The organism is Gorillibacterium terrae (genome assembly GCF_051594785.1).
GTDB lineage: Bacteria > Bacillota > Bacilli > Paenibacillales > NBRC-103111 > Gorillibacterium.
Genome location: NZ_JBPPGI010000005.1, coordinates 1 through 57,671 on the forward strand (window position 1 = coordinate 1; position 57,671 = coordinate 57,671).

Annotated in this window: 51 protein-coding genes (1 of these 51 running past the window's edge); 44 read left to right on the forward strand and 7 right to left on the reverse strand. The window is 61.1% G+C overall.

The genetic code is table 11. The features are described from left to right. Window positions 1–180: 180 nt before the first annotated feature. Window positions 181–891, reverse strand: coding sequence for an SDR family NAD(P)-dependent oxidoreductase (locus tag ACSEXS_RS16950; protein WP_438434430.1), 711 nt, complete (start codon window positions 889–891; stop codon window positions 181–183). A gap of 701 nt (window positions 892–1,592) precedes the next feature. Between ACSEXS_RS16950 and hydE the strand changes: the two genes are divergently transcribed. The 19 genes from hydE to ACSEXS_RS17045 all read left to right on the forward strand — a co-directional run bounded on the left by hydE (window position 1,593) and on the right by ACSEXS_RS17045 (window position 24,598). Then, window positions 1,593–2,663: a [FeFe] hydrogenase H-cluster radical SAM maturase HydE gene (hydE, locus tag ACSEXS_RS16955; protein WP_438434431.1), complete on the forward strand. Its 1,071-nt coding sequence runs from the start codon at window positions 1,593–1,595 to the stop codon at window positions 2,661–2,663. Window positions 2,664–2,744: 81 nt separating this feature from the next. Next, the gene (locus ACSEXS_RS16960; protein WP_438434432.1) at window positions 2,745–3,737 is read left to right on the forward strand and encodes a 2-oxoacid:acceptor oxidoreductase family protein; all 993 of its coding nucleotides are present in this window, start codon (window positions 2,745–2,747) and stop codon (window positions 3,735–3,737) included. Between the two features lie 22 nt (window positions 3,738–3,759). Then, a complete protein-coding gene (locus ACSEXS_RS16965; protein ID WP_438434433.1) occupies window positions 3,760–6,063 on the forward strand; it encodes a thiamine pyrophosphate-dependent enzyme in 2,304 nt (767 codons plus the stop codon). Between the two features lie 211 nt (window positions 6,064–6,274). Then, window positions 6,275–6,778: an NADH-quinone oxidoreductase subunit NuoE gene (gene nuoE / locus ACSEXS_RS16970; RefSeq protein ID WP_438434434.1), complete on the forward strand. Its 504-nt coding sequence runs from the start codon at window positions 6,275–6,277 to the stop codon at window positions 6,776–6,778. 42 nt (window positions 6,779–6,820) lie between these two features. Beyond that, window positions 6,821–8,698, forward strand: a complete 1,878-nt coding sequence (gene nuoF, locus ACSEXS_RS16975; protein ID WP_438434435.1) for an NADH-quinone oxidoreductase subunit NuoF — start codon at window positions 6,821–6,823, stop codon at window positions 8,696–8,698. Between the two features lie 17 nt (window positions 8,699–8,715). Next, complete coding sequence (locus tag ACSEXS_RS16980) at window positions 8,716–10,452, forward strand: NADH-dependent [FeFe] hydrogenase, group A6 (protein WP_438434436.1); 1,737 nt, start codon at window positions 8,716–8,718, stop codon at window positions 10,450–10,452. Window positions 10,453–10,786: 334 nt separating this feature from the next. Beyond that, window positions 10,787–11,992, forward strand: a complete 1,206-nt coding sequence (hydF, locus tag ACSEXS_RS16985) for a [FeFe] hydrogenase H-cluster maturation GTPase HydF (RefSeq protein WP_438434437.1) — start codon at window positions 10,787–10,789, stop codon at window positions 11,990–11,992. A 336-nt stretch (window positions 11,993–12,328) separates the two neighbouring features. Next, window positions 12,329–13,750, forward strand: a complete 1,422-nt coding sequence (locus ACSEXS_RS16990; RefSeq protein ID WP_438434438.1) for an aspartate ammonia-lyase — start codon at window positions 12,329–12,331, stop codon at window positions 13,748–13,750. A gap of 112 nt (window positions 13,751–13,862) precedes the next feature. Next, a complete protein-coding gene (hydF, locus tag ACSEXS_RS16995; protein WP_438434439.1) occupies window positions 13,863–15,107 on the forward strand; it encodes a [FeFe] hydrogenase H-cluster maturation GTPase HydF in 1,245 nt (414 codons plus the stop codon). 226 nt (window positions 15,108–15,333) lie between these two features. Continuing rightward, a complete protein-coding gene (locus ACSEXS_RS17000) occupies window positions 15,334–15,750 on the forward strand; it encodes a DUF6157 family protein (protein WP_438434440.1) in 417 nt (138 codons plus the stop codon). A gap of 215 nt (window positions 15,751–15,965) precedes the next feature. Further along, window positions 15,966–16,625, forward strand: coding sequence for an RNA polymerase sigma factor (locus ACSEXS_RS17005; protein ID WP_438434441.1), 660 nt, complete (start codon window positions 15,966–15,968; stop codon window positions 16,623–16,625). Next, window positions 16,579–16,950 (forward strand): hypothetical protein, encoded by a 372-nt coding sequence (locus ACSEXS_RS17010; protein ID WP_438434442.1) that lies wholly within the window; start codon window positions 16,579–16,581, stop codon window positions 16,948–16,950. The genes ACSEXS_RS17005 and ACSEXS_RS17010 overlap by 47 nt, the downstream gene beginning before the upstream one ends. A 33-nt stretch (window positions 16,951–16,983) precedes the next feature. Next, complete coding sequence (locus ACSEXS_RS17015; RefSeq protein ID WP_438434443.1) at window positions 16,984–17,859, forward strand: ABC transporter ATP-binding protein; 876 nt, start codon at window positions 16,984–16,986, stop codon at window positions 17,857–17,859. Next, window positions 17,856–19,340, forward strand: coding sequence for an ABC transporter permease (locus ACSEXS_RS17020; RefSeq protein WP_438434444.1), 1,485 nt, complete (start codon window positions 17,856–17,858; stop codon window positions 19,338–19,340). Before ACSEXS_RS17015 ends, ACSEXS_RS17020 begins: the two co-directional genes overlap by 4 nt. After that, window positions 19,337–20,026, forward strand: a complete 690-nt coding sequence (locus tag ACSEXS_RS17025; RefSeq protein ID WP_438434445.1) for a hypothetical protein — start codon at window positions 19,337–19,339, stop codon at window positions 20,024–20,026. The genes ACSEXS_RS17020 and ACSEXS_RS17025 overlap by 4 nt, the downstream gene beginning before the upstream one ends. Window positions 20,027–20,282: 256 nt before the next feature. Further along, window positions 20,283–21,260, forward strand: coding sequence for an ABC transporter permease (locus tag ACSEXS_RS17030; protein WP_438434446.1), 978 nt, complete (start codon window positions 20,283–20,285; stop codon window positions 21,258–21,260). Between the two features lie 24 nt (window positions 21,261–21,284). Then, entirely contained in the window at window positions 21,285–22,253 is a 969-nt protein-coding gene (locus tag ACSEXS_RS17035) for a carbohydrate ABC transporter permease (protein WP_438434743.1), read from the forward strand. Between the two features lie 196 nt (window positions 22,254–22,449). Beyond that, window positions 22,450–24,048: an ABC transporter substrate-binding protein gene (locus ACSEXS_RS17040; RefSeq protein ID WP_438434447.1), complete on the forward strand. Its 1,599-nt coding sequence runs from the start codon at window positions 22,450–22,452 to the stop codon at window positions 24,046–24,048. A gap of 154 nt (window positions 24,049–24,202) precedes the next feature. Continuing rightward, window positions 24,203–24,598, forward strand: a complete 396-nt coding sequence (locus ACSEXS_RS17045) for a VOC family protein (RefSeq protein WP_438434448.1) — start codon at window positions 24,203–24,205, stop codon at window positions 24,596–24,598. A 23-nt stretch (window positions 24,599–24,621) separates the two neighbouring features. Here the strand turns inward: ACSEXS_RS17045 and ACSEXS_RS17050 are convergent, their stop codons facing one another. From ACSEXS_RS17050 to ACSEXS_RS17065, 4 genes are all read right to left on the reverse strand, one after another. Further along, window positions 24,622–25,908 (reverse strand): ABC transporter substrate-binding protein, encoded by a 1,287-nt coding sequence (locus ACSEXS_RS17050; RefSeq protein ID WP_438434449.1) that lies wholly within the window; start codon window positions 25,906–25,908, stop codon window positions 24,622–24,624. A 62-nt stretch (window positions 25,909–25,970) separates the two neighbouring features. Continuing rightward, entirely contained in the window at window positions 25,971–27,296 is a 1,326-nt protein-coding gene (locus ACSEXS_RS17055) for a response regulator transcription factor (protein WP_438434450.1), read from the reverse strand. A gap of 38 nt (window positions 27,297–27,334) precedes the next feature. Next, window positions 27,335–29,206 carry a cache domain-containing sensor histidine kinase gene (locus ACSEXS_RS17060; protein ID WP_438434451.1) on the reverse strand — a complete coding sequence of 624 codons (1,872 nt, stop codon included), beginning with the start codon at window positions 29,204–29,206 and terminating at the stop codon, window positions 27,335–27,337. 242 nt (window positions 29,207–29,448) lie between these two features. Beyond that, window positions 29,449–29,826 (reverse strand): helix-turn-helix domain-containing protein, encoded by a 378-nt coding sequence (locus ACSEXS_RS17065; protein ID WP_438434452.1) that lies wholly within the window; start codon window positions 29,824–29,826, stop codon window positions 29,449–29,451. 511 nt (window positions 29,827–30,337) lie between these two features. Here ACSEXS_RS17065 and ACSEXS_RS17070 point away from each other — a divergent pair. The 21 genes from ACSEXS_RS17070 to ACSEXS_RS17170 all read left to right on the forward strand — a co-directional run bounded on the left by ACSEXS_RS17070 (window position 30,338) and on the right by ACSEXS_RS17170 (window position 52,589). Next, a complete protein-coding gene (locus ACSEXS_RS17070) occupies window positions 30,338–30,586 on the forward strand; it encodes a hypothetical protein (RefSeq protein WP_438434453.1) in 249 nt (82 codons plus the stop codon). A 597-nt stretch (window positions 30,587–31,183) separates the two neighbouring features. Continuing rightward, window positions 31,184–31,981, forward strand: a complete 798-nt coding sequence (locus tag ACSEXS_RS17075; RefSeq protein ID WP_438434454.1) for a tyrosine-protein phosphatase — start codon at window positions 31,184–31,186, stop codon at window positions 31,979–31,981. Further along, window positions 31,978–33,765: a hypothetical protein gene (locus ACSEXS_RS17080; protein ID WP_438434455.1), complete on the forward strand. Its 1,788-nt coding sequence runs from the start codon at window positions 31,978–31,980 to the stop codon at window positions 33,763–33,765. The genes ACSEXS_RS17075 and ACSEXS_RS17080 overlap by 4 nt, the downstream gene beginning before the upstream one ends. An 82-nt stretch (window positions 33,766–33,847) precedes the next feature. Beyond that, the gene (locus ACSEXS_RS17085; protein WP_438434456.1) at window positions 33,848–34,597 is read left to right on the forward strand and encodes a YveK family protein; all 750 of its coding nucleotides are present in this window, start codon (window positions 33,848–33,850) and stop codon (window positions 34,595–34,597) included. Next, window positions 34,578–35,270, forward strand: a complete 693-nt coding sequence (locus ACSEXS_RS17090; protein WP_438434457.1) for a CpsD/CapB family tyrosine-protein kinase — start codon at window positions 34,578–34,580, stop codon at window positions 35,268–35,270. Before ACSEXS_RS17085 ends, ACSEXS_RS17090 begins: the two co-directional genes overlap by 20 nt. Before the next feature lie 290 nt (window positions 35,271–35,560). Continuing rightward, complete coding sequence (gene galU, locus ACSEXS_RS17095; protein ID WP_438434458.1) at window positions 35,561–36,505, forward strand: UTP--glucose-1-phosphate uridylyltransferase GalU; 945 nt, start codon at window positions 35,561–35,563, stop codon at window positions 36,503–36,505. Window positions 36,506–36,580: 75 nt separating this feature from the next. After that, on the forward strand, window positions 36,581–37,261 hold the full coding sequence (locus ACSEXS_RS17100) for a sugar transferase (protein ID WP_438434459.1): 681 nt from the start codon (window positions 36,581–36,583) through the stop codon (window positions 37,259–37,261). A 126-nt stretch (window positions 37,262–37,387) separates the two neighbouring features. Further along, on the forward strand, window positions 37,388–38,563 hold the full coding sequence (locus ACSEXS_RS17105) for a glycosyltransferase family 4 protein (RefSeq protein WP_438434460.1): 1,176 nt from the start codon (window positions 37,388–37,390) through the stop codon (window positions 38,561–38,563). A 24-nt stretch (window positions 38,564–38,587) separates the two neighbouring features. After that, window positions 38,588–39,883 carry a polysaccharide pyruvyl transferase family protein gene (locus ACSEXS_RS17110; RefSeq protein WP_438434461.1) on the forward strand — a complete coding sequence of 432 codons (1,296 nt, stop codon included), beginning with the start codon at window positions 38,588–38,590 and terminating at the stop codon, window positions 39,881–39,883. Continuing rightward, entirely contained in the window at window positions 39,876–41,345 is a 1,470-nt protein-coding gene (locus ACSEXS_RS17115) for a glycosyltransferase family 4 protein (RefSeq protein WP_438434462.1), read from the forward strand. The genes ACSEXS_RS17110 and ACSEXS_RS17115 overlap by 8 nt, the downstream gene beginning before the upstream one ends. After that, a complete protein-coding gene (locus tag ACSEXS_RS17120) occupies window positions 41,342–42,946 on the forward strand; it encodes a lipid II flippase MurJ (protein ID WP_438434463.1) in 1,605 nt (534 codons plus the stop codon). Before ACSEXS_RS17115 ends, ACSEXS_RS17120 begins: the two co-directional genes overlap by 4 nt. Further along, entirely contained in the window at window positions 42,943–44,151 is a 1,209-nt protein-coding gene (cps2T, locus tag ACSEXS_RS17125; protein ID WP_438434464.1) for a beta 1-4 rhamnosyltransferase Cps2T, read from the forward strand. Before ACSEXS_RS17120 ends, cps2T begins: the two co-directional genes overlap by 4 nt. A gap of 166 nt (window positions 44,152–44,317) precedes the next feature. After that, entirely contained in the window at window positions 44,318–45,076 is a 759-nt protein-coding gene (locus tag ACSEXS_RS17130; protein ID WP_438434465.1) for a sugar phosphate nucleotidyltransferase, read from the forward strand. Between the two features lie 15 nt (window positions 45,077–45,091). After that, window positions 45,092–45,661 carry a dTDP-4-dehydrorhamnose 3,5-epimerase gene (gene rfbC, locus ACSEXS_RS17135; RefSeq protein WP_438434466.1) on the forward strand — a complete coding sequence of 190 codons (570 nt, stop codon included), beginning with the start codon at window positions 45,092–45,094 and terminating at the stop codon, window positions 45,659–45,661. Continuing rightward, the gene (gene rfbB / locus ACSEXS_RS17140; protein WP_438434467.1) at window positions 45,658–46,665 is read left to right on the forward strand and encodes a dTDP-glucose 4,6-dehydratase; all 1,008 of its coding nucleotides are present in this window, start codon (window positions 45,658–45,660) and stop codon (window positions 46,663–46,665) included. Before rfbC ends, rfbB begins: the two co-directional genes overlap by 4 nt. Continuing rightward, complete coding sequence (gene rfbD, locus ACSEXS_RS17145; RefSeq protein WP_438434468.1) at window positions 46,658–47,560, forward strand: dTDP-4-dehydrorhamnose reductase; 903 nt, start codon at window positions 46,658–46,660, stop codon at window positions 47,558–47,560. Before rfbB ends, rfbD begins: the two co-directional genes overlap by 8 nt. A gap of 67 nt (window positions 47,561–47,627) precedes the next feature. Further along, window positions 47,628–49,037 (forward strand): sugar phosphate nucleotidyltransferase, encoded by a 1,410-nt coding sequence (locus tag ACSEXS_RS17150; RefSeq protein WP_438434469.1) that lies wholly within the window; start codon window positions 47,628–47,630, stop codon window positions 49,035–49,037. Window positions 49,038–49,065: 28 nt separating this feature from the next. Continuing rightward, window positions 49,066–50,256, forward strand: coding sequence for a hypothetical protein (locus ACSEXS_RS17155; protein ID WP_438434470.1), 1,191 nt, complete (start codon window positions 49,066–49,068; stop codon window positions 50,254–50,256). A 413-nt stretch (window positions 50,257–50,669) separates the two neighbouring features. Then, window positions 50,670–51,818, forward strand: a complete 1,149-nt coding sequence (locus ACSEXS_RS17160) for a stalk domain-containing protein (RefSeq protein ID WP_438434471.1) — start codon at window positions 50,670–50,672, stop codon at window positions 51,816–51,818. Window positions 51,819–51,984: 166 nt separating this feature from the next. Then, window positions 51,985–52,257 (forward strand): AbrB/MazE/SpoVT family DNA-binding domain-containing protein, encoded by a 273-nt coding sequence (locus ACSEXS_RS17165; protein WP_438434472.1) that lies wholly within the window; start codon window positions 51,985–51,987, stop codon window positions 52,255–52,257. Further along, the gene (locus tag ACSEXS_RS17170; RefSeq protein ID WP_438434473.1) at window positions 52,254–52,589 is read left to right on the forward strand and encodes a type II toxin-antitoxin system PemK/MazF family toxin; all 336 of its coding nucleotides are present in this window, start codon (window positions 52,254–52,256) and stop codon (window positions 52,587–52,589) included. Before ACSEXS_RS17165 ends, ACSEXS_RS17170 begins: the two co-directional genes overlap by 4 nt. Window positions 52,590–52,646: 57 nt before the next feature. Here the strand turns inward: ACSEXS_RS17170 and ACSEXS_RS22660 are convergent, their stop codons facing one another. Further along, window positions 52,647–52,826, reverse strand: coding sequence for a hypothetical protein (locus ACSEXS_RS22660; RefSeq protein WP_500796484.1), 180 nt, complete (start codon window positions 52,824–52,826; stop codon window positions 52,647–52,649). On the opposite strand from ACSEXS_RS22660, the gene ACSEXS_RS17175 reads away from it, so the two are divergent. Beyond that, window positions 52,752–52,901, forward strand: a complete 150-nt coding sequence (locus tag ACSEXS_RS17175; protein ID WP_500796483.1) for a hypothetical protein — start codon at window positions 52,752–52,754, stop codon at window positions 52,899–52,901. The two genes, ACSEXS_RS22660 and ACSEXS_RS17175, sit on opposite strands and share 75 nt — an antisense overlap. 210 nt (window positions 52,902–53,111) lie before the next feature. Here ACSEXS_RS17175 and ACSEXS_RS17180 read toward each other — a convergent pair whose 3' ends face one another. After that, complete coding sequence (locus ACSEXS_RS17180; RefSeq protein WP_438434475.1) at window positions 53,112–53,633, reverse strand: acyltransferase; 522 nt, start codon at window positions 53,631–53,633, stop codon at window positions 53,112–53,114. A 385-nt stretch (window positions 53,634–54,018) separates the two neighbouring features. Here ACSEXS_RS17180 and ACSEXS_RS17185 point away from each other — a divergent pair, with 385 nt between their 5' ends. The 3 genes in view from ACSEXS_RS17185 to ACSEXS_RS17195 are tightly spaced (at most 55 nt apart) and all read left to right on the forward strand, a layout consistent with a single transcriptional unit that may run on beyond the window. After that, window positions 54,019–55,689: a GspE/PulE family protein gene (locus ACSEXS_RS17185; RefSeq protein WP_438434476.1), complete on the forward strand. Its 1,671-nt coding sequence runs from the start codon at window positions 54,019–54,021 to the stop codon at window positions 55,687–55,689. A 55-nt stretch (window positions 55,690–55,744) separates the two neighbouring features. Further along, window positions 55,745–56,809: a type IV pilus twitching motility protein PilT gene (locus tag ACSEXS_RS17190; RefSeq protein WP_438434477.1), complete on the forward strand. Its 1,065-nt coding sequence runs from the start codon at window positions 55,745–55,747 to the stop codon at window positions 56,807–56,809. 15 nt (window positions 56,810–56,824) lie between these two features. After that, on the forward strand, window positions 56,825–57,671 hold the 5' portion of the coding sequence (locus ACSEXS_RS17195) for a type II secretion system F family protein (protein WP_438434478.1). The gene runs 374 nt beyond the window's last position; the window shows 847 of its 1,221 coding nt (coding positions 1–847); the start codon lies at window positions 56,825–56,827; its stop codon lies beyond the right edge, outside the window.

Genomic DNA, 57,671 nt, shown 5'->3' on the forward strand with positions numbered 1-57,671 from the left:
CTCCACCGGGTAACTCACTCTTGTTCCCAACGTAAAACACCTCCAAGTTTGTCCTCCACAGCTTACGACATGGATGAGGTTTCTTGAAGGTGTTTTGATTTGTCTCACGCTAGGGGGTCAGTTCCCTCCCGCAGGGGGAACGCACGGATGCTTTTTTGTCGCTTCGAACCGCGACCGGGCTTACCAGCTCATCGGCGCTCCGGTGTAATCCATATACAACGGCCCCTCGGGATCGTGTTCGGTTTCGATCAGCCGCAGGATGCCTTCCGCCGGAACCTCCGGCTCCAGCGCGGCGTCGAGGTTCTTCTCGCCGGACATGTACGAGCGCACCCAGCCGGGATGCAGGCACAGCACCTTCACGCCGAATTCCTTCAGGTGGAGCTGAAGAATCGCCGACTGCATGTTCAGCGCCGATTTGCTCATCGTGTAGCCGTACGTGTGCGTCCGCCAATTGCCGGAGACGCTTCCCGCCTCGGAGCCGATGTTGACGAGCTTCCGGCCTTCGCCCGCGAGCAGGAGCCGGATGACGGAATGCGTGACGCGCAGTGGACCGAGGGCGTTGACGCTGTATTCCTTCAGCATATACGGAAAGTTCAGGTCGTCGAGGATCGTGCTCTCCGGCTCGTTGTGGATGCCGGCGTTGTTGATCAAGACATCGAGCCGGTCCGTCCGCGAAGCGATGAACGCGGCGGCGGCGTTGACCGAGGCCTCGTCGGAGATATCGAGCGGCAGGACGGTCAGCCGCTCCGGCTCGCTTGCGGCAAGTTGGCCGAGCTCCGGCCAATCGGGCAAATAGCTGCCGGCGAACACGCGGTACCCCCGGTCGAGCAGCCCGCGGGTCAAGGCCAGTCCGAGGCCGCGGTCGGCTCCGGTCACATAGGCGATGGGCATGGTCATTCCTCCTGATAAAGCGGTTTCGTTCCTCTATTTCAGTGTAGCCGATTCCCGAGAATCGCACAAAGCCGAATTCAAATCTCCCGAACGCTTCTTCGACTGAAATGAGGCAAATGAGAATGATGTTCATCACTTCTATGGAAGGAAATCCCTGAGGAAGGGGCGGTTCCTTGATTGAAAGCGATTGCAAATTATGGCGAACCCTGCATGACGGAATCGGCTGTTCTCCGATCTGTTGAGGAATTTGGCAACCTCTGTTATATAGCAGTTTTGGGCGTTCGGAACGCTCTCCGAAGCCGCAAATAGAGGGTGGGCAAAAGGGAAAGGCCGCGCCGATTCCCGATAAGATGCCGCAGGCGGGGATAGGAAACAGCAGGCTCTTGACGAACGTCTTTTCGCCTTCGCCGGCTGAGCTTTCGGCGGCTGTTTCAAAAACGCCGCATCGTTGCTTCGCCGCAGACGGACCGTCGAAAAATAATTTTTTAATAGGGCTTGATTCTTTTCTAATTTTACCCGATCTTGTGAATTAGTTCACTTTAGCCGTGGATGATTTGAAGTACAATGGGGTACGAAAGACGGACTGTCACCGAATCTTCAAGGCTGCTGCGAGCTGGATGTCAGGGTTTCGGGGATGGATTCGTTTTTCGCCGCGCTGTCCTTTCACGCCGCGCGGCGCATCCGGAAAGGAGGAGCCACGCGTGGACGAACTGCTCGCCAAGCTGCACCGCACGAATTGCCTCACGAAAGACGAGATTGTCGAGCTTCTCGGCGGCCTGACTCCCGAAGGACGCAAGACCTTGTACCGGTTCGCCGACGAGACGCGGCAGGCGCACTACGGCAAGGACGTGTTCATGCGCGGCCTGATCGAATTCTCCAACATCTGCAAGCAGGATTGCCTGTACTGCGGGCTTCGCCGGTCGAACGGCGGCGTCGACCGCTACCGGCTGACGGAAGACGAGATTCTCGCCTGCACGGACGAAGGCTATGCGCTCGGCTACCGGTCGTTCGTTCTGCAGAGCGGCGAGGATTTCCGCTTTACGGAAGAAGTCCTGTCCGGCATCGTCCGCCGGATCAAGGAGCGCTATCCGGATGTCGCGATCACGCTGTCCGTCGGAGAGCGCAGCGAGGATTTCTACCGCGCCCTGCACGAAGCCGGCGCAGACCGCTACCTGCTGCGGCACGAGACGGCGTCGCGCAGCCTGTACGACTCGCTTCACCCCGGGATGTCCTACGACAACCGCATCGAATGCCTGCACACCCTGAAGCGGATCGGCTACCAGGTGGGCGCGGGCTTCATGGTCGGCTTGCCGGGACAGACGCCGGAGCACCTCGCGGAGGACCTTCTGTTCCTTCACGAGCTGCAGCCCGAGATGATCGGAATCGGCCCGTTCATCCCGCACAGCTCCACGCCGCTTGCCGGGGCAGCCGGAGGAACGGTCGAAGATACGCTTGTTATGGTAGCGCTTGCTCGCTTGTTCGTACCGGCCGCGATGCTGCCCGCCACCACGGCGATGGGCACGCTCGATCCGGTCGGCCGCGAGAAAGCTCTGAAGGCCGGAGCCAACGTGGTCATGCCGATTCTGTCGCCTCTCGCCGTGCGGGAGAAATACGCGCTTTACGAGAACAAGATTTGCACCGGAGACGAGTCGGCCCATTGCCGCCACTGCATCGAGATGCGCATCGTCGCTTCCGGCTACCGGATCAATCTCGGACGGGGCGATCACGTCGCCTTCCGCGAAGAGACCGATCCGGCCGTGAATTTCGCATGATTGCTTAAGTCCCCCTCCCCCTGCCGCCTATCCGGTACGACCGAGGATTTGAGCTTCATTGAATACAAAGGAGGAAACCAGATGTCTATTTTACCGAAGAAGAACTCGCTGGGCTTTTTCGAAATTCGCCTCGAATCCATCGGCGGACTCGGCGCCAACCTCGCGGGCAAGATGCTCGCCGAAACCGGCGCCATCGGCCTCGGGCTCAACGCGTCGAACTTCTCATCTTACGGTTCCGAGAAAAAAGGCACTCCCGTAAAGGCGTTCGTCCGCTTCTGCGATCCGGATGTCGAAATCCGCGACCACAGCCCGATCGAAGAACCGCATGTCGTCGGCGTGTTCCACGAAGCGCTGTACAAGAACGTCAACGTCATCAGCGGCCTGCCGGCGGACGGCGTCGTCCTCGTCAACACGACCCGCGATTTCGAAGAAGTCAAGAAGGACCTTGGCCTGCAATACGGCAAGCTCGCCATCGTCGACGCCATGGGCATCGCCGTCGAAGAGAAGACGAAGGTCAACACCTCCATGCTGGGCGCCCTGTTCCGGATCTGCGACTTCCTCGACCCGGAAGCGATGCGCAAGGTCATCCGCTCCACCTTCGAGAAGAAATATCCGCATCTCGTCGAGCCGAACATCCGGACTTTCGACCGCGGCTACAACGAAGTGAAGTTCATGACCTACGAAGTGCCGGCCGGAGCGGAAGCGAAGCCGTTCAAGCGCGCCCAGTCCACCTTGGGCTATGAAACCCAAGTGCCGGGCGGCGTCATTCTGGCCCAAGCCAACAGCACCATGAAGGACCTGAGCGGCTCCCGCCAAGGCTTCCTTCCCGAATTCAACGAAGAGAAATGCATCAGCTGCGCCAACTGCGACGCCGTCTGCCCCGACTACTGCTTCGTCTGGGAAACCGGAGAAGACAAGAAGGGCCGTCCGCAGCAGTTCCTCCGCGGCATCGACTATCAATACTGCAAAGGCTGCCTGAAGTGCGTGGAAGTTTGCCCGACCGATGCGCTCGCATCCCGTCGCGAAGAAGTGGGCTATGCCGAGCAGAACCGCGTCGCCCAGGTTTTTAATTAAGGTAAAGGGGAGGACATGAACCATGGCCGTTATTGAAGATAAATTGTCGGAAGTTAAGCCCGCGGAGCAGATTACCCACTTCGAATCCGGTAACGAAATGGCCGCTACGGCTGCCGCCCAGATCAACTATCACATCATGGGCTATTTCCCGATCACCCCGTCCACGGAAGTGGCTCAATACCTGGACCAGATGAAGACCCGCGGTCTTCACGACATCCAGCTGATCGCCGCCGACGGCGAGCATGGCTCCGCCGGGATTTGCTACGGCGCCGCCATGACGGGCGCCCGCGTCATCAACGCAACGAGCTCGCAGGGCTTCCTGTACATGCTCGAACAGCTGCCGACCCAATCCGGTACCCGCTTCCCGATGGTACTGAACCTGGTAACCCGCGCAATCAGCGGTCCGCTCGATATCCGCGGCGACCACTCCGACCTGTACTACGGCCTGAACATGGGCTGGGTCATCCTGACCGCCAGCACGCCGCAGGCCGTCTATGACATGAACATCATGGCGCTCAAGGTCGCCGAACACTCCGATGTCCGCCTGCCGGTCATCGTGGCCTACGACGGCTTCTTCACCTCGCACCAGAAGCGCAAGGTGCAGTATTTCAAGAGCAACAAGGTGGTTCAGGACTTCGTCGGTCCGAACCCGAACCACAACTACCCGAACATCGCAGACCCGTCGCATCCGATTACCGTCGGCGCGCACATGGGCGGCGACGATCTGGTCAACAACCACTATCAGCTCAGCCAGGCACTGGAAAAAGCAGGCGAAGTGTATGAGCAGGTCGCCCGCGAATACGCCCTGCTGTCCGGCCGCGAATACCCGACCCTCGACCTGTACCGCATGGAAGACGCCGAAGTGGCCGTATTCCTGCTGAACTCCGCCGGCGAATCGGCGAAGGACACGGTCGACGCCCTCCGCGCCAAAGGCGTGAAGGCCGGCCTCATCCGTCCGAACATCATCCGTCCGTTCCCGACCGACGCGATCCGCAAGGCCCTGAAGAACGTCAAGGCCGTCCTCGTCGGCGAACGCGCCGATTCTTACGGCGCCCAAGGCAGCAACCTGACGCATGAAATCCGCTCCGCGCTGAAGGTCGATCCGGAGAACAAGACGATCGTCCTGTCCCGCATCTTCGGTCTCGGCGGCAAGGACTTCTATGCCGACGACGCCGAAGCCTTCTTCGCAGCCGCCATCGACGCCGCCGAGAAGGGCTACGCCGAGAAGCCGTTCGATTACCACGGCCACTATCCGGGCGACAAGGCCAACACGCTCGTGTCGCAGCCGGTCATGGAGCCGCTGAAGACCGAACAGTACAAGACCGGCCTGATCAACGTTACCCAGGACGAAACGACCGGCCGCCTGAACGTCAAGCTGCCGCCGCTGCGCCAGCTGACCGTGAAGCCGCACCGTCTCGCTCCCGGCCATGGCGCCTGCCCGGGCTGCGGCGCTCTGTCCGCCATCGAGCTGTTCATGAAGGGCATCGAGGGCGACGTGGTCCTGCTGTTCCAGACGGGCTGCGCCTACGTCGTAACGGCCAGTTATCCGTACTCCTCGCACAAGCAGACCTTCGTGCACAACCTGTTCCAGAACGGCGCCGCTACGGTCGCCGGAGCCGTCGACGCCTTCTATGAACTGAAGCGCCGCGGTGAAATCCAGGTGTCCGACGACGTGACCTTCATCATGGTCTCCGGCGACGGCGGCATGGACATCGGCATGGGGGCGGCCGTCGGTACCGCTCTGCGCAACCACAAGATGATCATCCTCGAGTACGACAACGAAGGCTACATGAACACCGGCTCGCAGCTGTCCTATTCGACGCCGATCGGCCACATGACGAGCACTTCCGGCGTCGGCAAGGCCCAGAACGGCAAGAAGGGCCAGCACAAGGATACGGCCCAGATTCTCGCGGCCTGCAACATTCCGTACGTCTTCACCGCCACCGAATCCAACGCCCAGGACCTGCTGAAGAAAGCGGCCAAGGCGCAATGGTATGCCAACAATGTCGGCACGGCTTACGGCAAGCTTCTGTGCGCCTGCCCGCTGAACTGGAAATCGGAAGACCAGAAGGGCAACGATCTGGTCGGCGCCGCCGTCAACTCCTGCTTCTTCCCGCTGTATGAAATCGAGCAGGGCGTCACGACGATCACCTACAACCCGGAAGAGAAGGGCAAGCGGATTCCGGTTACCGAGTGGCTGAAGGGCATGGGCAAGACGAAGCACCTCCTGAAGGAAGAAAACGCCGAACTGCTGCATTCCTTCGAAACCGAAGTGGAACGCCGCTGGAGCCGTCTGAAAGCCAAGCACGAGAATCCGGAGCTGTAAGAAGCTTCCGTGAAGGTGCCGGGCCCGCCTCCTTGCCGCAGTATAGACAACGAGCGGGCCCTTTTTTCAAAAAACGATAGGTTCGACCGGAAGCGGGATTCGCGTCCCATCCGTTAAACGCATGTGGGTCCATGGAGGCCGGCAGTCTCGGCTGCCGGCCTTTCCCTTGCCCATTGATTATCATTCTCAGCGCTTGAGAGGAGAGTCCAAGATGGAATTGCAACAAACCGCCTGCTGCTGCGGCGGAACGGATGTACCCGACGAAAAGCTGGAAAAGGTCAAGGCCGCCATCGAGAGCTTCAAGGCCATGAAGGGCGCCCTTATCCCGGTTCTGCATGAAGTTCAGGACATCTACGGCTATCTGCCCGAGGATGTGCTTAAGGTGGTATCCACCGAGCTGAACATCCCGATGAGCGAAATCTTCGGAGTCGCTTCGTTCTATCATTTCTTTTCCCTGACGCCCAAGGGCGAAAACATCATCCGCGTCTGCATGGGAACGGCTTGCTACATCAAGGGAGCCCAAGGCCTGCTGGATCGGCTGAGCACGGAATTGAACGTAGCGGTTCAAGGGACGACCGCCGACAACAAGTTTACCCTGGAAGCCACCCGCTGCCTGGGCGCTTGCGGCCTTGCCCCGGTTCTGACGATCGGCGAGAAGGTTTACGGCCGTCTGACTCCGAACGACATTCCCAAGATTCTCAAAGAGTACAACTGATAAGCATGCACGAACGGTGCATTTTATACGGGAGGTATAGGCATGAAGCTGTTAACGGATCTTGAAGCCATTAAGACGCTCACCGAAGCGAAGCTGGCGAATCGGCAGATCACCGGCGTAGAAGCCGGCGCCGTCGATTATCGCTCGGTGATGGTCTGCGGAGGAACGGGCTGCACCTCGTCCGATTCCAACAAAATCATCGCGGCACTGAACAAGGAAATCGCGGGTCACGGCATCGAAGACAAGGTCGAAGTCGTCCGCACCGGCTGCTTCGGGCTTTGCGAGCTCGGCCCGGTCGTCATCGTCTATCCGGAAGGCGTCTTCTACAGCCGCGTCGAGGTCAAGGACATTCCGGATCTGGTCGAAGGCCACCTGCTGAACAACAAGCCGCTGGACCGCCTCGTCTATGAGAAGACCAAGGCCGACGGCAAAATCCACAATTTTGAGGAAACCGACTTCTTCCGTAAGCAGAAGCGCATTGCCCTGCGCAACTGCGGTGTCATCGACCCGGAAGTCATCGACGAGTACATCTCCCAGGACGGCTACAAGGCGCTCGGCAAGGTGCTCATGACGATGTCCCGTCAGCAGGTCATCGACACCGTGAAGCAATCCGGCCTGCGCGGACGCGGCGGCGGCGGCTTCACCACCGGCGTCAAATGGCAGTTCGCGGCCGACCAGGATAAAGCCCAGAAATACATGATTTGCAACGCCGACGAAGGCGACCCCGGCGCCTTCATGGACCGCTCGATCCTCGAGGGCGACCCGCACTCCGTCATCGAAGCGATGGCCATCGCCGGCTACGCCATCGGGGCCGACCAGGGCTTCGTCTACGTCCGCGCGGAATATCCGATCGCCGTTCAGCGGTTGATGAAAGCGATTAAACAAGCCCGCGAATACGGTCTGCTCGGCGACAACATCCTCGGCACCGGCTTCAAGTTCGACATCGACGTGCGCCTCGGCGCCGGCGCGTTCGTCTGCGGCGAAGAAACCGCCCTGATGAACTCGATCGAAGGCCGCCGCGGCATGCCGAATCCGAAGCCGCCCTTCCCGGCCGTCGAAGGCCTGTGGGGCCAGCCCTCCGTCATCAACAACGTGGAGACGCTCGCGAACATCGCTCCGATCGTGCTCCGCGGAGCCGATTGGTACTCCGGCATCGGCACCGAGAAATCCAAGGGCACGAAGGTCTTCGCTCTCGGCGGCAAGGTCGTCAACACCGGTCTCGTCGAAGTGCCGATGGGCATCACCCTGCGCGAGGTTATCTTCGAAATCGGCGGCGGCATTCCGAACGGCAAGAAATTCAAAGCCGTGCAGACGGGCGGTCCCTCCGGCGGCTGTCTGACCGAGGAGCATCTTGACTGCACGATCGACTTCGATACGCTGACCAGCCTCGGCTCGATGATGGGCTCCGGCGGGATGATCGTCATGGACGAAGATACCTGCATGGTCGACGTCGCCCGGTTCTACCTGGACTTCACCCGCGACGAATCCTGCGGCAAATGTACGCCCTGCCGCGTCGGCACGAAGCGCCTCCTGGAGATGCTCGACAAGATCACCGAAGGCAAGGGAACGATTCAGGACCTCGACGACATGGAGCGCCTCTCCAATACGATCAAGAACGCTTCGCTCTGCGCGCTCGGCCAGACGGCGCCGAACCCGGTTCTGTCCACGCTGAAGTTCTTCCGCGAAGAATACATGGCGCATATCGTCGATCAGAAGTGCCCGTCCGGCGTCTGCAAGTCGCTGATCTCCTATACGATCGACCCTGAACTGTGCCGCGGCTGCAGCCTCTGCGCCCGCAAGTGCCCGAACAACGCCATCAGCGGGAAGGTCAAGGAGCCGTACGTGATCGATACCGTAGCCTGCATCAAGTGCGGCGTCTGCTTCGACGTCTGCAAATTCAAAGCCGTAGCGATAGTCTGAGGATAGGAGTGAGCGAAGTGGATACGATTAAACTTACCATCGACGGAATCGAGACGGAAGTTCCCAAGGGCACGACCGTCCTTGAAGCAGCCCGCGCGCTGGATATCAACATCCCGTCTCTGTGTTACATGAAAGGCATCAACCATTCCTCCAGCTGCCGCGTGTGCGTAGTGGAGGTCGGCCCCCGCCTGATCGCTTCTTGTACGCTGAAAGCGGAGCCGGGCATGAAAATCCAGACGAATACCAAGAAGGTGCGCGACGCCCGCCGTACGACCGTCGAGCTGCTTCTGTCCGATCACGACCGCGAATGCCTGAGCTGCTCCCGCAGCGGCGGCTGCGAGCTGCAGACCGTCTCGAACAGCCTGAACGTGCGTGCCGTGTCCTTCGCCGGCGAGAAATCGCATCACGAGAAGGACCTGTCCTCGCCTTCGATCATGCGCGATTCGGCCAAGTGCATCAAGTGCGGCCGCTGCATCGGCGCTTGCAGCACGATGCAGACCGTGCACGCCATCGGCTTCAACCACCGCGGCTTCGACACGACGGTCGGACCGGCCTTCGGCCGCGCTCTCGGCGATTCCGTCTGCGTCAACTGCGGCCAGTGCATCATGGCTTGCCCGGTCGGCGCGCTGACCGAGATCGAGAACATGTCGGACGTTTGGAACGCTCTGGCCGACCCGAGCAAGTACGTGGTCGTTCAGCCCGCTCCGGCGATCCGTGTGGCGCTCGGCGAAGAATTTGGCATGCCGGTCGGCACCCGCGTAACCGGCAAAATGGTAGCGGCTCTGCGCAAGCTGGGCTTCGATCGGGTGTTCGACACCAACTTCGGCGCCGACCTGACGATCATGGAAGAAGGCACGGAGTTGTTGTCCCGCTTGAACAGCGGAGAAAACCTGCCGCTCATGACCTCCTGCTGCCCGGGCTGGGTCAAGTTCGTCGAGCACAACTTCCCGGATCAACTGAATAACCTGTCCACCTGCAAATCTCCGCATGAAATGGAAGGCGCGATGATCAAGTCCTATTTCGCCAAGAAGATGGGCCTCGATCCGAAGAACATCGTCGTCGTTTCCATCATGCCCTGCACCGCCAAGAAATTCGAAGGCGGCCGCGAAGAGCTGGCGAGCGAAGGCATGCAGGACGTCGACCTCGTGCTCACCACCCGCGAGCTGGCGGCGATGATCAAGGAAGCCGGGATCGACTTCGTCAACCTGAAGGGCGAAGCGTTCGATAACCCGCTCGGAGAAGGCAGCGGCGCAGGCGCCATCTTCGGAGCGACCGGCGGCGTGGCGGAAGCGGCCCTCCGGACCGTCTTCGAGCTCACGGCCGGCAAAGAACTGGATACGATCGAGTACACCGCCGTCCGCGGCCTCGAAGGCATCAAGGAAAATGTCATCGAGCTGCCGAACGGCAAGAAGATCCGCACGGCCGTCGTTCATGGCCTCGGCAACGCCCGCAAGCTGATGGACGCCATCGAGAAAGGCGAGAAGAGCTACGAGTTCATCGAAGTGATGGCTTGCCCGGGCGGCTGCGTCACCGGCGGCGGACAGCCGATCATCGACGCTCAGACCTCCGAGAAGATCAATATCAAGGCGGAACGCGCCAAGGCGATCTACTCGGAAGACGAATCCCTGGAAAACCGCAAGTCGCATAAGAACAAATCGATCCAACAGCTGTATGCCGAATTCCTCGGGGAGCCGAACGGCCATCTTGCTCACGAGCTGCTGCATACGCACTACGTCAAGCGTTCCAAATTTTAAGCAAAAACCGTTGCAGCAAGGATAATGATCGGACCGGAAACGGTTGGGGCAGGAAGCGGCGCAGCCGCAGCCGTCCCCTTCCGTTTCTTGTCTTTTTCGGCAGGGAAAATGTGAAGTGCAGCACACTTGAATTAGTGAAAAAAATCACGGATGCGACGTCTTTTCCGGTGTAGAATCAGGATAAAGCAGGTAATGGAGCCGGTTGTTCCGCAGCATTTGAAAGCGCAACCGCCACTCGCGTGTTAAAGACCGCACAAGTCGCGGGCCTCTTCGATAAGCCTTTCGGGCTCGGGTTTGTTCGTTTGCTTGCCAATCAAGAAGGAGGGAATGCGCGATGCAATCCTCGCCGCAATCGGGCCGGCTTCACATTGCGATTTTTGGCTGCCGCAATTCCGGCAAATCGAGTCTTATCAATGCCCTGACGGGGCAGGCGACCGCTCTCGTGGACGCGGAGCCGGGAACCACGACGGAGCCCGTCTATCAGCCCTTCGCGATGGATCGGGTGGGGGAAGTGGTCCTGGTGGATACCTCCGGCATCGACGACGACGGCGATTTGGGACGCTTCCGCGTGCACAAGACCCGACAGGTCCTCGATGAAACTGACCTTGGAATCGTGATTTTCTCCCAGGAGGAAGCCTGCTTCCGGTTAGAGAAGGAATGGTACCGCGAGCTCGCCGCCCGGAATATTCCGGTAATCGGCGTCATCAACAAGGTGGATGAGCGCTATGTCGATATCGACCCCCTGGAGATGGAGCTGAACATTCCGATCGTTAAGCTGAGCGCGAAGAAAAAGTTCAACCTCGGCAGCCTGAAGGATGCGATCCGCGTATTCGCCCCGGCCGAGTTTGAGCGGGCGAGCATTGTCGGCGATCTCGTGCAGGCCGGAGATACGGTGCTGCTCGTCACGCCGGAAACCCTCCCCGCACCGAAATACAGGCTGGTGGCTTCGCAGCAGCAGATTCTGCGCGATCTGCTCGATCATCACGCCATGGTCATCTCGGTGACGGACGCCGAGCTTCCGGCCATGCTCGCCAAGCTGAACGGACGGCCCGACCTTGTCATTATCGATTCCCAGGTCTATGACCAGGTGGATGCCGTGCTGCCGAAGGAAGTGCCGTTGACGACGTTCGCCATCCTCATGGCGCGGTTCAAGGGCGACCTCGACCGGTTCCTGGATGGCGCGAAGGCGATCGAAAGCCTGAAGCCGGGCGACAAAGTCCTGCTGTCCGAGGCCTGCATTCAGCATCCCCACAACGGCGAGATCGACCGAGAATTCGTCAAGCGGCGGCTGCACGAGACGGCGGGCGGCGAGCTCGCGATCACCGCTGCGGTCGGACCGGAATTTCCCGAGAACGTCGGCGAATACCGGCTGGTCGTCCACTGCGGCGGCTGCATCTTCAACCGCAAGCAGCTGATGATGCGGCTCTTGCGTTCGGGCGAGCAGGGGGTCCCGATCACCAACTACGGGATCGCCTACGCTTATTTCAACGGCATGCTGCCGCGGGTAACCGATGTGCTGTATGCCGGCGAACGGCCGTAAGGAACAGGTGGATGAGTCGGGTTAGGCGGGTCGGATGAGGCGGATTTGACAGAAGAGAGCTGCTGACCCGCGAGTGAAAGGGTGCGGATTCGTTCTGGAAAAGCAACGGCAACGGGCTGAGTGAGCTCAAATTGGAACGGCGACTTTTTCAGTCTTTACTATTTCAGAGGTCAACGTTCAGTCTTTACTATTTAGAGGCCAATGTTCAGTGCTGACCATTCAGAGGCCCACCCTTTCAGCGGCCTCGGCGGGGATTCCCGCCTTTTTTGTTGGCGGCCGGGAGTCGGCCGCGAGAAGGAACGGATAGCGGCAATCGGGAGAGGAAGTGCAGGCGGGATGGATTTGAGGGAAGAGCGGGACTCGCTCGGAGCAGGAAGCCTACCGGCGGATGTCTATTACGGGATTCACACCCGGCGGGCGGCGGAGAATTTTCCGGTGAGCGGGCGGCCGGCCAACCGGCATTTGCTCCGCTCTCTGATCCGGGTGAAGCAGGCGGCGGCGCTCGCCCATCTTCGCCTGGGCTCCTATCCGGCGGAGATTGCCCAGGCCATTATCGAAGCCTGCGGCGAGCTGCTGGAAGAGGGGGACGCGGATGCCTGGTGGCGGCGCTGGGGAAAAGAGTTTCCCGTCGACAGCCTGCAGGGCGGAGCGGGAACCTCGACCAACATGAACGTCAACGAGGTCGTCGCCAACCTGGCGATCGAACGGCTCGGCGGAACGCGGGGCGACTACGGGCTCGTTCATCCGCTCGACCACGTCAACGCCGGCCAATCCACGAACGATGCCTACCCGACCGCACTGCGGATCGCGGCCATCGGGCTGCTGCGGCGGGTCAGCTCGGCATTCGCCTCGCTGCAGGAATCGCTGCAGGAGAAGGAGCAGGAGTTCGCCGACGTGCTGAAGCTCGGCCGAACGGAGCTGATGGATGCCCTGCCGATGATGGCCGGTCAGGGCTTCGGGGCCTATGCCAAAGCGATCGCCCGTGACCGCTGGCGGCTGTACAAGATCGAGGAGCGGCTGCGCGAGGTGAACATCGGCGGAACCGCGATCGGCACGGGCCTCAACGCTCCGGTCAAATTTACGTTCTACGTGACCGAGCTGCTCCAGGACCTGACGGGGTATGGGATCGCCCGCAGCGAGTTCCCGATGGACCCGACGCAGAACATGGATGTGTTCGTCGAGGTCTCGGGGCTGCTCAAGGCGGCGGCCGTCAACCTGCTCAAGCTGTCCGGCGACCTGCGGCTCCTCGCGAGCGGTCCGGCCGGCGGCTTCGGCGAGCTGGAGCTTCCGGCTGTCCAGGCCGGTTCGTCGATCATGCCGGGCAAGGTCAACCCGGTCATGGCCGAGATGATCGGCTCGGCGGCGATGAAGGTGATCGCCAACGACACGGCCGTGACGCTGGCCGCTTCTTCCGGCCAGCTTGAGCTGAACGCGTTCGTTCCGCTGATCGCCGATGCGCTGCTCGACTCGCTGGAGACGCTGGCGAACGCGGTCCGGCTGTTCGAGACCCGCTGCGTCATCGGCATCCGCATCCGCGCCGACCGCTGCCGGGAGAGCCTGGAGCGCTCGGCGGTGCTGGCGACGGCGCTCATCGGTCACATCGGCTACGAGGGGGGCGCTCATGTAGCCAAGCGGGCGCGGGAGGAAGGGCGAACCGTCCGCGAGATCGCGCTGGAAGAGGGGCTGCTTATCGCCGAGGAGGCGGATCGCATCCTCAATCCGTATCAGGTCACGAAGCCGGGAATCCCGGGTAGGTAAGCCGGGGAAACCCGGGCAGGTAAGCCGGGAAACCCGGCCGATGGAAGGAAACGATCAACGGTGCTACGCTTCGTTGGAGGACTCGGCGAGGCAGGGGAAGGGGAGAATCACCATGGGACTCAACGATACGCCGCGCTCCAGCCGGCTGCACATCGCCATCTTTGGCCGCCGCAACGCCGGCAAATCGAGCATCATCAATGCCGTTACCAAGCAGGAGATCGCCGTGGTATCGGCCGTGAAGGGAACGACGACCGATCCCGTCTACAAATCCATGGAGCTGCTGCCCATCGGCCCCGTCGTCCTGATCGACACGGCAGGGCTTGACGATGAGGGCGAGCTGGGCGAGCTCCGCAAGAAAAAGACGCTCGAGGTGCTGAACAAGACGGACGTGGCCCTGCTTGTCGTCGATGCGGCGGAGGGCGTGACCGGCTTCGACCGGGAGATCGCCGACCTCGTGCGCGGCAAATCGATTCCGGCCATCGGCGTGCTGAACAAGACCGATCTGCTCGGAGCGGAGCCGGAGGCGGCGCAGGAGCGGGCCGCGAGCGAGCTAGGCATGAAGACCGTCGCCGTCTCCGCCCAGGAGGGTGTCGGCATCGCCGAGCTCAAGCAGGCGCTGATCGCCGCCGTTCCCGACGAGGAGGATAAATTCCGCATCGTCGGCGACCTGCTGTCGCCGGGCGACCTGGTCGTGCTGGTCGTCCCCATCGACAAAGCGGCTCCGAAGGGACGGCTGATCCTGCCGCAGCAGCAGACCATCCGCGATATCCTGGAGAGCGACGCCATCGCCGTGGTGACCAAGGAATACGAGCTGAAGGAAACGCTGGAGAGCCTCGGGCGCAAGCCCCGGCTGGTGATTACCGACTCGCAGGTGTTTCTCAAGGTCGCGGCCGATACGCCGAAGGACATTCCGCTCACCTCCTTCTCCATCCTCTTCGCCCGTCATAAGGGCGATTTGGAAGAGATGGTGCGTGGCGCCCGGGCCATCGACCGGCTCCGGGACGGAGACAAGGTCCTGATCGCCGAATCCTGCACCCATCACCAGCAGCCCGACGACATCGGCAAGGTGAAGATTCCCCGCTGGATCCGCCAAGCCACCGGGAAGCAGGTGGAGTTCGAGTTTGCCAACGGGATGAGGTTTCCGGACAATGTAGGCGAATACGCCCTCATCATCCATTGCGGCGGCTGCATGCTGAACCGGCGGCAAATGCGGTGGCGCGTCGAGCAGGCGGTTCAGGCGGGCGTGCCGATCGTCAACTACGGCGTCGCCATCGCCTATGTCCAAGGCATTCTGGAGCGGGCGATCTCGCCGTTTCCGCTAGCCCGCTTCGCCTGGGAAGAAGGAGCGCAGGTCTAGCGGAATCGGACGATACGGTTCGCCGGACTGCAGCTTGCCCCCGGGGGACGGGGCAGCTTCGACGATGAGGCGGGTTTCCTTAGCGTAAGGAGACGATCCCACCCCGAGCCCGATCGGAGCGACATCCGGAACGCGGGCGGCGAGCCTGAATCGGAGGGGTGCCGGATGGACAAGGACAGGCAAATCGGGTAGTCTGTGGGAAAAGGGCATAAGGGAGGCAATGGGCATGGGGTTGGACTATACCGATACCTTTATCACCGTATCCGAGGACTGCGAGCCGCGGATGGGGCTGATTCCGTCGCCGCGGGGCGGCCGAAAAACGGCGGCTTTGATTCAGTATGAGCTGCTGGCCGACCGCCCCTATGAATATACGATGGAGGACATCCTGTTCGAGACCCATATCCGGCTGAACGGACTGGACGGGTTGCCGGAGGAAGAGCTGGCCAAGGTGCGGGAGGAATTCTTCTCGACTCCGAAGGCCTGTCTGCGGGCCTCGGCCCTGCCGAAGAAATACGGCTGGGGCTTCCACTTCGACGGAGAAGGCCGAGTCGCTTTATACGGCGCGGAATCGCCGGAATACAGCGAGTTCTCCGGCTCGAAGACGCTGAAGGTGCTGAAGGGCATGCGCAGCAAACGGGCCTAGAGGGCTTTCCGGAAATCGGGGTCAACAGCGATCGAATGACATTCCAACGGCGCAGGCGTAAAGGTTAAGTTCAGTCTAAATAGCAGAGAGTGCATAGGCAAACGAGAGAACGGATGCGCAAGCATCCGTCCTTTTTCTATTCGAAGGCTGTAACGATTCGGTCGGCTCGGACGAATAAGAGAGGACAGGCCGGAGGAGAGGAGCGCGGAACGAAGATGAGACAGGCAGTGGAAGAAGAAGAGGTTCGGCGATTCGTCCAGGGCAGCCGGTCCGCTTTCGAAGCGCTCGTGCTCCGCCATCGCAAGGCCGCAGTCGGCTTTGCCCGGCAATATGTCGGCGATGATCCGGTCGCCGAGGATTTGGTCCAGGACTGCTTCGCCCATCTGTATGTGTACCCGGACCGCTTTGATTTTCGCAGCTCGTTCAAGACGTATCTCTACACGCTGATCCGCCACAAATGCGTCGACTATCTGCGCAAGCGGGAGCGGAGGAGAGAGAGAGCTCTGCCCGATGGCCGGCTTGCCGGCAAGGCGGAACTTGGTATGGGGAGCCGCCAGAGGGAATGGACGGACGGCATGCGGGAGCCGAGCGATCCCGCGCCCGGGCCGGAGGAGCGGGCACTTGCCCGCGAGAGCTGGCAGGTCTGGCAGACGCGGCTCGGGGAGCTGCGGGAAGGAGACCGCCGAGCGGTGTATCTGGTGGATGTGGAGGGGCTCGCCCCGCAGGAGGCGGCGGCGGTGCTGGGGAAGTCAGGACCCGGCTTTCGCGTCGCTCTGCACCGGGCGAGACGCAGGCTGAGGGAGATTGCGGAGAAGGGAGAACAGGACGATGAGCGAAGAGAACAAGGAACGCCCCTATTCGGGCGCCAGCTTTGAACGAGGGGAAAATGGACAGCCGGAGCCGGCTATGAACAGCTTGGCCGTTTCGCATCCCGAGGAAGAAGCGTACCTGCGCCGCATTTATGTTAAGGCGTCCCTGCTGGAATACGACCGGCTGGAAGACGAGCGGGTGCGCCGCAACGCGGCCATGCTGCGTAAGCGAATGCTGCTTCGGCTGGCCGTCGGCGCGGGTACGCTCTTGATCGGCGTGTTCCTGCTCAAGGGCGGCGGCGATCGCCTCGCAGGCCTGCTCGCCTTCTCGCTTGCCGCGATCGGCCTCGGCTTGATTGTGGAGCAGGCGGAGCTGGAAGGGGACCAATAACGGACTGGCCTGAATGAAGGAGGAACGCGGATAGTGGAGGTAAAGCTGAACGGACTCACCAAGCAATACGGCGGCAAGCTGGCGCTGGATCACGTCACGCTGACCTGGGAGGAAGGCGTTCAAGGCTTGCTCGGTCCCAACGGAGCGGGGAAGACGACCTTGATGCGGCTCTTGGCCACGCTGCTCACCCCAAGCGAGGGCGGCGCGGAGATCGACGGCGTGCCGCTGACCGACAAGGGGCGGATTCGCGAGAAAATCGGCTACCTGCCGCAGGAATTTTCATTTTATCCGGGAATGAGCGTGGGCGAAGCGATGGATTACCTCGCCCTCCTCTCCGGCGTGAAGGGACGGACGGATCGCAAGCGGCGGATCGATGCCCTCTTGGAGGATGTCAATCTGGCTGCACATCGGCGGACGAAGGTACGCGCGCTATCCGGTGGGATGAAGCGCAGGCTCGGCATCGCCCAAGCGATGATCCACGAGCCCAAGCTGCTGATCGTCGACGAGCCGACGGCGGGGCTCGACCCCGAGGAGCGCATCCGCTTCCGCCAATTGCTGGCCCGGTTTGCTGTCGGGAGGGTAGTGCTGCTGTCGACGCATGTGATGGAGGATGTCGAGTCGACGTGCAGGCAGGTGACGGTGCTGAAGAAAGGACAGGTGCCGTACAGCGGCGAGCTGGCCGGGTTGGCCGAAGCCGCGCGCGGCCAGGTCTGGCTGGCGGAGCTGAGCCGCGAGGAATGGGCCCAGGCGGACGGCCGATACCCGCTGGTGTCGGCGGTTGCCGCCGGTAACGGCATGCGGGTGCGGCTCATCGCCAAGGAGCAGCCCTTCGCGGGCGCGGAGGCGGCGGAGCCGACGGCGGAGGACGGCTATCTGTGCCTCATGACCAAGGGGGGCGAGGCCGTATGACGTTCCTTACGCTCGTAGGTAAAGAGATGCGGATGCTGTCCCGCAACCTCGTGCTGTACCTGCTCATCGCCGTGGTTGTGCTGTTCTTCTACGGCAACTACGCGACGAGCGAAAGCTGGAATGCCGCGAAGGCACCGGTGCCTCCCGATCCGAAGCTGGAGCAGATGGCGAACGGAAAAACCGGCCAAACCAGCGTGCAGCCGACGGCACCGGCCGGTGTGGAAGGGAGCGGCGGAAGCGCGGCTGGCGCACCGGCCGGTGTGGAAGGGAATGGCGGAAGCGCGGCTGGCGCACCGGCCGCTTCCCCCGGATCGGCCGCGTCCGCCGCACCTGGTGCGGGCGCAGCCCAACCGGGAACGGCCGGGACTGCCGCACCCGAAACGGGAACAATCCAACCGGGGACGGACGCGCCGCCGCCCATGCCGGTGTACGGCTTCAGCGAAGTGACCGATCCCGGGCGGATTGCCCAGCGGTACCAATGGAGCATCGAAGCCGACCTCGAGAACGGCTGGATGGACCAGCGGATCTTCTTCGGCGCCTTCAGCCATAAAGCCAAGCTGAGCGAGGCGGACCGGAAGGCGATGAAGGCCGCCGTCGAGCAGTTCGAGCAGATCGCGGTAAGTCCCGCTGGCCATACCGCCACAGAAGTCAAGCAGGTGGCGGCGGATCTGGACGAGAAGCTGGGCGGCTGGACCAATTACATGCGGGACGGCATGACGTTTGCCGATCAGATTACGACTTACGAAGCTGCGATGGAGCACTACCGGGCGGATGAAGCGGAATACCGCCAACGGGTGGAAGAGCATCAGCTCATCCCGGGTATGGCTCGGTTGTTCGCCGATTATATGGGGATCACGGCGGGGATCTTCCCGGTGTTTCTGGCGGCCTTCGCGCTCGGACGTGACCGGGCGAGCCGGATGGACGAGCTGATCGGCAGCCGGCGGATCAAGGCGCTCACTTACGTAGGCGCACGATTCTTCGCCTACGCGCTGACGGTGTCGCTCGTCTATGTTCTGGTGTCCGTCCTGGCCGCTTGGGAAACCACCGCGAATCTGGGCGATGCGGTCGGTTTCCCCGACGCGCTGCCGACTTTCCTGGCGTACGGAACAGGCTGGCTGCTGCCGACCGTCTGGGCGACGACGGCTTTCGGGATGCTGGTCTACACTCTATTCGGCAGCGGACTTGCCGCCATCCCTCTGCAGGTCGCATGGTGGCTGATTTCGGCGCTGCCGCTGATCGGCAGCTACGGCCCGACCAAGCTGTTCCTGCGGTTCAATACGCCGGCGGAGGCGGCGACGTACCGGCATTATGCCGATACGATCCTGCTGAACCGGGTATCCTATACGGTTCTGGCCTTCCTCCTGGCCGCGGCGGCCGCCTGGCTGTGGGAACGGCGGCGCAGCCTGGGCCGTTCCGCTCGGGGCCGCAAACGGCGGCGCGCGGCGGCCGAAGCGTTCGCTGCCGGGGGAGCGTCCCGATGAGCGCCCGCGAGGCGTTTGAGCCGCTGCCCGCTCCCCCGGCCGGAGGCCGCAGCCTGCTGCTGCCGCTTGTGCGGCACAACCTGCGGCTGATCGCATCGCGCAGCTGGTTGGCCGCGCCGGTGCTGCTCGCGCTCGTCGCGGCGGCGTCCAGCCCCGCCTTCATGGGCCCGCCGCAGGCGGCCTTCGCCGGCGAGCGGCTGGCGTCGCTCCTCGGGCCGCTCCTGCTGGCGCCGCTCGCGCTGCTCGACGCGGGCGGCATCGGCGAGACGCTGCTCGCCAAGCGCCGGCCGCACCGGTTCGTGTTCGCGTTGCGAGCCTTGCTCGCCGCGGCCTATCTTGCGGCGGTGCTCGCCGCCTTCCTCGGCGCCTTGCGGCTCAGCGGGGCCGACTTCGCGGCGATCCCGCTCTTCGCCGGCGTCTGGGCGGACGCGCTGGCCCTCGGTTCGGTTGCGCTCCTGGCCGCCGTCTTGTTCCGCGGGCTGCCGGCCGGCTTCATCCTCTCTTTCGCCTGGTACCTCATCGACTGGACCACGAAGGGCAAATTTACGGGTCCCTTCTATCTGTTCAGCATGGGAAACGGGGAATGGAACCCCGACAAGCTCTGGCTGTTCGGGCTGGCGCTCTTCGCCGCCGCCTGCTCCGTTTGGCTCCTGCCCCGAAACCTGGGCGGGGAAGCAATGGCATAGAACGATGCATGGCGGCAGCAAACGAAACTTAGAAGCAAGCTAGACTCAAGCGGCCTCGGCGATCCTTATTCGCCGAGGCCGCTCTTTTTTGGTTCCCCCTTTTAACAATACGACTTCCGTTTGATTTCTTATAGAAATCTAATTTCCTCCTTATACACCCAAATTTTGTCGCGTGTTTTAATAGGAATAGAAAGAAGGGTGTCGCTTCACCTGCAAGTCGGACATCCATCAACGGAGAAACGGGGAGAGAGTGCATATGAGCCTAGCGGAAAATTCGCTCCTGCTGCCGGAGCAGGGAGAGAGGAAGAAGTCGAGGGTCCCGCGGATGTTCCAGGTCATGCGGCGATTCTGGGTGTTCTACCTGATGATGCTTCCAGCGTTGGTTGTCATCATCGTCAACAACTATATCCCGATGCTCGGGGTAGTGATTTCCTTCAAGAATATCGATTATTCCAAGGGGATCCTCAAGAGCGACTGGTCGGGCTTCGAGAACTTTAAATACTTGTTTTCCACCGAGAAGGCTTGGACCATCACCCGCAACACGCTCGCTTACAACGGGGTGTTCATCCTGCTGTTCCTGGTCATCGGCATCGCCTTCGCGATCATGTTCTCGGAAATGAAGAATCGGATTCTGTCGAAGGTTCACCAGAGCATCATGTTCCTGCCGTACTTTCTGTCCTGGGTCGTCGTCGCTTACCTGGTGTTCGGCTTCCTGAGCACGGAGAACGGCTTCGTCAACAAGACCGTCCTGCCGTGGTTCGGCATGGAGCCGATCGAATGGTACACCCAGCCGAAATATTGGCCGTTTATCCTGCCGCTCGTCAAGGTCTGGAAGGAGATCGGGTACTCAACGGTCATTTACCTGGCGGCGATCATCGGCATTGACCATGAGTATTACGAGGCAGCCCTGATCGACGGGGCAAACAAGTGGCAGCAGATCCGCAAGATCACCATTCCGCTGATCAGCCCGGTCATCATCGTCATGACGCTGTTGCAGATCGGCAAAATCTTCAACGCCGACTTCGGTTTGTTCTTCCAGGTAACCCGCAACGCCGGGGCGCTCTACTCGACAACGCAGGTTATCGATACGTATGTCTACCAGACCTTCCTGCAGATGGGCGACATCGGCATGTCCTCGGCGGCCGGCATGGTGCAGTCCGTCGTCGGATTCTTCCTGATCTTCTTCGCCAATCTGATCGTGCGCCGCGTCAGCAAAGACGACGCTCTATTCTAGGAGGGTTGAACCGTGAGTATCAGCATGAACGAAAGTTTGCCTACCGCTCCGAAGGCCAACCGCAAAGAGCGGAAGTCGAAGAATCCGAATGCGTTGTCTGGCCCAGCCAACTTTCTCGTCAACGGCTTCTTCTGGATCTATTCCGCAGCCTGTGTGCTGCCGCTTCTTCTGGTCATCATCGTCTCGTTCACCGACGAGAATTCCATTCTGCGCAACGGCTACAGCTTCCTGCCGTCGCACATGACGACGTTCGCCTACGAGTTCCTGTTCAAGGATTGGCATCAGTTGGTGCACTCCTTTGAAATCTCGCTCTTCGTCACCGTGGTGGGGACGATCATCAGCCTGTTCGTCATGGCCCTGTATGCGTATCCGATCTCGCGGCCGGACTTCCCGCACCGCAACTTCTTCTCCTTCTTCATGTTCTTCACGATGCTGTTCAACGGCGGTCTGGTTCCCTGGTATCTGGTGTACACGCGGATGCTGCATCTGAAGGATAACATCTGGGTGCTGATCATCCCGCTCCTCGTCTCGGCGTTCTTCATCATGATCATGCGGACGTTCTTCGCCAATACGATTCCGGGCGCGCTGATCGAATCGGCCAAGATCGACGGCGCCGGCGAGTTCCGCACCTTCCTGCAGATCGTGCTGCCGCTGTCGCTGCCGGTGCTCGCGACCGTCGCGCTGTTCCAGACCCTCGGTTATTGGAACGACTGGTTCCTGAGCATGATCTTCATCTCCATGCCCGACGGAACGCACTTGCAGAACGTCAATCTGCAGTACCTGATGTACAAGACGATGCTCGACATCCAGTTCCTGACCTCCAACCCGACTGCGCTCGCCGCAATTGCGGCGGCAGGCGGCAATGTCTCGATCCCGCAGGAATCGGTGCGGATGGCGATGGCCGTCGTCGGGATCGGCCCGATTGCCTTCGCTTATCCGTTCTTCCAAAAGTACTTTATTCAAGGGTTGACCGTCGGCGCTGTAAAGGGCTGACGCAAGCGATGCCGGATTCTATCGGCGGGCAGGAGGATGACGGTCGGAATCGGACTTGGCCTCTCCAATGGGAGCAAAGTCCAGATGTTCCGCCGCTCCTCCGCCTCGTCCGATTCCAGAGCTACCCGTTCCATTCGGCTTTAACCGGCATTCCGCCGGTTTGGCATATAAGATCCATAGGGAGGTTTTGATTTACATGAAGGCAGTAAAAAGAAGTGCAGCCCTGCTGCTGACAGCGACCATGGTGCTCAGCTTCGGTCTTGCCGGGTGCAGCAAGAAGGATGACAGTTCTTCGGCATCTCCCAGCGAAAAAGCATCCGCATCACCCAGCACGGCAGCCACCAAAGCACCCGCCGCTGAATCCCCCAGCGCAGACCCCGCCAAGGATTTGAAACCGTATACAGTATCGCTGCTTTATCCGGGCACTCCGCAGAAAGACGAGAAGCAAGTGGAGGATGCTATCAACAAGATCCTCGAAGCCAAGATCAACGCCAAGCTGGATATCATGCCCGTCGATTGGGGTTCCTGGGATAACACCAAGAACCTGAAGATCGCCAGCCGCGAGAAGTTCGATATCATGTTCACCGCCCAGTGGCGGAACTATGCGACCGATACCGCCAAGGGCGCGTTCCTGCCGCTCAATGACGACAGCCTGAAGGATGTCGGCAACCTGCTCGACAAGTACGGCCAGGGCATCAAGGAATCGCTGGACCCGGCCTTCCTGTCCGGCTCGCAGATCAACGGCAAGAACTACGGCGTGCCGACCGACAAGGAATTGGCCGCTCAAGGCGGTATTGTCTACCGTACCGACATCGCCGATGAACTCGGCATCGACATGAGCCAGGTCAAGAAGCCGGAGGACCTGGATGCCGTACTGAAGATCGTCAAGGAAAAGAAACCGAATATCACCCCGCTGTTCCTGAAGGACGGCGAAAACTTCAACTCACACTACATGGCCAGCTTTGACACGATGGGCGACGACGGCACGCCCGGCATGGTCTTCAAGAACGGAACCGACACGAAGGTCGTTTCCAAGCTCGACACCGACGTCTACAAGAATAACCTCAAGCTGACCCGCGACTATATGAAGAAGGGCTACATCAACAAGGATGCAGCCGTCGCCACCATCTCCACCCAGGATGCGATGAAGGCCGGCAATGTCTTCATGACCGTCCAGTCCCTGAAACCCGGCAAAGACATGGAAATGGCAGGCCAAATCGGCATGGTCGGCAAGCTGAAGCAAATCGCCTTTACCGAACCGACGATTTCCACGGGCGATACCGCCGGCTCCATGCTGGCCATCTCCACCACCTCCCAAGATCCGGCCCGCGCGATGATGGTCATCAACCTGCTGCATACGGACAAGGAACTCAACAACCTGCTGAACTTCGGGATCGAAGGCCAGCATTACGTGAAGGTATCCGATAACATCATCAAGGCCGGACCGAGTGCCGACAAGTACGCTCCGGGCGCCGCCTGGATGTTCGGCAACCAGTTCCTGAACTACATCCTGGAGTCGGAAGCTCCGGACAAGTGGGATCAATTCAAGGCCTTCAATAAGTCCGCCAAGGCTTCGCCTGCTCTCGGCTTAACCTTCGACGCCACCAGTGTCAAGACGGAAGTCGCTGCCTGCAAAGACGTCATGAAGGAATATGACGCTACCCTGGATACGGGCTCGGCCGATCCGGACACCATTCTTCCCAAGTACATCGACAAGATGAAGAAGGCCGGTGCGGATAAGATCATCGCCGCCAAGCAGCAACAGCTGGACGCCTTCCTCGCCAGCAAGAAATAAGCAAAACGACGTTTCCGGATTATTCCGCGAATGCCGAAAAGCCGCCCTTCGGGGCGGCTTTTTATATAGCCTCTTTTTTGAAAGGCTATTGACTGAACAGATCGGGCGGATGATAGTGAGGGTGGGAAAACTATAAAGAATAGGAGCATGGTGGATGTCGGAATTATTCCAGAATATTGATTGCATCGAACTTTATGTCTCGGATTTAGACGATGGAATTAGCTATTACTGCACTAGTATGGGATTAAAGCTATTGTGGCGTACCGATACATCGGTGGGCCTGGGTATGGAAAACGATGCAGCCGAAGTTGTTTTACAAACTGAACGAAGGAAGATGAACGTTGATTTTAAGGTGGAGTCTGTGACTCTTTCCATTGATAGAATTATCCGTTCCGGCGGAAATGTCCAGCAGGGTCCCTTTGATATTCCGATCGGGAAATGTGCGGTGGTTCGGGATAAATGGGATAACGAATACGTCATTTTGGATATGTCGAAGGGTAAATATGTGACCGATGAGCACGGAAATGTGGTTGGTGTAAGCAAAGACTAGACGAGAATGGCGCAATAGCCCTTCTAACGATTCAGCTTCTCGTCGAGCGCCTTAATCTCCTGAACCATCGTCTCCCACGACTGGTCGGAGGCGAGCTTGCCGTCGTCGACGCGGCGCATGATCTCCAGCAGATGCTTCTGGATGGAAGCGTGCTTCGCGCCGGTGTAGGCGGGCGAGACGCCTTCCGCCGCCTTGGCGTAAATCTCGCCGATCGGAGCTTCGTTGAAGTACGGATCGCGGTACCCGAGCAGCTCACTGCTCTTGTAGACGGAGGGAGTAGAAGGAAAGGTAAACTGCTCCATAAAGGTTTTCAATTGTTGCGGAGGCGCGGTCAGCCATTTGATCAGCTCATACGCTTCCTTCGGATGGTTGCCGGTGACCGGCAGAGCCAGGAAGGAGCCGCCGCGGCTCGCCGATCCCTCCGGCAGCGAAGCAATGTTCCACAGCCCTTCGGCCTGCGGGGCGCTGTCCTTCATGCTGGCAACCAGCCAGGCCGGACAGAGCATGACGGCGAAGTCCTGGTTGAGGCCCTTGCTCCATTTTTCCGTATGGATGGTCAGGTTGGCGGACAAGTCCGCGTCATGCGCCTGCATGGCCAGCTTCCAGGCCCGGCGGACAGCCGGGTTGCTCTCCACGACCAAGCGGCCGTCTTTATCGTAGTATTGTTCCTCGGCTTGGTTCACGATGGCCCGATACAGGCTTTCCAGGTCGTTGATGAACGCGACGCCCGTTTTCTGGTGCAGTTGAACCCCCGCCTGCAGAAACCGGTCCCAGCTGCTCATCAGCTTCTCGACATCCTGGGGTTCCGTGGGAAGGTCGGCCCGGGCGAACAGATCGCGGCGGTAGATCATGGCGTAAGGCCCGATATCCGTCGGAAGTCCGAAGAGGAAGCGGCCGTTGGGGGACAAGGCCTGATTCCATTTCCAGTCGAGGAAATCGTTCTTCAAGCCCTCTGCCCCGAAATCGAATAGATTGTGGAAGTACCCGGGATACTGCTGAAAGCGGTCCATGAAGTCGATCTCGATCATGGCCACATCGGGGCTCGAATAGCGGGCGGCAAAGGCCGTTTGCAGCTTATTGGGCAGCTCCTCGTAAGCGGAATTCTGGATGTGAATGCTGAGCTCGGGATGCTGCGCCTGGTATTCGTCGATCCGGTCCTCCAGACCGGAGCCCGGGATCAGCCAGACGTTCAGCTCGGTCGGCGGGTCGGCCGCCTCCTGAATCGTCACGGCGGGCGTCAGCGCGCAGCCGCCGGTGGTGAGCAAGACGGCGCAGCCGACGAGGGAAGCCATTCGGCGAAGGTAAGGCAAGGTACGCGCCTCCTTTGTGGACGAAATCCGCCGGTGTGAAGGCTCTCGGCGGGCGGAGCGGATTAGACGGGCCGGGACGCGGCCGCCCCTCCGGAGGTACTCGGCGTCGGCCGGTGCTGCTTCTGGTAATCCTGCGGAGTCACGCCGACATGCTTCTTGAAGATGCAGCTGAAATAGGCGGGGTCCTTGAAGCCGACCCGTTCGCTGACCTCGTAGACTTTGACGGTGACGTCGTCGAGCAGAGCCTTGGCCTTCTCCATGCGCAGGCGGGTGAGGAAGCTGGAGAAGCTCTCGCCGATATCTTCCTTAAAAATGCGGCCGAGGTAAGTCGGATTCATGTACAACTCCTCGGCGATAGCCTTGAGGGACAACTCTTCATCCAGCCGCCGCTCCATGGCCTCGATCATGAGCGAGATGACGCGGCGGGCGGCCTTGCCGCGGATATGCTCCTCCATTTGAGCCGGAGTGGCGGTTTGCTGCGTGACCTCGCGGAAGTGGGCGACCGGGGTGGCCGATAAGGTGCGGGCAAGCCGCGCCGCTTCCAGGCTCTCCCGGTAAGCCGCGCTCAGTTGGTCCAGGCTCCCGTGCCGATCGGACAGGCCGAGGCACAGGTCGCACTTGAGGATGGAGGCGAGTTCGCTCATAAAGCGAAGCGCGGTGTTCCGGTCCCGTTCCAATCGGAGAGCGTCCGCTTCCGGTCCGTCCGCCGCTTCCTCCGGCTCGTTCAGGAACAGCACGATCGGCGCTTCCTGTTCTTCAATCATGCCGATTGCCTGCCCGCTCGGTGCGAACCAGTCCTCGGCGATATTGCGCACGGCTTGGTAGAGGATGGATTCATTCCAGCCGGGACTGAGCGCTTCGCCCCGGTGCAGCACGGTCAGCACCTGAAGCGACGTGTGCGGCGGAATGATCGACTCGTCGAAATAGGGCAGCGGAATGCCGTAGAGCAGATCGTGCAGCCGCTTTTCCAGCAGGTTCTTCTCCCTCAGCTTAAGCAGTCGGGCCTCCTGCTTCTTCTTCTCCAATTGTCCGTCCAGCCGGGAAACGAGCTCCAGGATATCCTCGACGGACGAGGGCTTCACCAAATAATCCCTGACGCCGTACTGAATCGCCTGGCGGGCGTAAGTGAAATCCTGATAACCGGTTAGGAGCACCACTTCGGTATCAGGATGCTTGCCGCGGATTTCCTCGGCCAGCTTAAGGCCGTCCATGCCGGGCATGCGGATGTCGGAGATGACGAGATCGACCGGTTCGCGCTCCAGAATCTCGAGCGCATCGAGCCCGTTCTCTGCCTCGCCGGCGACCGTCCATCCCGCACCCGCCGAGATCAGCATGTCGGACAGCGAACGGCGGACGAAGCTTTCATCGTCCACAATGAGAATGTTCATATCTATTGCCTCCTTGAACCTAGCAGAGTCAGGATCGTTTACGTATAAACCTCGGGGTCTTCGTACAAGAGAGGGAAGGTTACGGTTACCTTGAGGCCGTTCCATTCGCTGACGCTGAGGGAAAGTCCATATTCCCTTCCATAGATAAGCAGGATGCGAGTGTGCAGGTTAGCGAGGCCGATGCCGGAATGCAGCGCTCCCTGAGACGCGGCCGGCGGGCGAGGCGGGGAATCCTCCAACGCGACGGATGCCGCTTGCGCCGGTCCCGGTTCTGTTCCGCCTGCGGACGGGATGTCGCCCTCGCTTCCGGCGAGAGCCTGGGCCATTTCCTCCGGCGTCATGCCCTTGCCGTTGTCTTCGACCGTGAGCACGAGCATGTTGTCCTCGCGGCGAATATCGATACGGATCTGCCAAGTATCGCGGACGACGGTCTCCAGGCCGTGGGTGATGGCGTTCTCGACCAACGGCTGAAGGGTGAGCTTCATGATCCGGCAGGACAGGACTTCGGGATCGGTACGGATCTCCACCTGCAGCTTGTCTTCGTAGCGCAGCTTTTGCAGCAGGATGAATCGATTGAGCTGCGCCAGGTCTTCCTCGACGGTGACGAATTCCGAGCCCCGCTCGATGCTGTAGCGGAGCAGGTCGCTCAACGCCAGCACCATCTGCGATTCTTCCTTCAGCCGCTTGCCGACCAGCGCCCAATAAATCGTATTCAGGGTGTTGTATAGAAAATGCGGCCGGAACTGCGCCTTGAGCGCGGTAATCTGCGCCTGCTTTTCACTGACCTGCTTGCTGGTGAGGTCGGCGATCGTCCGGTCCAGATTTTGCAGCATGGAATTGTAGCTGGTATAGAGAATGTCGAGCTCCTTGTTCAAGGTGGTCTTCATGTAGGGAATCCGCGTCCCCCGCTCGACGTTGGCCAGCTTGGTGGCCAAGCTGCGGATCGGCCGGGACAGCGTCCAGGAATAGAAGATCGTGAAGGCCAGCGCCGCAGCCAGCCCGCAGAGACCGACGAAGAAAATGCGCCGCTGGATGGTGCTGAGGTCCTTGACCGCTTCCTTGGCATCGATGTACGCAAACAGGCTCCAGCCGCTGTAGGTCGAGTAGGAATAGGAAATGTAAGTGTCGGCCGCCGAGTCCGATTTAAGCGGAACGATATGCGGCTTGCGCGAAGAGAACTTTTGCAGAAGCCCGGGGTCCATGTATTCGCCGATCTCCCGGTGATCGGTGGAATACACGATCGTGCCGTACGGATCGGAGATCTGAATCTTCTCGTTCGGGTTCAGATGGAACTGGCCGACGGCGTTGTCGAGCACCTGGATGGGCAGCACCAGGAAAAACGTGCCGATGCCGTTCAGCTTCTCCCAATCGTTGATCTGCCGGGTGCCGAGAATGATCGGGATCGAGTTGTTGAGCCAACCGTCGGCGGCCTGCCAGACCATGTGCCCCTGATTCTGAACGATCGCCGGGTACCAGTAAGCGCCCTTCACCTGGGCCTCCGAATCCCAGATCAGATCGATCGAGCTGGTGTTGGAGTAGGCCGGGTTTCCCTTGCGGTCATAGATGCGGATGAGCACGTCATAGCTGATGTTGCGGGTGGCCTCGTCAAGGTAACGGACGATTTCCTCCTCGCTGTGGCGGGGAGGCTGGCCGGTGTCGGCATCCTGCAGCGCTTCCTGAATGGTCGGGCTGAAGATGATCGAGGACGACAGGTTGTCGTGCTCCTGAAGGATGACGTCCAGCTTGCCCTGGAGCTGCTTGACCGACTCAAGAATATATTGGTTGGAACGCTCCAGCACAACCTGGGAGGAAGAGCGGTAGGTCAGCAGAATAATCGCGATAACGGTTGTCAGGATCAGGAAGGAGAAACCGCTGATCAACTGCCCAAGGATCGACATTTTACGAGTCATACCGGCCACCCCGCAGGGAATAGGAAGTATCTTCTCTCTATTAAAAGGAAGTTCTGCAAAAAGAAGAGCTGCCTCTATTGTAGCAAACGTTTACAGGGGAGCCTAGCGAAAGAAAGACTGTAAGTATACTATTTTATGGAAAAGTCACTTTTTTCGGATATCCTTCCGCCGAGCGGGCGCACCAAAAAAGACCGCTTCTCTTCCCCGGCGGAAAAGGAGCGGTCTTCTTCGAAGGAGGGCGGTCAATCGCCATTCCGCATCTGGCGTTCGGCGCGGATAAAGGCGATGAAACGCCGGGCTTCATCGTTCGTCAGCTCGCGGCCGTCGACCGTCAGCTGAAACTTCTGAATGATCGATTCGTCGGCGAGCTCCAAGCTTTCGACGAATTCCATCACTTCCGGATCGAGCGAACGTCCCGGCTCGTTCGTTCTTCCCATCAGGTAATCGAGGGTGACGCCAAAATAATCGGCCAGCTTCGACAGCACATCCAGATCGGGTTCGCGCCGGTCGTTCTCATAGTGGGATAAAGATGCCCGGGAGATGCTGACCTTCTCGGCCAGTTCTCCTTGGGTAAGACCTCGTTCGGCCCGCAGGCGGGCGATCCGATTGCCGTACTTCATGACCATTCCTCCAGAATACATGCGGATTCGACTGGCTTATGCCCGCCGACGTTCGAATGGCGGCTGCTGACAACCATTCGTCGGTTCCGATCGACTTCGCCGGTCCCGGATCATGGCATCCGAATAGTTCTTAAGGAACGGGCGGATGCAACTTATGCGGATTCTTCTACCATCATAATGGTTTAAGCTGGGCAGAGCAACCCGATAAAAGACTGTACTTTTCGTCATAATTCGACTTTGTTCTTGGTTGTCGATTTTTGCCAATCCGGCTTGGGAAGTTATTGAAAATTGCAACAAATGGTCCATGCACGACAGAAGCCAAACAGAGTATAATTCTTTGCATGATCCCTGATACATTTCGTAACAGAATGCGACTCCGCAGTCTTAGCTCCTTTTCGGTCCTGGGCTTTCTTGCTCCGGCCGGAATCCAGATGAACCCATCCTACCCGCCTTTACGTTTGATCGGCTTCAAGGTTTCACGTAAAAACGGCCCAAGAGAGGGAGGCGCATGATGAAACAAGAACGGACGGAACTGGATGTCAATCGGATCATGAACCAGCTTGGAATCCGGCTTCGAGAAGGAGGGCCCGCCGAGGTCCATCCCGAATCCCAGCCGGGCAGGTTTACCGCATCGGAAGACAGGAGTGCCTCCGGCGCAGCCGGAACGAGTCCGGCGCGTGATTGGCGCCCGGACAAGCCGCGTCCCCGCAGCGTATTTGGCCGACCGTATTCCGCCAAAACCCTGGGCAACCGGTCATAAACCGGCGAAGGGTCCCGGCCGCCGCCTCTAGCTCTACCCCGAATCCGATGGCTTCGGGGGCGATAGGTTTGTAAGCGTTTTTACATATTAATAGGAAGAAACTGATCGAAAGGCATTCGTGCGGTCCTTCATGGGACGAATCGGGAATGCTTTTTTTGCATAGGAAGGACGTTTGAGGCTTCGTCAGGTCCTCCTGTACGGCCGACGGTTCTGCGGGCAGCTCCCGCATCCCCGTTGCCGGAGCAAGCATCACCATCCGTTCCCTCGCAGGCCCTCTGTTCCCTGGGTACAGGCGAATCCGCCTGTTTCCGATGCACCCCGCACAGCAGACCGCCCGTTTCGCCGTCGCAGGCCATACGGCAGGAGGGACCGGCAAGCGCCGCTCCCTTGTTCATTATAGTGCGCCCTTAGTCCTTTTCCGGACTCCGTTTGGCGCATTCCCCGATTTTTGTCTGATCCCCGGCCTAATTTCCCAAATTTCGTTAATCTATTGACATTGATACAATTTGTATCATAAAGTGAGTTCAACTCCACGACAGGGCGGCTTTTCCAAACGGATCGGCCTACGGGGAGGACGAGACTCGAGGTGATTCTACCATGGTCGATATCCACTGCCACCTTTTGCCCGGCCTGGATGACGGGCCGGCCCGCTTCTCGGAGGCGCTCGCCATGGCGGAGGCGGCTTATGCCGACGGCATTCGGATCTTGTATGCGACTCCTCATCATGGAAACGGCGTCTACCGAAATCCGGCTTCGAAGGTGAGGAAAGCGGCGGACGACTTCCGGGACGAGCTGCAAGCCCGAAGCCTGGAACTGGAGATCATCGCCGGTCAGGAGGTGCGTCTCTCCGAATCTCTGATCGCCGAATTGGAGGAGGGGACCGTCGCCCCGCTCGGCACCGGCCGCTATCTCCTGCTGGAGCTTCCCGGCTCGCGCCTGCCGAAGAACCTTGAGGAGATGCTCTACGAGCTGCGGGTCCGCGAGTTAATTCCCGTTATCGCTCACCCGGAGCGCAACGCCGTCCTCGCGGACAAGCCTTCGCTGCTGGAGGCGCTGACGGAGCTCGGCGCACTCGGCCAAGTCACCGCGCGCTCCCTGCTCGGAGGCTTCGGCTCGAAGGCGGGGAAGGCCGCCTGGCAGATGGTCCGCCAGGGCTATGCTCCGCTGGTCGCCACCGACGCCCACGACCTGACCCGCCGTCCATTCGAGCTGTCCGCCGCCTACCGGCTGATCCAGCAGCGGCTGGGTACCCCTGCCGGCCAACTCTTGCAAGACAACGCCCGTCGCTTGCTTGTCGATGAAGACCTTGTGCGCATCCCGATCGAACCCGAACGGAAGAAGGGCATGAGCCGACTCCGCCGCTTCTTCCCATCCACAATCAAGAGAGGTGAATGAAGTTGTTCAAGAAGTCCATGCCGAACAAACTGCTGCTCGCCGTTCTATCCGCCAGCCTGGCGGCCGGCAGCCTGCCCGGACCGGCCTTGGTCCGAGCCGAAACCGCCGACGTCCAATCCGGAGCCGCTGCGATTGCCGAGAACGCGCCGTTCCCGCCGCTGCCCGAGGCAGCCGAGCAGCTGAAGGATCAGCTCGCCCGATTGCGCGATTTCGTGCTTCCCGCCGACTTGACCGTGCTGAAGCAAGCGCGGGAAAAGGTGAGGGGGCTGAAGGACCCGTCTCTGTTCGCGGAGATCGGCTTCAAGATCCTGCAAGCCAAGGCCGGGAAGCCCGGTTATGAGGCCGTCACGCCGCAGGCTCTCTTGGAGCTGGTGCAGGACCTGGCCTTCGACTATGACCCCGACTTGAACGACCTGGCGATGGTTCGAGCCAAGCATGCCGCCCTTCTCGACGCCTTGGTCAAGCTGTCCGGCAACCCGGACGGAATGAACGCGATCGACTACGGCGATCTCTATGCTTTCGCCCAGCGTTACGTCTACAACCTTCAGGCCGCGGTGGGCAACAAGAACTTAAACGCGATTCTCGACCGCAAAACGATCTCCGCCCTCTTAAACGAGGCGCTCACCCGAACGCTGGCTTCATCCGATCTCGTGGTCAGCCAAGTGGTTCGCGGCTTGAAGATCACGGCCGACGATCTCATCAAGGTCAAGGACCGCGTCAGCGTGGTCGTCGATCCGAGCGGCAGCGCCAAGCTCGCTCTGGCCGTTACGGTCGTTCGCTCCCGCGTCGAATACAAGGAGACCGCGGACAAATACCGCAAGAAGGTCACCCCGACCCTCTGGCTGTACGGGAAGCAGGTTCCCGGCAACCAAATCACCTGGGAGGCGGTGAAGAATGTCCCCGGGGTTAAGGTGCAGCCGAACGGAACCGTCACGCTCGTCTCGGGCAAAGGAGCGGTCGTCAAGGTCCGCGCCGTGCTGAAGAGCCTGAACAAGCCGCTCGTCGACAGCCGGACGGTTTACCTCGGCAACGCCAGTCCCGACAAGCCGCAGCTTCCTCCGGAAGCGGCCTATCTGGTCGAACGGCTGACTCAGGTGAGAGACGCCATTCGCCCGGCCGACCTGCCCGCGATCCGGCAGGCCCGCGACCGGATCGCCGGACTGACCAACCCGTCGCTGATCCGCGAAGTGTGGGAGCCGATCTCCAAGAAGAAGGGCAAGAAATCCGGTTTCGACCAAGTGACGCAAAAGAACCTGCTCGCCTTCATCGCCGGCTTCGGCGTTCCGTATGACTCCGATTTCAGTCAACTGGAGCAGTTGAGAAGGGACAATGTCGAGCTGCTCGACCAATTGGCGATCCTGGGCGGCGAGCCGAAGGGCATGGACGCCGTGAGTTTCGCCGACCTGACCGCCTTCCTGGTCGCCTATGAACAGGAATTAAAGAACGGCCTGCTCACGGGCAACGGAAAGACCGACGCGCAGAAGCTGCTGGCCATCCTGACCGGCACGTACAAGGAAAAGGCCTGGAACAAGGTGCTGGCCGATAAGAAGCTGAAGATCAGCGCCATTCTGCGGGGCCTTGGCATCCAAGGTAAGGACATCGACAAGGTGTCGACCCGCATCGCCTGGACGGTCGATCCGCTCTACCGCGCCCGCTTTGGCATCCTGCTCGCCTACTTCAAGACCCAGTTGAACGGCACGACGGCTCCGGCGATTTCCCCGGACAGCCTCAAGCTGGAGACGCTGCTCCCCGCCTTGCTCCAAGAGGGGCTAAAGAGCAAGTAACCAACGGCAGACGGGAGTCCGCCGCCCGCCGCCCCGGGCTTCGGGCGGCGCTCCCGATATGACATAAGCTTGGAGGGGAAGCATGGAGATCAAACAATTTATTGCGCTCATCCGCAAACGATTCCTCTGGATCGCCCTCATGGTGCTGATCGCCGGCGTATCGAGCGGGCTCTACAGCTATTTTGTCGCGGTTCCGGTCTATGAGGCGTCAACCAAGCTGATTGTCAACAAGTCGCTCGGCGACGATTCTCTCAGCCGGCTGACTCTGGATTCGGTCAACGTCGACCTCCGCCTCATCGACACGTACAAGGAAATCATCAAGACGCCGGCCGTGATGAATGCGGTGGCCCGCGATAATCCCGAGCTTAAGCTGAGCGCCAAGGAACTCATCCAGTCCGTCAAGGTCAGCTCGGTCAACAACACGCAGGTGATGACCGTCTCCGTCCGCAGCGAATCGCCGGAAAAAGCGGCGCAAATCGTTAACGCTGTCGCCAAGGGCTTTCAGGACCAGATTTCCTCGATCATGAAGGTCGACAACGTCGCCATCCTGAACGAAGCCGATCCGGCCGACCGGCCTTCGCCCGTCGCCCCCAATCCGACGCTCAGCATCGCGGTCAGCCTGGTGGCGGCTCTGCTGTTCTCCCTCGTGCTGATTTTCCTGATCGACTATTTCGACGATTCCATCCGCACCGAGGAGGATGTCGCCCGTTACCTCGACATTCCCGCCCTCGCCGTCATTCCGCGCATCCGCGGCTCCGAGCTGAAACGGGACGCCGCCGCGCAGGCCAAAGACCGAATGGGGGAGACGCGCTATGCGGCAGCCAACCGTTAACCGTCCGCTCGTCATGGAGACGAACCCGGCCTCCCATGTGGCCGAGGCGTACCGGACGCTCCGGACCAACATCAGCTTCTCCTCGGTGGACCGGGCGGTCCAGCTGATCCTGGTCAACTCCGCTCTGCCGGGCGAAGGCAAATCGACGACGGCGGCCAATCTGGCGGCAGCCTACGCGCAGGCCGGCAAGAAGACGCTGATCCTCGACGCCGACCTGCGCCGCCCGGCCGTACACCGCGTGTTTCAAGCCACCAACCGGCCGGGGCTGTCCGGCGTGCTCTCCCGCCAGGCGGAGCTGTCCGAGGCCATCCGTCCGACCGGCATCGAGAACCTCGACCTGATCGCGTCGGGGCCGGTGCCGCCGAATCCGGCGGAGCTGCTCGGCTCGCAGCGGATGCGTTCGCTGCTCGAGGAGCTGCGAAGCGAATACGAGGTCATCATCGTGGACACGCCGCCGACGCTCGCGGTCGCCGACGCCCAACTGCTCGCCTCGCTCGCCGACGGCGTCCTGCTCGTGCTCGACTCCGGGCGAATCAAGCGGGATTACGTGAAGAAGGCCAAGGCCAGCCTGGAGCATGCGGGAGCCCGCATCCTCGGCGTGGTGTTGAACGGGGTGGTGGACAAGGAGCGCGGCTCGTACCGGTACGGATACGGCAGCGCGGAAAGCTCCTGACCGGCCGCATGGCGGTCAGCCTTACCCGGTTTATAGGAATCATAAATTAAATTATATAGTCTGATAGGAAATGACTATCAAGCGAACAGGGCTGACGCCGTCGACGGGATCGACCGAACGACGGCTCCTCCCGGCCCGTCCCGGCCGGGAGCCCAGGGGACGGCCCTTCTCCATCCGGCCACGCCTCCCCGCCAACCGGCGGAAAAGGGCCGCCCCCTGAGCAGCTTAGAATCCGCCTTAAGGTACGCCACCGCTCATCAGCTCAACACACTCAAACGGAGGGATGCAATGTGCAAAAAGTGAAGAAGGCGATCATTCCCGCTGCCGGTCTTGGCACCCGGTTCCTTCCGGCGACCAAGGCGATGCCCAAAGAAATGCTGCCCATCATCGACAAGCCGACGATCCAATACATCGTCGAGGAGGCGGTGGAATCCGGAATCGAGGATATCATCATCGTGACCGGCAAGGGAAAACGGGCGATCGAGGATCATTTCGACCATGCTTTCGAGCTGGAATCGAACCTCGAGATGAAAGGCAAGCTCAAGCTGCTCGAAGAGGTGCAGCGTACCTCCCGCGTCGACATCCATTACATTCGGCAAAAAGAGCCGAAGGGGCTCGGCCACGCCGTCTGGTGCGCCCGCCGGTTCATCGGGCAGGAGCCGTTCGCGGTGCTGCTCGGCGACGATATCGTCCGTGCGGAGAAGCCGTGCCTGAAGCAGATGATCGACCAGTACGAAGCGGCGGGCGGCGCCATTCTCGGCGTGCAGCCGGTGCCGGAGGCCGAGACCGGTCGCTACGGCATCGTCGCTCCCACGACGCAGGACGGACGCCTGTACGGAGTCGGCAGCCTGGTGGAAAAGCCGCCGGCGGGACAAGCTCCTTCCAACCTTGCGATCCTCGGCCGGTACATTCTGCCGCCAGAGATCTTCGATATTCTCGACAGCCAGGAGGAAGGCTCCGGCGGAGAGATTCAATTGACCGACGCCATCGCCCGCCTGGCCCGGGAACAGGCGGTCTACGCCTACAACTTCCAGGGAACCCGCTACGATGTGGGCGAGAAGCTGGGCTTCATTCTGACGACGCTCGATTTCGCCGTGAAGAACCCCGAGCTGCGCGCCTCCACGCTGAAGGCGATGCAGGAGCTGCTCATCCGCGAGGGAATGGCCCCGGAGATGTTCCTGAAAGACCTGCGCGTCCGGGAGACGGGCGATCTGGCTGCGCGCCATACCGGCTGAACCGAGCCGGATGGCTTTCCGACCTAAGCATCATTCAGACAATCGATTCAAGAACTCATGAGGGAGGCGACAACGATGGGAATCGGTGAGTATTCCAAGGATTATGCGGCGCTGCTCGGACAAGCGGACGCCGGACGATCGGCCGGAGAACGGGTTTACCTGGCGCTCAAGCGGGCCATGGACGTAGCGGGGGGGCTCCTCGGCATCCTCTGCGCGCTTCCGGTGCTGGTGCTGATCGGCCTCTTGATCAAGCTGGAGGACCCGAAGGGCGGCGTCTTCTTCCGCCAGACGCGGGTCGGCAAGAACGGCCGGGAGTTCCAGATGTTCAAGTTCCGCTCCATGGTCAGCGACGCGGAGAAACGGCTTGCCGATCTGATCAAGCAGAACGAAATCGAAGGCCACATGTTCAAAATGAAAAACGACCCGCGCATCACCCGCGTCGGCCGGGTCATCCGCAAGATGAGCCTGGATGAGCTGCCGCAGCTGTGGAACGTGGTGAAGGGCGACATGAGCCTCGTCGGACCGCGGCCCCCGCTGCCGCGCGAGGTCAAGGACTACACGGTGTATCACCGCCAGCGGCTGCAGGTGACGCCCGGCTGCACCGGCCTGTGGCAGGTGAGCGGACGCAACAGCCTGACCTTCGAGCAGATGGTTGAGCTGGATCTGACCTACATCCGCAACCGCAGCCTGTGGCTCGACCTCAAGCTGATCCTGTTGACCGTCCGAGAGGTCGTCGCTTCGAAGAGCGCGTTCTGACGGCGGCCCGGACAATCAGGAAATCGGGGATCAACAGCGATCGGAATGACATTCCAACGGCGCAGGCGTAAAGGTTAAGTTCAGTCTATAGAGTACCCCTAATCGCAATCAAAAGGAGGACAGGCGATGGAGCACTCCCCATACCGCATCGGCATCGACGCTCAGGCGATCGGAACCAACTTCAGCGGCAACGAGGTGTACATCAAGAACGTCATCAAGAACCTCGACCGCGGCAGCCGGTTCGATTACCACCTGTTCGTGAACAAAAACTTCAACTACGCCGGCGACTTTACCGGCACGGACTGGAAGCTGCTGGAGTTCAAGACGCGCAGTCCGTTTATCCGGCTGCCGTTCGAATTCCCGGGCCTCATCCGCCGGGAGAAGCTGGATTTGCTGCACGTGCAGTACACGGCCCCGTATTTTGCCGACTGCCCGATCGTAAGCACGATCCACGACATCTCGTTCGAGCATTATCCCGAGTTTTTCACCAAGAAGGAAGCGTCGCTGCTCAAGGTCGGCATCCGCAAGACGGCCAAGGAAGCGGCGAAGATCATCACCGTCTCGGAGTATTCCAAGCAGGACATGATCGACACCTACGGGGTTCCGGCGGAGAAGATCGTGGTCACTTACAACTCCATCGACGAGGCGTTTCGGGCGGTGCCGGACCCGGCCCGGCTTGCGGCGATTCGCGGTAAGTACGGCATCGAAGGCGATTACGTGCTCGCCGTCGGCAACCTGCAGCCGCGCAAGAACATCCCCCGGCTCCTCGAGGCATACAAGCGCATCCGGCTGGAGAACCCCGATATCCGGGCGAAGCTGGTGGTCGTCGGGCGCAAAGCCTGGATGTTCGACGGCATCTTCCAGACGCTGACCGATTTTCCCTACCTGAAGGACGTCATCCTGACGGATTACGTGCCGCAGGAGGACCTGCCGCTGCTCTACAGCGCGGCCGAGGTGTTCGTCTATCCGTCGATCTTCGAGGGCTTCGGCCTGCCGGTCCTGGAGAGCATGGCCTGCGGCACGCCGGTCGTGACCTCGAACACCTCCTGCCTGCCGGAGATCGCCGGCGGCGCGGCGGTGCTGGTGAATCCGCTCGACGAGGACGAGATCGCCGCAGGCATCGTCAAGCTCCTGCGCGACCCGAAGGCGCGGCAGGACTATATGGCGCGGGGCTTGGCCCGCTCGCAGGATTTCAGCTGGGAAGCTACGGGACGCGCCACCTCCGAGGTCTATGCGAGCGTGCTGGAGGAGAGACGCGCGCGGCGCGCTTCCAAGCCGAAGGCGCAAGCGGCGGCACATTAACCAAGCGAAGAAGGGAATCCGCTCATGAACATTCTCATCACCAACGCCTATTGCTATTTGAATAAGGGAGATTCCGGCATCATCCGGGCCATGGTTCAGGAATTCCGCAAGCAGTACCCGGACGCCCGGATCACGGTGGTGTCGCTCTTCCCGGAGCTGGACCAGGACAAGTACGGCGACTGCCGCGTGGTCGCGAGCCCCGTGGCACCCTACGCGGGCAAGAACCGGCTGGCCAAGGTGCTGCGCAATTCCGCCCGCTGGGCCGGCCTGTGGCTGGCGAACCGGCTGCGGTTGCCGGTTCACCCCACGCTGCGCGATTTCCGCGAGGCGGACATCGTGGTCAGCTGCGGCGGCGGCTACTTCAAGGCCCGCAACCTGGCCCAGTTCCTCGGCGACTTCATGTACCACTACCTCCAGTTCATGACGGCGGTTCAATACCGCAAGCCCTTCGTGATCTATGCCCAGACCGTCGGCGAGTTCGGCGACCACCCGCTCGTCACCGGCAAGATCCGCAAGCTGATCCGCAAATCCGCGCTCTGCCTGCCGCGCGAGCCGATCTCGGCCGCGTTCCTGAAGCGCTTCGTGCCGGACGCGGACAACTGCTTCGAGACGAGCGACATCGCCTTTTTGCTCACCAAGCAGGACATTCCGGCCGGACGGCTGGAATCGCTGCTCGACCGGGAAGGCCTGAAGGTCGGCGTGACGATGCGCTCCTGGCATTTTCCCGGGGAAGCCGACCGGGCGGGGCTGCTCGCGGGCTACAAGGAATCGCTGCTCCGCACCATCCGCCACCTGGCCGACGACCGCGGCGCCGACGTATTCCTGATGCCGCAGTGCATCGGACCCGGCGAGGACAACGACCTGATCATTTCTCGGGAAATTCTCTCGCGGCTGAACGGACACCCCCGGGTGCACCTGGTCGACGAGAACCTCACGCCGGAGCAGCTTAAGGGCGTATACGCCCGGATGAACCTGTTCCTCGGCACGCGGATGCACTCGAATATCTTCTCTCTGTCGGAAGGAGTGCCATGCGTTGCCATCTCCTACGATCCGAAGACGGACGGCATCATGAAGGCCGTCGGGCTGGAGGATTACGTGCTCCCGATCAAGGGCATCTCCGACAAGACGCTCGTTCCATTGGTGGACAAGGCTCTGGCCGATCTGGACGGCATGCGGCGGACGCTCGCGCGGACGCTGCCGGGGCTCTTCGCCAAATCGCGGCTGAACAACACGCTGCTCTACGACGTTATCGCCTCGGGCGGGGCGACGCCGGCGAAGGTGCGGATCAAGGCCGTGGCGGGGGAATGGCAGGATGCGTAAGAAGGTCCTCTTCCTCGGGGCTTTCCAGGAGCCGGGCGGGGAAGAGGAGGTCATCACTTACCTCTACAAGAACCTCGACCGCGAGCGCTACGAGCCGTATCTGTGCGGGCCGTTCCGCGAAGATTTCTTCGCCAAGCACCGCATTCCGCGTGAGGAGATCCTGGAGCTGCCGATGACCGGCATGGGCGACTGGCGCTCCATGAAGAAGCTCGTCGGGTACATCGATTCGCTGCAGATCGACCTCGTGCATTCGCACGGCAACCGCGGCGGCCTGTTCGGCCGGGTGGCATCGCGCTTGTCCCGGCGGCGGCCGAAATCGGTATGGACGGTGCATCTCCTCATTGCGGAGAACACCTTTACCATCTCGCCGCTGCAAAAGAAGCTTTACACCGCCGTCGAATACGGGCTCGGCCGCCGCTTTACCGACCGGATCGTTGCCGTATCGGACGACTTGAACCGCAAGTACGCGCCGCACTGCCCGAAGACGGCGATCGAGACGATCCACAACGGCATCGATACCGGCCGTTTCCATCTGGATAAAGTAGCCCGGCCGGTGGACCCGACGGCGATCGAGTTCGGCTTTGTCGCCCGGATGTCCAAGCAGAAGGGCCTGCCGTACCTGATCGAAGCGTGGCGGCGGATCACCGAGGAGCTCGCTCCCGAAGGCATTCGGCCGCGGCTCACCCTGGCCGGAACGGGCGAGGAGGAGGAACCGACGAAGGCGCTGGTCCGGCAGTATGGCCTGGAGGATTCGGTGCGGTTCCTCGGCTTCCGCACCGATATCCCCGAGCTGCTCGCCGGGATGGACGTGCTGCTCCTGCCCTCGCTGTTCGAGGGGCTGCCGATGGTGATCCTCGAAAGCCTCGCCTCGGGGACGCCGGTGATTGCGACCCGCGTCAACGGGGTGCCGGAGGTGCTGGAGGACGGAGTGAACGGACGCCTGGTGACCCCGGCGGACGCCGGGGAGCTGGCGGAGGCCATCCTGGGCTACGTCCGGCAGCCGGAGCAGATTCGGCGGCACGGAGCGGCCGGTCAGCGGAAGGTGGCGGCCGGCTTCACCAAGGAGCGGATGCTCGCGAAGCACATGGCGCTCTATGCGAAGCTCTTGGGCCAGCCCGCAGCGGAAACGGCCGACCGGGAAGTCCCCGGCGGACGGCTTCGTCCGGCCGCATACGCCGCGGCGGAGACGGCTGCGGCGGGACCGGTTCCGGCGGGACGGCCTCTTGCAGGACTTCCTTTCGCGGGAGAGCCTCTCGTCGAACGGCCTTCCGCAGGACAACCTTCGGCTGGGCAGGCTTTTGTGGCGAAGGCTCTTGCGGAACGGTCTCCTGCGTCTCCTGCATCTTCCGCCACTCCCGCCACTCCCGCCGACCGTTCGCCGCGAATCCCCTTCGGCCCGGAGCCCGGGGCCGCCGAATCCGGCGCGCCCGCCGCTTCCGCGGAGAAAGGCGGCGGGCGATGAGCGCCCGGGCGGAAGCCGCGGCCGCGCCGATCGAGGCTTCGGCCGCCGCGCCCAAAGCTCCGGCCGCAGGCGGCATGTCCATGCTGTTCCTCGTCACCATGCTGCTCGCCGTCGTCGCCAAGCTCTCCGGTCTGATCCGCGAGATGGTGATCGGGTATTACTACGGCGCGAGCGCCGAGCTCGATCTGTACTACTACCTGAACACGCTGCCCGAGCTGTTCATGACCGGCATCACCGCGGCCGCCGCGGTGGCGCTGATTCCCTTCCTGCGCGGCAGGAGTGACCCGCTCTACGGCGAGAACCGCACGATCGTGTCGCAGGTGCTCATCGCCGGCTCGCTCTTCTTCGGTCTGGTGACGGTTGCGGCGATTGTGTTCCACAAGCCGGTGCTGGACGCCCTGCTCGCCGGCAGCGCCATGAGCTCGCCGCAGGCGTCCGCCCTGCTCGCCGTCGCCAGCCTGCAGATGGTGCCGACCTTCCTGTCGGCGATCCTGCTGGCCGTGGAGACCAAGCTGGAGAAATTCAAGACGATCACGCTGCTCAGCCTGCCGCTTAACCTGGCGGCGGTGGCGGCGCAGATTCTCCTGCATCACCGGACCGGCGTCCTCTCGGTCGGCATCGGCCTGCTCGTCGGCATGAGCCTTCAGACGGCCTACCTGTTCTATGACCTGCACCGCCAAGGCCAGCGCTACCGGCTCGCGGTCGCGCCGTCCGCTTACCGCAGCAGCGAGTTCCGCCAATTCCTGCTGTTCCTCGTGCCGGTCTACCTCGGCACGATGATCCAGCGGGCGGGCGTCTTCGTGGATCGGCGGCTCGCTTCTGGGCTCGCGGAAGGAAGCATCTCCGCCCTGTCGTATGCCGACCGGGTGATTCAGATGGTCGTCATGATCATCGTCAGCACAATCGGCATGATCCTCTTCTCGAAGATGAGCTCGATCGACGACGAGGACGAAGAGGGCATGGTGCAACTGCTCGGCGGAGCGATCACCTTCAGCTGCCTGACGATCCTGCCGGTCACCGCCTTCCTGCTGGTGTACAGCTCCGACGTCACGGCCCTGCTGTTCGGCCGCGGCAAGTTCGATGCGAACGGGCTGCATCTGACCTCGCTCGCCTTGGCCGGCTACGGCGTCGGCCTGATCGGCATCGGCATGCGCTACATCCTGAACCGGGTCTATTTCGCCAAGCGGGATGCCCGCACGCCGACGATCAACACGGTGAATGCCTTCGTCGTCGGCGTCATCCTGAGCATCGTGCTCTGCCGCTTGCTCGGCGTGGTCGGCATTGCCCTCGCCGCGTCGCTGACCATGATCTTGTCCAGCCTGCTCTTGGCCCTCAGATTAGAGAAGCGCTACCGCTTCCTCTCGCGGATGGATTGGGCGGACGCCGGCAAATCGGCGGCACTGTCCGTCTTGCTCGGCGCGGTCTGGTTCGTCATCCGCCATTTCGTTCCGGCAGGGGCAGTCGTCCAACTCGGCATCGCCCTGTGCGCTGGAGTCGCGGTATTCGCGGCGGGGGCCAAGGTGCTCGGCATCCGCGATTACATCAAGCTGGAAGAGGCGCTGAAGGCCAAATTCGGCGGCAAAAGGAGGCAACTCGGATGAAGCACGTGTTCATCATCGGCTCCAAGGGCATCCCGGCCCGCTACGGCGGCTTCGAGACCTTTGTCGAGCAATTGACCCTGAAGAAGCGGTCGGCCGGCATCAAGTACCATGTCGCCTGCCTGGGCAAGGAGGACGGGGAGTTCGAGCACAACGGAGCCCGCTGCTTTTCGGTGAAGGTGCCCGAGGTGGGCAGCGCCAAGGCCGTGCTCTACGACCTGATGAGCCTGCGGCGCACCCTCGCCTATATCCGCCGGCACAAGCCGGAGGAAGCGGCCGTCTACATCCTCGCCTGCCGGATCGGTCCGTTCTTCGCCTATTACAAAAAACGGCTGGACCGGCTCGGCGTGCCGGTTTACGTGAACCCCGACGGCCATGAGTGGAAGCGGAGCAAGTGGCCGAAGCCGGTCCGGGCCTATTGGAAGCTGTCGGAGCGGCTGATGGTCAAGCACGCCGATCTGCTCGTGTGCGACTCCGTCGGCATCGAGGATTACATCCGGCAGGATTACGCCCGCTACCGGCCCCGGACGCAGTTCATCTCCTACGGAGCCGACCTCATTCCCTCGCCGCTCGCAAGCGACGCGCCGAAGCTTACGGACTGGTACCGCGAGCACGGAGTGGAGCCGGGCAACTACTACCTGGTCGTCGGCCGTTTCGTGCCGGAGAACAATTACGAGACGATGATCCGCGAGTTTATGGCAAGCGACTCTCCCCGTCAGCTCGTGCTCATCACCGGAGTAGAAGCGAATGCCTTCTATGAGCGGCTGAAGCAAGCCACCGGCTTCGACCGCGACCCGCGGATCAAGTTCGTCGGCACTGTGTACGATGGAGAGCTTCTGGCGAAGCTGCGCGAGGAAGCCTATGGGTACCTGCACGGACACGAGGTGGGCGGCACCAACCCCTCGCTCCTGGAGGCGCTGGCGGCGACGCGGCTCAATCTGCTGCTCGACGTCGTCTTCAACCGCGAGGTCGGTGCGGACGGCGCGCTGTACTTCAGCAAGCAGCCGGGCGATCTCGCCCGCGTGCTGCACGAGGCGGACCGGCTGCCGACGGCAGTCATCGAGAGCTACGGAGCCCGGGCGAAGAACCGCATCCGCGAGGCATATTCGTGGCCCGACATCGTCAGCCAATACGAGCGGCTGTTCCTCACCGAGGAGCCCAGCACCGCAACGGCGGTTCGCAAGGAGCCGGCGGTCGCCTCGCGGTGAGCCGTTCGGCATGATCCGCCGTATGCTCCCGGCCAGCATGATTCGGTGTATGACCAGCCTGCGAGGCGGGACGCACAGACCCGGGCCTTGCTGCCGCAGCTTTCCCCTACACAAGGCACGTTACCGCATTGACCGCGAATCGAGAATATCCAAAGGAGAGATGGCGATGAAAGGGATCATTTTGGCGGGCGGCACCGGTTCCCGGCTGTATCCGCTCACGAAGGTAACGAACAAGCACCTGCTTCCGGTCGGCAAGTACCCGATGATTTACCACAGCATCCACAAGCTGATCGACGCTGGCCTAAAGGAGATCCTGATCGTCACCGGCCGCGAGCATATGGGCGACGTGGTCGGCCTGCTCGGCAGCGGCAGCGAATTCGGCTGCACGTTCACTTACAAGGTGCAGGACCAGGCGGGCGGCATTGCCCAGGCGCTCGGCCTCGCGGAGAACTTCGCCGCCGGTGACAGCATTGCCGTCATCCTCGGCGACAACATCTTCGCCGACGACATCGGGCTGTTCGCCCGCACCTTCGAGCGGCAGAACGAAGGCGCCAAGATTCTGCTCTGCCGCGTACCCGATCCGGAGCGCTACGGCGTCGCCGAGCTGGCGGGCGACCGGATCATGTCCATCGAAGAGAAGCCGCTGAGGGCCAAGAGTCCTTACGCCGTCACCGGCATTTACTTTTACGACTCCCGCGTGTTCGAGATCATCCGCACGCTGAAGCCGTCGGGTCGCGGCGAGCTGGAGATCACCGACGTCAACAATCACTACATCGAAGCGGGCTTGCTGTCCTACGACATCCTGAACGGCTGGTGGACCGACGCCGGGACGCACGCTTCCCTCGCGCTTGCCAACCAGCTGCTGGAGAATGCCGAATTCGATCCCGATTTCGGCCGCAAGCCCAAGCTGTCGATCGCCAACTAAAAGGAGGATTCACCGATGAAGCTCATCCCGGCCAAGCTCGACGGGGTATACCTTTTGGAGCCGGTTGTCCACCGGGACGCGCGCGGGTTCTTCATGGAAAGCTTCCGGGCCGATACGCTGAAACGGCTCGGGCTTCCCAACGGGTTTATTCAGGACAACCATTCCCTGTCGGTTCCCCGCGGTACCCTGCGCGGCATGCATTATCAGACTCCGCCGAAGGCCCAAACCAAGCTGATCCGGGTGCTGGCGGGCGCCATTCACGATGTGGTGATCGACCTGCGGCAAAACTCCCGGACGTTCGGCCAGTGGGAATCGTTCCTGCTGACGGCGGACAATCAGCTCCAGCTCTATGTGCCGAAGGGCTTCGCCCACGGCTTCTGCACCCTGGAAGACAACACGCAGGTGCTCTACAAGGTGGATGCGCTCTATTCGACCGAGCACGACCGGGGCATCGCTTACGACGACCCCGACCTGGACATTCCCTGGCCGACGGAGACGCCGGTCTTGTCGGACAAGGACGGCCGGCACCCGCGGCTTGCGGAAACGGCGATCTATACGAAGGAAGAGTGGGAGGGAACGGCATGAGGATGCTGGTTACGGGCGGCGCCGGCTTTATCGGCAGCAATTTTATCCGCTATATGATGGGGCGGGAGGACATCGCGCATATCGTCAATCTGGACAAACTCACGTACGCCGGCAATCCGGACAACGTGAGGGAGTGGGAGGGGAACCCCCGCTATACCTTCATCCGCGGCGACATCGCCGAGCGCAAGCTGGTGAGCCATCTGATGAAGGCGTACAAGATCGACACCGTCGTCAACTTCGCGGCCGAATCGCACGTGGACCGCAGCATCGCCCGCCCGGAGGTGTTTGTCGAGACGAACGTGCTCGGCACGCAGTCGCTGCTCGATGCGGCGCGGGCCCACGGCGTGGCCAAGTTCGTCCAGGTGTCGACCGACGAGGTGTACGGCTCGCTCGGGCGTGAGGGTTATTTTACCGAGACGACGCCGCTTGCTCCGAACAGTCCCTATTCCGCCAGCAAGGCGGGTTCCGACCTGCTCGTGCGCGCTTACCACGAGACGTATGGAATGAACGTCAACATCACCCGCTGCTCCAACAACTATGGCCCTTATCAATTTCCGGAAAAGCTCATCCCGCTGATGATAACCAAGGCGCTCGCGAACGAGCCTTTGCCGGTCTACGGAGACGGCCTGAACGTGCGCGACTGGCTGCATGTCGAGGATCATGCGGCGGCGGTCGAGCTGGTCGTCCGTTCCGGCAGGCCGGGCGAGGTCTACAACATCGGCGGCCACAACGAACAGACCAACCTGGAGATCGTCCGGCTGATCCTGGCTGAGCTCGGCAAGCCCGAAAGCCTGATCCGGCACGTCGCCGACCGGCTCGGGCACGACCGGCGCTACGCCATCGACCCGGCCAAAATCACTGCCGAGCTCGGCTGGACCCCGCGCTATACCTTTGCCGTCGGCATCCGCGAGACGATCCGCTGGTATCTGGCGAACGAGACCTGGTGGCGGCGGATCGAGTCCGGCGAGTACCAGGCCGCCGAGGAGGATCGAATCTATGGCTAACGCGGTCCCCATGGCAAAACGCACGGCGATCGTCACCGGCGCGCGGGGCCAGCTCGGCACCGACCTGGTGCGTGTGCTGGCCGGAATGGGCTGGCAGGTCTACGGCCCCGGCCGGGAGGAGCTCGATTTCACCGATCCGGACGCCGTGGAGCGGGAATTCGCCCGGATTCGGCCGGACGCCGTCATCCACGCCGGGGCGTATACGGCGGTGGATGCGGCCGAGGAGGATTACGGCGGAGCTTTTCTCGTCAATGCCTTCGGGACGCGCAATATCGCCTTGGAGGCGGAGCGGTACGGAGCGAAGCTGGTCTACGTCAGCACCGACTATGTCTTCGACGGTACGGGCAGCGAGCCGTACGGTGAATACGACCGCACCTCGCCGGGCAACGTCTACGGCGAATCCAAGCTGGCCGGAGAGAAGTTCGCGCTCCGGCTGTCCAGCCGGACCTTCGTCGTGCGCACCTCCTGGGTCTACGGTCTGGGCGGCGGCAACTTCGTGAAGACGATGCTGAAGCTGGCGGAGACCCGCGACACGATCTCGGTGGTGAACGACCAGATCGGCAGCCCGACCTATACCGTCGATCTGGCCGTCTGCATCGCCCGGCTGCTGGAGACGGAGCGGTACGGCATCTACCACGCCGCCGGGGGCGGACAGTGCTCCTGGTACGAGTTCGCCCAGGCGATTTTCCGCCGGGCCGGTTTGAACGTCTGGCTGAAGCCGGTGACGACGGCGGAATTCCCGCGCCCGGCGCGGCGTCCGGCCTACTCGGTGCTCGGCCAAGCAGAGCTCACCGAAGCCGGGCTGCCGCCGATGCGGGGCTGGGAGGACGCGCTGGACGCGTTCTTCCAGGAACGCGAGCATGCGCTCACGCCGCGCTATTCGAAGCTCGGCTAAAGGCCGGTCCCTCGGCGGACGCGCAAAGCGTCCGTTTACCATTCGTATTCCAAGGAGGCTCGTGACGATGAAGCTTGTCCTGTTATCCGGCGGCTCCGGCAAACGCCTGTGGCCGCTCTCGAACGACGCCCGGAGCAAGCAATTCCTCAAGGTTCTCCGGGCACCCGACGGAACGTACGAGTCCATGGTGCAGCGGGTCTGGCGGCAGCTGACCGCAGCCGGACTCGCCCGCCACGCCTGCATCGCCACCGGCGGCGGGCAGGTGGATATGATCCGCAGCCAGCTCGGCGCGGAGGTGCCGGTGATCGCCGAGCCCGAGCGCCGGGATACCTTCCCGGCCGTCGCCTTGGCCGCGGCGTATCTGTATTCCATCGAGGGCGTAGCCCTGGATGAAACGGTGGTCGTGCTGCCTGTCGACCCCTATGTGGACGAGGAGTTCTTCGCCCGGCTCGCCGAGCTCGACGGACATCTGCGCGATTCCGGCGCAGAGCTTGCGCTCATCGGCGCGCGTCCGGTGCTGCCCTCGGAGAAATACGGCTACATCGTGCCGGAGCCGACGGCTGAGGAAGGGGCTTCCGCGCCGTATGCCCGCGTGCGCCGCTTCACGGAAAAGCCGAAGCGGGAGGTGGCGGAGCAACTGCTCGCCGAAGGCGCTTTGTGGAACTGCGGGGTGTTCGGCTTCCGGCTGGACTACTTGGTAAACCGGCTGATCGCCGGCGGCCTGCCGGTGCATTACGAGGAAATGGTACGGCAGTACGGCCGCATGCCGAAGATCAGCTTCGACTACGAGGTCGTGGAAAAGGCCGAGCATATCGTCTGCGTGCCGTACGACGGCAAGTGGAAGGACCTCGGCACCTGGAACACGCTCACCGAGGAGCTGGACACGCCGCAGATCGGCAAGGGCGTGGTCAGCGGCGATTCGCGGGACTGCCACCTCATCAACGAGCTGGATATTCCGGTGACCGTCCTCGGCATTCACAATGCCGTGATTGCCGCCAGTCCCGACGGCATTCTGATCGCCGACAAAGAGGCCAGCCCGCGGATCAAGGAGCTGCTCTCCGGCATAGATCCCATGCCGATGTACGAGGAGCGGCGCTGGGGCTGGAGCCGGGTGCTCGATTACCGCTCCCTGGCGAACGGCCGCGAGGTCATGACCAAGCGGATCGGCATCGGCGCGGGCAAGCACCTGAGCTACCAGCAGCATTTTAAACGCCGCGAGGTGTGGACGATCCTCGACGGTGTCGGCGAGCTGGTGCTGGACGGCTCGTACCGTCGGATCGGAGCCGGGGATGTGGTCACGATCGCCCCGGGCATGAGGCATTCGCTCCGGGCGCTGAGCGACCTGGAGATGATTGAGGTGCAGAGCGGCAGCGAGCTGGTGGAGGAGGATGTCATCCGGCTGACCCCGGATTGGGCGGAGATCATGCAGGAGGTTTCGGTGTACGTCGACATCTATGCCGATGAACAGGCGGAGTAATTGTCCGCCTCCCAAAGGAGGAGATGAGATGAAACGATCGCGACGCAGGAGGGTGCTGCGCTGGGCGGGAGGAGCCTTGCTCCTCCTTTTGCTGCTTGTCGGGGGGACGGGAGGGTACTTGTGGTACCGCATCCACCACGTCGACCTGGCCGATATCCAGGCGCGGCATCCGATTGCCGCGGAGCCGGGCGTAGTGAGCCCATCTCCCGCCGGCGGGGAGGAGGCCGGAGGCGGTCCCGCCCTTCCCGGCAAGCTGGCCGCCCCCGCCGCCAAGGCGGAGGACCTGGCGGGCAAGCCGATCAAGTCGCAGGATGCGATCGACTTTGCCGCCATTCTGGTCAAGGCCGGGTTATCCTTCAAGGAAATCCAGTACCTGACCGATCAGAGCAGTGGCGACCTTACCGTGACGGAGAAGCAGCACATCCGCGACCTGCTGCTGGACAAGCTGTCCGCTGAAGAGATCGCTACGCTGCAGGCGATCACCCGGCCGTACGGCAAGAATCTGGTCATCCTCGACAAAAGCTATCCGATCGAGCTGGTCGGCGTCTACGACCCGGCCGAGCGGCAGCGGATTCTGGATAAGCTGCATGAGCGGCAGGCTGCCGAATCGAAGGGGGCCGACGGCAAGGACGCGGCGTCGGCGGGAGAGGCGGCCGGAACGGCGGCGGGAACGGCAGCGGGCGCATCAGGCGCCTCTGCCGGAACAGGCTCCCCGTCCGCCGCTTCCCCGAGCGCGAAGCCGTCCGGCTCAGACGGAGCGGCGGGCGGCGGGACCGCCTCCGCAGGAGGAGGCGGAAGCTCGGGCTCCGGCACCGCCGGAGAGAAGGGCGGCGCTAAGGGGATTTCGGGCGATAGCGGCGCGCCTTCGTCTTCCGCAAGCGCCTCGAGCAAAGCGGCGATCGCCGCTAAGTACGAGAGCAAGCTGAAGGCGCTGCAGAGCCGCTGCCAGAGCAAGGTAGCCGCCCTGTCGGCGACGGCGGCGGCCAAATTCAAGGCCACCGGCGAGCTGCCGACGTCGCTCGTGGGGCAGATCGCCGCCGCCGAGGGCGAATGCGACGCTTCCTTCGAAGCGATCGTCTCCGCCGCGGCGAAGGAATACAAGCAGGCGGGCGACAGCACCGCCGGCAAGAGCCAGATCGCGGGCTGGCGCGCCCGCTACGAATCCGCCAAGGCTTCGGCGAAGGCCGCCGCTCTGGCGAAGTTCCAGGGCAAGAGCTAACCCGCTGTGCGCCGCATCGAAAAGCCGTATTCCGATTCGGGAAGACGGGAAATTGGTAAGCGATAGAATCGGCACCTGCGTTTTCAATAAAAGATCGCCGGCTCCGCAAGGCCTCCTTGGCCTTTGGGGAAGGCGATCTTTTTCGTTGTCTGGATGGCCTGCTGCTGCAAGTGTTCGCGTCCATGCAAACGACAATACGAAGTTCATGGCGCTTTTTGGCAATCGTGAAACTTCGCTCGACCGCCGGATAACGCAGTCCGAACAGAACCCGGAAGCAGGATTCGCTTTTACCCCGTGCGCGGAAACGTAGGAACTATTCTCCGCGATACATCGTCCAATGGATGAATCGATATTCAATGAACCGGGGCTAACTCCGTACGTCCCATTCCCGATGCCAAAGGAGCTTGGATTTCATGAAAAGCCAACCCAACTCGCCCGTCGTTACTTATCGGGCTCCGAGCGTGGCTGCCAAGCGGCTCGCGCTTCCGCTGGCCGCCGTTCTCCTGGCCGGCGCAGCGGTTCTGCCCGGAGCCGCTCCAGCCGCGCAGGCTGCCTCCTCCATGAACGCCAGCGACGCCTGGGAAGTACAGTCGGTGATCGTACCGAAGACCCTCAGCCTGAAGATAAACGGCACAGCGATGTCCGTACCGGGCGCCGAATCCCGCGACGGAAAGACGACATATATCGCCCTGCGCATCCTGAGCGAGCAGCTGGAATTGAGCGTGTCCTGGGACCAACAGAGGCAGGCCTCGACCGTAACCGGCCGCAACGTCTCCATCGTCACCAAGGCGACCGACCCGCAGCCGTATACGATCAACGGACAAAGGCTCTTTGGAATCGAGCCGGTCGTCCAGAACGGCGTTACCTACATTCCGATGCGGTTCTTTCTGGAGGCGTTCGGCTACGCGGTGGATTACAACGGCAAGACCCAACGGATCACGGTTACACCGCTGCCGATCAACGCACTGACGATCGCCGCCAAGACCTTGGATGAGTCGAACGATACGCAGGATTTCATCGTCCAGTACCCACAGATCACGGGCTTTGCGGATGAGGCGGTTCAGGACAAGGTCAACCGGACGATTCAAACCAAGGTAACCGCGATCGCCGCAGAAGCCCGCCAGGAGCTGAAGGCAGCCGAATTTGAGCAGGCCCATATCCAGAAAGGGTACACCGTCAATTACGTCGTGGCGAGCAACTTGAACGGTAAGCTCAGCCTGTATCTCGAATCCTATTTGTATACCGGTGGCGCTCACGGCAGGCCGGCCAGGGTCCCCCTCACGTTCGACCTGTCTACGGGCGACACACTGACGCTCCAGCAAGCGGTAGGCGGCCATCCGAACTACAAGGCGATCGTCAATAAAGTCGTCAAGGAGGGGTTCGCGAAGGGCAATTACGTCCTGGGCCCGAATTACGAGACGGAACCGTTCGAATCGATCTCCGATGACCAACCCTACTTTCTGCGGAGCCATGCCGCCGTCGTCTATTTTGCCCCGTATCAATATACCCCGTACGTTGCCGGTTTTCCCGAATTCTCGATTCCGCTCAGCCAGTTCAAGTAAGTTATCGAAACGTTGCGGTCACGTGACGTCACGCTAGCGAATAACTGGATGAACTGAAGTAGCTGTTATAAGCATAATTCTTTTGAGTATGGATATACAATGTATATACATCAAACGGAGTGGGATGGTATAATTGGGATATAAAAGGAAAGGGGATGTTGAGATAATGGCCACGACCACGGTAACCGTTACAAAATGGGGCAACAGCAGCGGTATCCGCATCCCATCACAAATGATGCGACAAATCAACCTATCCGACGGTGACGAAGTAAACATAATGGTGACCGATGATAATCGTCTGCTGATCTGGCCCACCCATCAAGAGGACACGCCGGAAATCCTCCGGGAGCACTTAGACATGCTGCTCAGTCAGATTAAGCCCGGAAAGAAGCAGCATGAAGAAGTAGATCTTGGCGTCAGAGGGAGAGAGCTCATTTGACGATTCTGAACAGGGGCGACTTTGGCTGGCTTGACTTTGATCCACAAGCGGGCTATGAGCAAGCCGGTCGCCGCCCAGCCATTGTACTTTCCGATTCCCAATTCAACGCGGCCACCGGGTTCGCGGTCGTTTGTCCCATCACCAGTCAAGAAAAGGGCTATCCTTTCGAAGTCAAGCTTCCGGCTGACTTGCCGATTCAAGGTGTGGTATTGACCGACCAGTTTAAAAGTCTGGACTTTCAGGTGCGCCGGTTTAAAGTTGCTGGCAACCTACCGCGAGAATCGGACGCGATGCGACTCATCATGCGGAACGTCCGCGCAATTCTGGCCTGAAGACTTCCTTTCGGGCCCAACGGGGGAACCTGTAGGGCTCATTTCAACGACGAATACCTAAACGAACTCCTTCACCGAGTCGATCTCCTGCAGCTCATGGGAGAGCCTTGGGGTTGCGGCGAGCAAGGGAATGCGATCCACTTTTTGCGGCGTGCTACTGGTATGGACTTTAAAGAGGCTATTCAGGAACCGGCCAGGATTGCCGGCCTTCTGCTTCCCCATACGGATGGACATCATGTACTGTCTCAGTATGGGTGGATTCGTAATACCTATACGACCAAGTTTCATCCTGACCTGATTTATGCAAGCTAGCAGAGAAACGTACTGGTACTGGATAAACCCAGATTGTCAGATAGATGTCCGGATAGCCGAGTAAGACCGCCAAGCCGCGAATAAACCAGCGGCTTGGCGGTCTTTTTTGATTGTTCAGTCGAACCGGTACCGGACAAATCCGCCGATCTCCGTATCCGTGAACAGATCATGGCTACGATTCTGTCCAACGACCAACTATCCAGTTCCTTCTTATCCCACTGCCTCAGCTGTTTTCTCACTCGGCAAATCCCTAACTCGCTTCGCCGGCGTCCCCGCGTAGAGGCCATGGGGCGCGCAGTCGCGGGTCACGACCGCACCGGCGGCCACCACGCAGCCGGCTCCGATCGTTACCCCGGGCAGGATCACCGCCCGCGTCCCGATCCAGCAGCCGTCCTCGATGCGGATGGGCAGCCCGATCGGCTTGCCGGCGCGCTGATCCGGCCCGCCAAGCTCGTGGGTGGAAGCGCAGAGCATGACCTCCATGCCGAGCGACACGCCGCGGCCGATTGTGATGGCTCCGTGATTCTCGAAGTAGCAGCCTCCATTGACGAAGGAACGCTCTCCGATGGTCACCCGGTTGCCGCTGAAATAACAGCGCGCAGAGAGGAAGGTCGTCTGCACGTCAATCCCGCCCCAGCGGTACAGCCGGGCCCGCACCCGGGAGGGGACCGCCGGCCAGGCGGCGAGTCCGTTAACGATGAGCTTGCGGTACAGCGATTGGCTGAAGCCCACGTGCCATCACCTCTTTTTACGATACAATATGTATCTTTTATACAAATTGTAACTTTCCAACTCCCTCTTTGGCAAGCGAAATCTATCGAATTGCCATCCGATATCTTCCAACATCTGTAAGGCGTACACTAGTTCGCAGGTCCCGAATTTTATAGAAAAGTGGGACTTTTGTAGTTGACTGTCCCTATGCTCCATGATTTAATTGGATTATAATTCCTTATTGTTTGAGAATTCCTCTAATTTCGCCGGTAATCTACAATTCTTCCTAATGCCCGAATGAAAGCCGCGCTCTTCATGGTTTGCTTCACAGCAGCTTGCTCTGTTTATTTGAAAGATCCGCCTGTTTCGACGCTGTTTCGACTCCACTGAACCGGGAAGGATGCCTATGGCTTACACGCGCAAGCGGATCGGAGATTTACTCAAGGAAGCCGGAGTCATCTCGGACGAGCAATTGAGCCAAGCCCTCGTCCAGCAGAAGGAACTGAAGATGCGGCTCGGCGACGTCCTCATCACCCAAGGCTACATCACCCAGCAGCAATTCATCGAAGTGCTTGAATTTCAGCTCGGCATTCCTCACGTGCAGATCTACCGGCAGAAGATCGACCAGAAGGTCGTCCACCTCATTCCGCAAAAGACGGCCGAGCAGCATTGCGTGCTGCCGCTGCGCATCGACGGCAACAAGCTCGTGCTGGCGATGGCGGACCCGCTCGATTATTTTGCCATCGACGAAATCCGCATTCTGACAGGCCTGCGGATCGAGCCGGTTATTGCGTCGAAGGAAGAATTGCTTCGGGCCATCGGCCGCTATTACGGCCTTCAGGACAGTATCGAGCAGATTGCGCAGAGCATGCAGGCGCGCGAGGAGGAAGTGCTCCAGACCGCCCAGGACAACGATTCGCCGGTCGTCAAGACCGTCAATCAGATCATCCTGCAAGCCGTGCAGATGAATGCGAGCGATATCCATTTCGATCCCCAGGAGGACGGCCTGCGCATCCGGTACCGCATCGACGGCGTGCTGCGCAACGAGCGGACGCTTCCCGTCAGCATGCTGCCCGTCATCGTCGCCCGCGTCAAGATCATGGCCAATCTCAACGTGGCCGAGCGCCGCGTACCGCAGGACGGTCGGGTCGAGATCGACATCGAATTCCGCCGCATCGACATCCGTGTGGCGACATTGCCGACCATTCACGGCGAGAAGATTGTCATGCGGGTTCTGGATACCGAGAACTCACTGACGCCGCTGAACAAGCTCGGCTTTTCCGATCGCAATCTGTCCACCTTTACCCGCAGCATCGAAAAATCCCACGGCGTCGTCCTGCTGACCGGCCCGACCGGCAGCGGCAAGACGACGACCCTGTATTCCGCCCTCGCCCATTTGAACCGGGATGAGGTTAACGTCATCACCGTCGAGGACCCGGTCGAGTACCAGCTCGCCGGCATTAACCAGGTTCAGGTCAACAATGTCACCGGCCTGACTTTCGCCAAGGGGCTCCGTTCGATTCTCCGGCAGGACCCGAACATTATCATGGTCGGAGAAATCCGCGATGCCGAGACCGCCGAGATCGCGGTTCGCGCGGCGATGACGGGCCATTTGGTCCTCAGCACCCTGCATACGAACAGTGCCGTCAACTCCATCAGCCGTTTGATCGACATGGGGGTGGAGCCGTTCCTTATCGCTTCCTCTGTGAATTGCGTGGTCGCCCAGCGGCTGGTTCGCAAGATTTGCCCGCACTGCGCAACCGCCTACACGCCGCCCGAAGAAGAAGCCGCCGAGCTGAGAAAGTTCGGAATCGAGGAATCCCGCCTGTACGTCGGCCGCGGCTGCGGCGAATGTTCTCGCACCGGATACAAGGGACGGATCGCCATCCATGAGGTGCTTCATCTGGACGGCGGACTTCGCTCCCTGATTTTGCAAAAGCGACCCGACCATGAGTATTTCCAATACGCCACGGAACGGGGAATGATCCCTCTCGTCGAGGACGGGCTGCGCAAAGCCGTGCAAGGGCTGACCACCATCACCGAAGTATTCCGGGTATCAGGACGGGATGAAGATTAACAGCCCGGCTTCCGCCCCAGAGCTTTGATCATCTTAGGAAAGGCAGCGTGGAAGCATGAATGAGACCAAGCTCGAGCTCCAGGCCGAGGAACTGCTTCGGCTCGCGGTGGACAAGCGGGCATCCGATATCCATCTAACGGCGGGTTCCCCGACGATGCTTCGCATTCACGGCAGGCTGAGACCTGCCGGAGAGCATGTGCTTCAGCCGGAGGACACCGAGGCCATCGCCCGCGCTTTGATTCCGGCGGAGAGTTGGGAGCCTTTTCGGATCAGCGGGGACCTGGATTTCGCTTACAGTATCCCGAATGTGGCCCGCTACCGGGTGAATGTCTATCGGCAGCGGTCCCATGTCGGGCTAAGCATCCGGATCATTCCGAGCCGGGTCCCGGACTTGTCGGCGCTCGGTCTTCCGGCAGCGGCGGAACGGTTCGCGGGCAAGCCGCAAGGGCTGCTGCTCGTGACCGGGCCGACCGGCAGCGGCAAATCGACGTCGCTTGCCGCCATTGTTGATTACATCAATCGAACGCGGGACGAGCATATCATTACGCTCGAGGACCCGATTGAGTATCTCCATGAATCGAAGAAATGCATCGTCAACCAGCGCGAGGTCGGCCGGGATACGGACTCCTTTGCCATCGGGCTGCGGGCCGCTCTCCGGCAGGACCCGGACGTGATCCTCGTCGGCGAAATGCGCGACCTGGAGACGATCACCACCGCCATCACGGCCGCCGAGACGGGGCATCTCGTCTTCGCCACGCTGCACACGGCGGATGCTCCGCAGACCATCGACCGGGTGATCGACGTCTTCCCCGCCGGCCAGCAGCAGCAGATCCGCTACCAGCTCAGCTCCGTGCTCCTCGGCGTAATGTCCCAGCGGCTCCTGCCGACAGCCGACGGTAACGGAAAAGTAGCGGCCGTCGAAGTGTTGGTCAACACCCCGGCGGTCGCCAACCTGATCCGCTCGGAGAAGGTTCATCAGATCCGCTCGGTGATGCAGACCGGCAAGGCCCTGGGGATGCAGACGATGGAGCAGGCGCTTCGCGAGCTCATCCAGGCTGGCCGCATCACTCTGGAAACGGCGCAGGAATCCGTAATCGGCTTTGCCGAGACGACGCTGTAGAGAGAGGTCAGCCGGATGCCCAAATACCACTACAAGGCGATCACTGCAGCCGGTCACAGCTCGACAGGCACGCTCGAAGCCCAAACCCTGAGCCAGGCTTCCGAGCAGCTGCGCAGCCAAGGGCTGTGGATCATGAGCTTGAAGGATCAGAATGACAGCATGCTGACCCGCGATTTCAATATCTCGCTCGGCGGAGACAAGGTGAAGCTGGAGCATTTCACCGTCTTCTGCCGCCAGCTCGCCACCATGTATAAGTCCGGGGTTAGCCTGGTGGATTCCGTCCACCTGCTCAGCGAGCATGCTCCGACCAAGCCATTTCGCAAGGTGTTGGCCGAAATTGCAGAGGAGATGAAGGATGGCACGCAGTTCTCCGATGCGGCGGCGAAGCACCCCAAGATCTTCGGGCCGATCTTCGTCAACATGGTGAAGGCGGGGGAAGCGGGCGGCAACCTGGACGCGATGCTGGAGCGCCTCGCCGTCTTCTTCGAGAAGGAGCACAACACCCGCCAGAAGGTGAAGTCGGCGATGGTATACCCAACCATCATGGCGGTGGTTATGGTCGTCGTGGTGACGTTCATGATGATCTTCGTCATCCCGAAGTTCGTAGATAGCTTCGCATCAATGAATATCGAACTCCCTTTACCAACCCGAATCGTTATGCATGTGAGTGAATTCATGCAAAGTTACTGGTATGTAGTTTTTCTTATTATACTTGCACCAAAGCTGACGCTTGCACTTATTCGAAAGTCCGAAACCGGACGGGAACGTCTGGATTTTATAAAGCTCAAGGTTCCGGTATTCGGAAAGCTGTGGCATAAGCAGGCAATTGCTCGCTTTAGTCGCACCTTTAGTTCTTTGTTTG

What these genes read in the sequence shown, in the direction of transcription:
- ACSEXS_RS17155 (WP_438434470.1), top strand. Translation starts at nt 49,066, where the DNA reads ATGAAACGATCGCGACGCAGGAGGGTGCTGCGCTGGGCGGGAGGAGCC.
- ACSEXS_RS16950 (WP_438434430.1), bottom strand. Translation starts at nt 891, where the DNA reads ATGCCCATCGCCTATGTGACCGGAGCCGACCGCGGCCTCGGACTGGCC.
- ACSEXS_RS17115 (WP_438434462.1), top strand. Translation starts at nt 39,876, where the DNA reads ATGCGTAAGAAGGTCCTCTTCCTCGGGGCTTTCCAGGAGCCGGGCGGG.
- ACSEXS_RS17040 (WP_438434447.1), top strand. Translation starts at nt 22,450, where the DNA reads ATGAAGGCAGTAAAAAGAAGTGCAGCCCTGCTGCTGACAGCGACCATG.
- ACSEXS_RS17165 (WP_438434472.1), top strand. Translation starts at nt 51,985, where the DNA reads ATGGCCACGACCACGGTAACCGTTACAAAATGGGGCAACAGCAGCGGT.
- ACSEXS_RS17120 (WP_438434463.1), top strand. Translation starts at nt 41,342, where the DNA reads ATGAGCGCCCGGGCGGAAGCCGCGGCCGCGCCGATCGAGGCTTCGGCC.
- ACSEXS_RS17060 (WP_438434451.1), bottom strand. Translation starts at nt 29,206, where the DNA reads ATGACTCGTAAAATGTCGATCCTTGGGCAGTTGATCAGCGGTTTCTCC.
- ACSEXS_RS17150 (WP_438434469.1), top strand. Translation starts at nt 47,628, where the DNA reads ATGAAGCTTGTCCTGTTATCCGGCGGCTCCGGCAAACGCCTGTGGCCG.
- ACSEXS_RS17025 (WP_438434445.1), top strand. Translation starts at nt 19,337, where the DNA reads ATGAGCGCCCGCGAGGCGTTTGAGCCGCTGCCCGCTCCCCCGGCCGGA.
- ACSEXS_RS17185 (WP_438434476.1), top strand. Translation starts at nt 54,019, where the DNA reads ATGGCTTACACGCGCAAGCGGATCGGAGATTTACTCAAGGAAGCCGGA.
- ACSEXS_RS16990 (WP_438434438.1), top strand. Translation starts at nt 12,329, where the DNA reads ATGGATTTGAGGGAAGAGCGGGACTCGCTCGGAGCAGGAAGCCTACCG.
- ACSEXS_RS17045 (WP_438434448.1), top strand. Translation starts at nt 24,203, where the DNA reads ATGTCGGAATTATTCCAGAATATTGATTGCATCGAACTTTATGTCTCG.
- ACSEXS_RS17010 (WP_438434442.1), top strand. Translation starts at nt 16,579, where the DNA reads ATGAGCGAAGAGAACAAGGAACGCCCCTATTCGGGCGCCAGCTTTGAA.
- ACSEXS_RS16960 (WP_438434432.1), top strand. Translation starts at nt 2,745, where the DNA reads ATGTCTATTTTACCGAAGAAGAACTCGCTGGGCTTTTTCGAAATTCGC.
- ACSEXS_RS17070 (WP_438434453.1), top strand. Translation starts at nt 30,338, where the DNA reads ATGAAACAAGAACGGACGGAACTGGATGTCAATCGGATCATGAACCAG.
- ACSEXS_RS22660 (WP_500796484.1), bottom strand. Translation starts at nt 52,826, where the DNA reads ATGATGTCCATCCGTATGGGGAAGCAGAAGGCCGGCAATCCTGGCCGG.
- ACSEXS_RS17020 (WP_438434444.1), top strand. Translation starts at nt 17,856, where the DNA reads ATGACGTTCCTTACGCTCGTAGGTAAAGAGATGCGGATGCTGTCCCGC.
- ACSEXS_RS17080 (WP_438434455.1), top strand. Translation starts at nt 31,978, where the DNA reads ATGAAGTTGTTCAAGAAGTCCATGCCGAACAAACTGCTGCTCGCCGTT.
- ACSEXS_RS17130 (WP_438434465.1), top strand. Translation starts at nt 44,318, where the DNA reads ATGAAAGGGATCATTTTGGCGGGCGGCACCGGTTCCCGGCTGTATCCG.
- ACSEXS_RS17005 (WP_438434441.1), top strand. Translation starts at nt 15,966, where the DNA reads ATGAGACAGGCAGTGGAAGAAGAAGAGGTTCGGCGATTCGTCCAGGGC.
- hydF (WP_438434439.1), top strand. Translation starts at nt 13,863, where the DNA reads ATGGGACTCAACGATACGCCGCGCTCCAGCCGGCTGCACATCGCCATC.
- ACSEXS_RS17175 (WP_500796483.1), top strand. Translation starts at nt 52,752, where the DNA reads ATGGACTTTAAAGAGGCTATTCAGGAACCGGCCAGGATTGCCGGCCTT.
- ACSEXS_RS16965 (WP_438434433.1), top strand. Translation starts at nt 3,760, where the DNA reads ATGGCCGTTATTGAAGATAAATTGTCGGAAGTTAAGCCCGCGGAGCAG.
- ACSEXS_RS17035 (WP_438434743.1), top strand. Translation starts at nt 21,285, where the DNA reads ATGAACGAAAGTTTGCCTACCGCTCCGAAGGCCAACCGCAAAGAGCGG.
- hydF (WP_438434437.1), top strand. Translation starts at nt 10,787, where the DNA reads ATGCAATCCTCGCCGCAATCGGGCCGGCTTCACATTGCGATTTTTGGC.
- rfbC (WP_438434466.1), top strand. Translation starts at nt 45,092, where the DNA reads ATGAAGCTCATCCCGGCCAAGCTCGACGGGGTATACCTTTTGGAGCCG.
- ACSEXS_RS17090 (WP_438434457.1), top strand. Translation starts at nt 34,578, where the DNA reads ATGCGGCAGCCAACCGTTAACCGTCCGCTCGTCATGGAGACGAACCCG.
- cps2T (WP_438434464.1), top strand. Translation starts at nt 42,943, where the DNA reads ATGAAGCACGTGTTCATCATCGGCTCCAAGGGCATCCCGGCCCGCTAC.
- rfbD (WP_438434468.1), top strand. Translation starts at nt 46,658, where the DNA reads ATGGCTAACGCGGTCCCCATGGCAAAACGCACGGCGATCGTCACCGGC.
- ACSEXS_RS17190 (WP_438434477.1), top strand. Translation starts at nt 55,745, where the DNA reads ATGAATGAGACCAAGCTCGAGCTCCAGGCCGAGGAACTGCTTCGGCTC.
- ACSEXS_RS17085 (WP_438434456.1), top strand. Translation starts at nt 33,848, where the DNA reads ATGGAGATCAAACAATTTATTGCGCTCATCCGCAAACGATTCCTCTGG.
- ACSEXS_RS17160 (WP_438434471.1), top strand. Translation starts at nt 50,670, where the DNA reads ATGAAAAGCCAACCCAACTCGCCCGTCGTTACTTATCGGGCTCCGAGC.
- rfbB (WP_438434467.1), top strand. Translation starts at nt 45,658, where the DNA reads ATGAGGATGCTGGTTACGGGCGGCGCCGGCTTTATCGGCAGCAATTTT.
- ACSEXS_RS17100 (WP_438434459.1), top strand. Translation starts at nt 36,581, where the DNA reads ATGGGAATCGGTGAGTATTCCAAGGATTATGCGGCGCTGCTCGGACAA.
- ACSEXS_RS17000 (WP_438434440.1), top strand. Translation starts at nt 15,334, where the DNA reads ATGGGGTTGGACTATACCGATACCTTTATCACCGTATCCGAGGACTGC.
- ACSEXS_RS17075 (WP_438434454.1), top strand. Translation starts at nt 31,184, where the DNA reads ATGGTCGATATCCACTGCCACCTTTTGCCCGGCCTGGATGACGGGCCG.
- ACSEXS_RS17110 (WP_438434461.1), top strand. Translation starts at nt 38,588, where the DNA reads ATGAACATTCTCATCACCAACGCCTATTGCTATTTGAATAAGGGAGAT.
- nuoE (WP_438434434.1), top strand. Translation starts at nt 6,275, where the DNA reads ATGGAATTGCAACAAACCGCCTGCTGCTGCGGCGGAACGGATGTACCC.
- ACSEXS_RS17030 (WP_438434446.1), top strand. Translation starts at nt 20,283, where the DNA reads ATGAGCCTAGCGGAAAATTCGCTCCTGCTGCCGGAGCAGGGAGAGAGG.
- ACSEXS_RS17065 (WP_438434452.1), bottom strand. Translation starts at nt 29,826, where the DNA reads ATGAAGTACGGCAATCGGATCGCCCGCCTGCGGGCCGAACGAGGTCTT.
- nuoF (WP_438434435.1), top strand. Translation starts at nt 6,821, where the DNA reads ATGAAGCTGTTAACGGATCTTGAAGCCATTAAGACGCTCACCGAAGCG.
- ACSEXS_RS17055 (WP_438434450.1), bottom strand. Translation starts at nt 27,296, where the DNA reads ATGAACATTCTCATTGTGGACGATGAAAGCTTCGTCCGCCGTTCGCTG.
- ACSEXS_RS17105 (WP_438434460.1), top strand. Translation starts at nt 37,388, where the DNA reads ATGGAGCACTCCCCATACCGCATCGGCATCGACGCTCAGGCGATCGGA.